We start from the raw sequence: 57,671 nt of genomic DNA, 5'->3' as shown, positions 1-57,671 counted from the left end.
CATCGCGATCTGGCCGATTTTACGCTCCATCATGCCGATGTCCTGGCCGCTGGCGCTCCAGATTACCAGGGCGCTGTAGACCAGTAATGCCAGTAAGATCAGTAGCATTGTGGGATCAAGATGGATTTTATCCCAGAATGTTTTTTTATTCGGATTATCCGTCATGATTAATGGTCCTCCGCAGCAGTAACCGCTGGGTTTTCTGCAGGCAGATCGGTGTTGTTATCACCAAGCATAATGTGGTCGAGGATCTGGCGCATCAGCGTACCGACCGCCGGGCCTGCACCACCGTTTTCCAGAATCATCGCGACAGCGACTTGCGGATTGTTATACGGCGCAAACGCGGTCATCAGTTTGTGGTCGCGCAGACGCTCGGCAATTTTGTGCGCATTATAGGTTTCGTTCGCCTTCAGGCCGAAGACCTGCGCGGTACCGGATTTCGCCGCAATTTTGTAGGGCGCGCTGGCAAAGTATTTATGTGCCGTACCGTTAGGACGGTTAGCAACACCAAACATGCCGTCTTTCGCCAGTTCCCAGTAACCAGAATGAATATCGCCTACCGGCGGTTCATGCGGCTGTACCCACGGCACTTGTTTGCCATTTTCGGCAGTGCTCATTAGTAAATGTGGAACTTTTACAATACCGTCGTTAATCAGGATCATCAGTGCTTTGCTCATCTGGATAGGGGTCGCTGTCCAGTACCCCTGACCGATACCGACCGGAATGGTGTCACCCTGATACCACGGTTTTTTAAAGCGTTTCTGTTTCCATTCGCGGGTCGGCATATTACCGGAGCGCTCTTCTGCAAGATCGATACCGGTGTAATGGCCGTAGCCAAATTTGCCCATCCATTCAGAAAGGCGGTCGATACCCATATCGTAGGCAACCTGATAGAAGAAGGTATCTGCGGACTCTTCCAGCGATTTAGTGACATTCAGGCGACCGTGGCCCCATTTTTTCCAGTCACGATAACGCTTTTCAGACCCCGGCAACTGCCACCATCCGGGATCAAACAGGCTGGTATTACGGGTGATCACCCCCGCACTTAATGCCGAAACCGCCACATAAGGTTTAACCGTCGACGCTGGTGGATAAACCCCCTGCGTGGCGCGATTCACCAGTGGTGTGTTCGGGTCGTTCAGCAATGCGGAATAATCTTTGCTGGAGATACCGTCAACAAACAGGTTTGGGTCGTAACTTGGTGTGGAAACCAGCGCCAGCACGCCACCTGTACGCGGATCGGTGACCACAACAGCGGCACGACTGCCCGCCAGCAGTGTTTCAATATACTGCTGGAGCTTGAGATCAATTGTCAGGTAAATATCATGCCCGGCCTGCGGCGATACTTCTTTTAGCTGGCGGATGACCCGACCGCGGTTGTTAACTTCAACTTCTTCATAACCCGTCTGGCCATGCAGAACATCTTCGTAGTAACGTTCAATCCCCAGCTTGCCGATATCATGTGTTGCGGCATAGTTGGCCAGTTTGCCGTCATTATTCAGTCGCTCGACGTCTTTATCGTTGATTTTCGACACATAGCCGATAACGTGGGTCAGCGCTGAGCCATAGGGATAGTAACGACGTTTATAGCCTTTAACTTCCACACCAGGAAAACGGTACTGGTTAACGGCGAAACGCGCCACCTGAACTTCAGTCAGGTTGGTTTTCACCGGAATAGAGGTAAAACGGTGCGAACGTGCACGCTCCTTTCGAAACGCGGCGATATCGTCATCGGTCAGGTCAACCACGCTGCGCAGAGCGTCCAGTGTCTGCTGCACGTTATCGACTTTCTCCGGCATCATCTCTATCTGATAGATAGTTCGGTTGAGCGCCAGAGGGATACCGTTACGGTCGTAGATAATGCCGCGGCTAGGGGCGATAGGCACCAGCTTAATGCGGTTTTCATTAGAACGGGTCTGGTAATCGGTAAAGCGAACAATTTGTAGATTATACAAGTTGGCGATGAGCACACCGGTTAGCAGCAAAATCCCCAAAAAGGCGACCAGCGCCCGGCGCACAAACAGCGCGGACTCTGCCGAATAGTCGCGAAAAGAGTTCTGTAATTTCATCCGCTGCGTTTTCTACTTAAGGCTACCTTATCACTCACGGTGATAAGGATGGTTGGTGGTAATGCTCCACGCCCGGTACAGACTCTCTGCGACCAGTACGCGAACCAGCGGATGGGGGAGGGTCAGCGCCGAAAGTGACCAGCTTTGTTCTGCCGCCGCTTTACAGGCAGGCGATAACCCTTCCGGCCCGCCAATCAGCAAGCTGACATCGCGGCCATCCAGCTTCCAGCGTTCCAGTTCAGCGGCTAACTGCGGCGTGTCCCAGGGCTTGCCTGGGATATCAAGGGTGACAATGCGGTTTTTACCTGCGGCAGCCAGCATTTGCTCACCCTCTTTGTCGAGTATGCGCTTGATATCCGCGTTCTTGCCGCGTTTTCCCGCCGGAATTTCAATCAGTTCAAAAGGCATATCTTTCGGAAAACGACGCAGGTACTCGGTAAAACCGGTTTGTACCCAGTCCGGCATTTTCGTTCCCACGGCGACAAGTTGCAGCTTCACGCATTAACTCCAGAGTTTTTCCAGCTCATACAGGCGACGGCTCTCTTCCTGCATAACATGGACAATCACATCACCCAGATCGACCACAATCCAGTCCGCGCCGTTTTCACCTTCAACACCGAGGGGCAATAAACCCGCCGCGCGAGATTCCTGAACCACGTGGTCGGCAATGGACATAACATGGCGGCTGGATGTTCCCGTACAGATGATCATACAGTCGGTGATACTGGATTTGCCCTGAACGTCTAAGGCGATGATGTCCTGACCTTTGAGGTCATCAATTTTGTCGATAACAAAATCCTGGAGTGCTTTACCCTGCAAGTTTTCCCCCTGGGTGAAATAAAAAAGATAAAAATGGTCTGTCAGTATACCTGAAGCAGAGGCGATTTCGGGACAAATGTCACCAAATCGGCTCTTGAAAGTGGGCTATCATCCCACCCCGCGTCACAGATTGCATCGCCATTTTTGTAAAACAATTTCTACAAAGTCGTGTATGGCGGAAAAGTCAGGTTGCGGAGAATATCAGCCTGCCCGGGACTGTCAATGTCCGTTACGGCTTACCTGAAAAAAAACAGAAAAGTCATGCATCTTCGCACCAGATGGCGCGGCTATTGAGGACGCGCAGAGTGGCGAACTTATCATTGATATCAATGACGCTCCAGCAGCCCTGGTCTACACGAAAATGCCACATTGCCTCGGCAGGCATGCCGATTAAGCGGGCAATCAACAGGCTCAACACACCTTGGTGGCTAACGATTAATATGTTTTTGTGCTGCTGATACTCACTAAGCCCGGCAATAAGCCTTTCTATTCGCTGTGAAAATGCCTGAAAGCCTTCACCGTGAGTAGGAACGGCATGCTGCCAGTCATTGCACCAGGCGCTATAGTTTTCGGCATCTTCTTGCATCAGCTCGCGATGATGCCGCATTTCCCAGTCACCAAAAAACATTTCGTTGAGTTCAGGGATGATTTGCACGGGGAGTTGACGGGTATCAAGAACCAGGCGCGCGGTGTGCTGCGCCCGTTCCAGTTCACTGCATAAAACCCTATCGAAGGGAACATCACGTAACAGGGCATGCAAGCTTTGCGCTTGCGCGATACCGCGCGCCGTAAGTGGTGTAGGCGCATGACCGCTGTATAACCCGTCGACATTCGCTTGCGTTTCACCGTGACGAATTAACCACAGTCGCATCATTCCCTCCGTGACGGCAGATATCAGCGATACAAGCCTTGTTGGTTAATGTAAGTCAGTACCGATTCTGGTAACAATTCCTCACAAGATTCGCCGTTTTGCAAACGTTCGCGGATGATTGTCGCCGAGATGTTGAACCACGGCGTTTCGGCGAGATAAATTTTCCCAGCAGGCTGAAGATGCAGATCTTCCGGATTATGCGTCAAATGATCTTCCAGCCACTGCTGGTACTGCGGTTGTGCCATTTCCAGCGGATAACCTGGACGTCGACAGACTATCAAATGTGCATTGTCGAGAATCGTTTCGTATTCATACCAGGTCGGAAAGTTCAGCAGCGAATCCTGACCGATAATAAACGCCAGCGGCACATCTGGGCCTTGTTCCTGTCGCCACTCTTTTAACGTCTGCGAGGTGTAAGAGGGGGCATTACGCTTTAACTCGCGTTCATCAAGGGTAAACAGCGACTTGTCGGCAATCGCCAGTTCAAGCATGTGTTTTCGCTGCACGCTGTTCGCTTCAGGCTGGGGGCGATGCGGAGGAACGTTGTTAGGGATAATCGTTACCCGCGTCAGACCAATCAGATTCGCCAGCGTTTCCACGGGTTTTAGATGGCCATAATGCACCGGGTCGAAGGTGCCGCCAAACAGAGCTTGTAAAGATTTCATATCAACCGTCGATAAATACGTCTGCCAGTGGTTTATGGCACAAAAGAAGAGATAATCCCTCCAGTTCTGCCCACACTGACTGACCGTAATCTTGTTTGAGAGTAAGTTCCGTTCGTGTCAGGAGTTGTACAGCCTGACGTAACTGTGGCTGACTCAGGCGATTTAACGCTTCGCTAATCATGTTGCGACGGTTCTGCCATACCCGATGCTTGTCAAACAGCGTACGCAGCGGAGTATGAGCAGACTGGCGCTTCAGATTAACCAGCAGCAATAGCTCACGTTGCAAAGTACGCAACAAAATCACCGGTTCACTGCCTTCCAGGCGCAGCTGCTGCAGAATATGCAATGCGCGCTTGCTTTTGCCGCTCAACAAAGCGTCAACCCAATGAAAAGGAGTGAAATGTGCGGCATCATTCACCGCTTGCTCAACGCGCGGCAGTGTCAGTTTGCCGTCCGGCCAGAGTAGCGATAAACGCTCCAGTGCCTGTGCCAGTGCCAACAGGTTTCCTTCATAACAGTAGCAGAGCACCTGATTCGCCGCGTCATCCAGTTCTAAATTGAGCTGTTTTGCACGCGCGGCAACCCAGCGCGGAAGCTGGGCTTGTTCTGGGGTCTGGCAAGTAACCTGCACGCTACGGTTTGCAAGCGCAGTAAACCAGGCGGCATTTTCCTGCGCTTTGCTCAATTTATTACCGCGTACGATCAACAGCAGATCGTCATGCAGCAATCCGGTGAGCGTGAGGAGGTGTTCATTGATCGCCGCATTTGGTCCATTTTCAGGTAGCACTAACAACAAGGTTTGCCTACTGGCAAACAGGCTCATTGCCTGGCATAGCGAAAATATTGCGTTCCAGTCCGTGTTGGGATCAATGGAAAAAGTATGGTGTTCTTCAAACCCTTGTGCTGCGGCGACCTGACGAATGGCGTCCTGGCTTTCCTGCAACAACAGGGGATCGTTACCAAGTAAAAGATAGGCCGCGCGCAGCCCTTCAGTGAGCTGCGCGCGGAGCTGTTCGGGGTACAACCGAATCATCAGTTACCCAGCGTAGTGGAGACGCGTGCAGGCGTTGCTGTGGTATCCGTTGTTGTCGACGTTTCTTCGTCGGAACGGACGTCCGCAGCGCGAATGCTTGGCAGCTTACGAATCAGCTGTTCGGCGGCACGGTCGTACATCTCTTTAATGATCATGTCCTGCTCGTTATCTTTCGCTAACGCCATTTGCGGGTTATCGAAGAACGAACGGAAGACTTTGGCGCTAATCGGGTAGATATCTCGTCCAGGAATCAATACCGACGCGCTGACAGTCATCACCATCTGATATTCGGCAGTTTGACCATTACGGAAAACCGACGCGGTATCCTGTGAGATTGATACAGCGCCCAGGCGCAGGGATGGAACATCCTTACGTGTGGTTTCCTTATCGAGCAACTCGACGCCGTTCAAACGCAACTGGTTACGCACCGCACGGCTTAACGGCCCGTTCGGGTCACCGGAGTCCAGGATCATAACCTTCATTGTGGAAGGAACCTGCGTGGTGTCACGCAGATGCCAGCCACACCCGGCGGTGATTAACACCGCCAGAGATAACAACAATGTTGCCAGATATCGCACGCTTCCTCCCGCGCTTAGCCAACGACCAGATTGAGGAGTTTACCTGGTACGTAAATCACTTTACGCACGGTAACGCCATCAAGATATTTTGCTACCAGATGTTCCTGGCCAGCACGTTCGCGAACCTGTTCTTCCGTTGCATCCACCGGAACGGTGATTTTGGCACGGACTTTACCGTTAACCTGAACAACGACCAGTGTGGAGTCTTCCACCATCGCTTTTTCGTCAGCCACCGGCCACGGCGCGTTGTCGATATCGCCTTCGCCTTTCAGCTCCTGCCACAGCGTGAAACAGATGTGTGGAGTGAACGGGTTAAGCATACGTACTACCGCCAGCAGCGCTTCTTGCATCAGTGCGCGATCTTGCTCGCCATCGGTCGGTGCTTTCGCCAGTTTGTTCATCAGCTCCATAATTGCCGCAATCGCGGTGTTGAAGGTCTGACGACGGCCGATATCATCGGTCACTTTAGCGATTGTTTTATGCACATCGCGGCGCAGCGCTTTCTGATCTTCAGTCAGTGCATCAACGTTCAGTGCAGCAACATCACCTTTCGCAGTATGTTCGTAAACCAGTTTCCAGACACGTTTCAGGAAGCGGTTAGCACCTTCAACGCCGGACTCCTGCCATTCGAGAGTCATATCAGCCGGGGAAGCGAACATCATAAACAGACGAACAGTGTCCGCGCCATAGCGCTCAACCATCACCTGCGGGTCGATACCGTTATTCTTCGACTTGGACATTTTGCTCATGCCGGTATACACCAGTTCATGGCCTGCCGCGTCTTTCGCTTTCACGATACGCCCTTTCTCGTCACGCTCGACGATGGCATCAACAGGAGATACCCAGTTACGTTCACCGTTTTCGCCAACGTAGTAGAAGGCATCTGCCAGCACCATGCCCTGACACAGCAGCTGTTTCGCTGGTTCGTCAGAGTTCACCATGCCTGCATCACGCATCAGTTTGTGGAAGAAGCGGAAGTAGAGCAGGTGCATGATGGCGTGTTCGATACCGCCAATGTAGATATCCACCGGCAGCCAGTAGTTAGCCGCTTCGGAATCCAGCATACCTTCTTTGTACTCTGGGCAAGTGTAGCGCGCATAGTACCAGGAGGACTCCATAAAGGTGTCGAAAGTATCGGTTTCACGCAGCGCTGGCATACCGTTAACGGTGGTTTTCGCCCACTCAGGATCTGCTTTAATCGGGCTGGTAATGCCGTCCATCACCACATCTTCCGGCAGGATCACCGGCAGTTGGTCGTCCGGGGTAGGCATTACAGTGCCGTCTTCCAGCGTTACCATCGGAATTGGCGCGCCCCAGTAACGCTGACGGGAAACACCCCAGTCGCGCAGGCGATAGTTCACTTTACGCTCGCCAACACTCATTTCAGTCAGTTTGTCGGCGATGGCGTTGAAGGCCGCTTCATGGTCAAGACCGTTGAACTCGCCAGAGTTGAACAGCACGCCTTTTTCAGTCAGTGCCTGCTGAGAAAGGTCTGGTTCAGAACCGTCAGCCGCCAGGATAACTGGTTTGATGTTCAGGCCGTATTTAGAGGCAAACTCGTAGTCGCGCTGGTCGTGACCCGGAACCGCCATAACTGCGCCAGTGCCATACTCCATCAATACGAAGTTTGCTGCCCAAACCGGAATTTCTTCGCCCGTTAATGGATGAACTGCTTTAAAGCCAGTATCGACGCCTTTTTTCTCCATCGTCGCCATTTCAGCTTCGGCAACTTTGGTGTTACGGCATTCGTCAATAAAGGCCGCCAGTTCTGGATTATTTTCCGCCGCTTTCTGCGCCAGCGGATGACCTGCCGCTACCGCCAGATAGGTACAACCCATAAAGGTGTCCGGGCGAGTAGTATAAACAGTCAGCGTGTTGTCATAGTCGTTAACGTTGAAGGTGATTTCCACGCCTTCAGAACGGCCAATCCAGTTACGCTGCATGGTTTTAACGGTGTCTGGCCAGTGATCCAGTTTATCCAGATCGTTGAGCAGCTCGTCAGCGTAAGCGGTGATTTTAATAAACCACTGCGGGATCTCTTTACGTTCAACTTTGGTATCGCAGCGCCAGCAGCAGCCGTCGATAACCTGTTCGTTCGCCAGCACGGTCTGGTCGTTCGGGCACCAGTTGACCGCAGAAGTCTTCTTATACACCAGGCCTTTTTTATACAGCTCGGTGAAGAATTTCTGTTCCCAACGGTAGTATTCCGGCGTACAGGTTGCCAGCTCGCGGCTCCAGTCATAACCAAAGCCCAGCATTTTGAGCTGGTTTTTCATGTACGCGATGTTGTCGTACGTCCACGGTGCTGGCGCGGTGTTGTTTTTTACCGCCGCGCCTTCCGCAGGTAGGCCAAACGCGTCCCAGCCGATCGGCTGCAGAACGTTTTTGCCCAGCATGCGCTGGTAACGGGCGATCACGTCACCGATGGTGTAGTTACGTACGTGGCCCATGTGTAGTCGACCAGAAGGATAGGGAAGCATAGACAGGCAGTAATACTTCTCTTTGCTCTCGTCTTCGGTTACTTCAAATGTGCGCTTCTCATCCCAATGAAGCTGTACTTTGGATTCTATCTCTTCCGGGCGGTATTGCTCTTGCATGGCAGCCAGTGGTCCTGTTTTCATTACGGCTACAAAAGTAGCGTTAGAGGTGGTTTTTCAGATCCGCATAGCATAGCCCAAACGTCCGCGTCAAAACAGCCTTTCGCGCACTCGACGTTGAAATCGCACAGCGGTAATCCTTGCACGAATTTACACACTCTGTGGGCAGTCTTGCAAAGTTGAGCATAAATAACGTCTATTATTATAGCCAGTTAACGACACGGGAGATGAAATGATGAACAAGGTTGCTCAATATTACCGTGAACTGGTGGCGTCATTAAGCGAGCGGCTGCGTAATGGCGAACGCGATATCGACGCACTGGTAGAACAGGCGCGTGAGCGTGTAATAAAAACAGGGGAGTTAACGCGGACCGAGGTCGATGAACTGACCCGGGCCGTCAGACGTGACCTGGAAGAGTTCGCCATGAGTTATGAAGAAAGCCTGAAGGAAGAATCCGACAGCGTTTTTATGCGGGTGATTAAAGAAAGCCTCTGGCAGGAACTGGCGGACATCACCGATAAAACGCAACTTGAGTGGCGCGAAGTTTTCCAGGATCTCAATCATCACGGGGTTTATCACAGCGGAGAAGTGGTAGGTCTGGGTAATCTGGTCTGCGAGAAATGTCACTTCCATCTCCCGATCTACACACCGGAAGTATTGACGCTATGCCCGAAATGCGGTCATGACCAGTTCCAGAGACGCCCGTTCGAGCCCTAATAGTCTGATTTCGCACGCCAATAACGAAAATTTGGGCCGAATGAAATTCACCGGCCCTTGTTTTTATCTCTACAGTAAATCTTCAATCTCACGGATTTCTTGACTGACATCTCTTGTACCGGATAACTGAACTTTACGATACAAGTCGAGAGCCTGACGGAGATCGACGGGTCTTCCTTCTCCCTGGTGGTACATAATTGCCAGGTTATACCAGGCAGTGGCGTTATCGCATTCAGCGGCTTTCGTAAACCATTCAAAGGCGGCTTGATAATCCTTCTCAACGCCTTGACCGTGTTTATACATATAGCCGATGTTGACGTAAGCGCCGACGCTCCCCTGAGCGGCAGCCTTCAGATACCAGTACATCGCTTGCTTATAGTCCTGGTCCACCCCTTCGCCAGCGTTATAATCCCATGCAATTTGAAATTGAGCATGCCGATTACCCTGCTGTGCGCTTTTCAAATACCAGAATGCGGCGAGTGTCTCGTTTTGAGCAACGCCTTTTCCGTCTTCATAAAGATCGGCCAGATTGTTTTGCGCGTCACTATGGCCTTGCAATGCAGCTTGTTTGTACCAGAAAAATGCCAATGCATAATCTTGTGCGACTCCGTTGCCATTTCTGTACATCCACCCAAGATTATTTTGCGCATAAGACATTCCGCTCTCCGCGGCTATCTGATACCAGGCAACCGCTTCTTTATAGTTGGGGTCTTCTCCACGATTCAGTATCCAACCCAACGAGTTGGATGCGAAAGTATGTCCTTGCAGTGCGGCTTTCTTCAGCCAAAAGATGGCTTGCTCATTATCTTGGTGGCGACTTTTATCCTCGGAGTATTTCTGTCCTAAGGAATATTGTGCTTCGCAATGACCTTGCTCTGCGGCCAGCTTCAGCCAGTAAAAGGCTTTTTCGTCGTCCGGAGAGTCAATAGCACTATCGCGATTATAATAAAATCCAACAATATATTGTGCCTCGCTATCGCCTTTTTCAGCACATTCGATAATCTCATCTATTGATAAATAATCGCAGCAACTTGACGTAAAAATCATTCTCATTTCCTTATGGTTGCGGATAAAACATATTATATTTTTATGTGTTCCATTTTTGCGTAAGCCTTATTTTATGCGTATTATATCGCGTCAGAAAAGCATAAATAAATGAACCTCGTAATGCGGTTGATATTCATTGAGTGAATGTTTAAGGATAAATTATATGGACATGGAGTCGCAAAAAATATTGTTTGCACTTTCCACTCCGATGGAAATACGCAATGAATGCTGTTTACCTTCACATTCATCACCCAAAATGTATTTAGGCACACGCTTTTTTGACCTTTCTTCCTCATGGGGAATTGATGACCGTGATGACCTGTTGCGGACAATTCATCGAATGATCGATAACGGTCATGCCGCGCGTTTGGCTGGGTTTTATCATCGCTGGTTTCGTTATTCGCCATGTGAATGGCGTGATTATCTTGCTGAATTAAATGAGCAAGGTCAGGCTTATGCGCAATTTGTCGCCAGCAACGCCGAATGCTGTGGTGAAGGGGGGATCAAAGCCTGGGATTATGTCCGGATGGGCTTTTTAAGCCGGATGGGCGTACTTAATAACTGGTTGAGTGAAGAAGAAAGTCTATGGATCCAGTCGCGCATTCATCTACGGGCTCTACGTTATTATAGTAACTGGCGGCAATACTTTGCCGGTTATACCTTTGGTCGGCAATATTGGCAGTCTCCCGAGGATGATAATCTGCCATTATTACGCGAATTCTTAGCGCGTAAAGAATACGACGATTCCGGCAATGATATGTTTTATCATTTATTTGCCAGTGACGATGCGTATTACCCAACCTTATCCTGGCAACCATTGGCTTACTATCCAGGGTGTCCGGAAACGCTTAAGGATATGAGCGACCTATGAAAAATTGCTGGAAGATCCTCGATATAGAGGAAACGACTGACGTCGATATTATCCGCCGCGCTTATCTGGCGCTGTTACCGTCCTTTCATCCAGAAACCGATCCACAGGGCTTTAAACATCTTCGTCAGGCGTATGAGGAGGCGCTACGGATTGCGCAGTCGCCTGCTAAATCTGTTTGGCAACCAGAAGAACATGAAGTTGCAGAACATGAAATTCTGTTGGCCTTTCGTACGTTACTCGCCTCTGATAGCGAACGTTTTCTGCCCTCCGCCTGGCAGCGATTCATTCAGCAATTAAATTATTGCTCGATGGAAGAGATTGATGAATTACGCTGGTTGCTGTGCACAATAGCCATGAACACTGCCCATTTATCCTTCGAGTGCGTAGCTTTATTAGCAGAAAGATTGCGGTGGCTACAGGAGGAAAATACCGGGGTAATAGACGAAGAAGAACTGGAATCCTTTTTATATGCCATTGCGAAAGGCAATGTTTTTAACTTCCAGACTATCCTGCACCTACCCGTTGTGGTGCAAAATGAAACCATTGATTTTTATCAGATGTTCGCGCGGATTTGGTCATCGCATCCAGAATGGCTGACACTGTATTTAGCGCAACATCGCGCAGTGATTATCCCCGATGATGCAAAACTGCACAGAAATTTACTGTGCTGGTATACCTCAAGCCGACTGGGAATACCCGAACTCCTGGATTACGCCCGGTCATGGCGGGAAACTGAACCTGATAATGAAGATGCGCGTTATTATGAATACGCGCAACGCGTCTATTGTGGAGAAGGCGAAAGCCTTCTGGCAGAACTTTGTGACTACTGGCGCGAATATCCTTCTACCCAGGCGGATGCTTTAATGTTGCAATGGTGCCGTCAGCATCGGGTCGATTATTACCCGTTAGTGGTGATGATGATTGAAGCTCGTGAACTGGTTAACGATCAGGGGAAACCATTACTTTATGTTCCCGGCGACAGTGCGCGTACGCGCTTTCAATTATACGAAATACTCAGCGATGAAAAACTCTCTGCGTTGGGGCGTTCTCTGGTTGAGATGGTTTTGCACAAAGGGCGTAAGCCGCGAGTCTCACTCACGCGTGATACACAGCATCCTTTATGGCCATTATATTTAGTCGCAAAGCAATTAGTGCAGGCCAGCCAACCTACAGAAGAATTATTAATGCCGATCGTCGCCAGCCTTGATGCAGAAGAGCGTTGTCCTCTGGAAGCATTAATTATTCGACGGTTATTAATTCAGTCGGCGAATTTTGCCGAGAAGCAAACTGTCGAACCGGAGCCGCAACCGCAACCAATGCCCGTTGATGATGGTGGGCCGGGTTGTCTGGGCGTCATCAAAATTATTTTCTACATTTTTATCTTTGCCGGTTTGATAGGGAAAATACTCCATCTGTTCGGGTGAAAGTCGACCTTAATGTGCGGGAAGCTCAGCAAGCAATCTTTCCGCATTTTTATAATGTTGCTCCGCCGCCAGTTTTAACCATTTGCGAGCTTCATAATTGTTGACGTTAATGCCCGTGCCATTTCTGTAAATCAATCCTAGCGTATATTGGGCATGGACATGCCCTTGTCCCGCAGCTTCCTTGTACCAAAGGATCGCCTTGCGACTATCAGGTTTTACACCAAGACCTTTCAGGTAGATCCATCCCAGTTTACTTTGTGCGCGTGGATTTTCCTGTTCCGCTGATTGCTCATACCAGTATCTCGCCTTTGTATAATCCAGAGGCTTACCATCGCTACCATGAAGATAAAATTCGCCAAGTCTATATTGCGACGTTGAATGACCATGAATGGCGGAAAGCTCCGTTGCTGCCGTGCTAAACGGAAGACTGCCCGGTGAGCTTAAATAATCAAAGACATAATTCGCCATAGCTTTATCGCGCAAGGTCGTTTTCTCAGGTTGGCTAATACAAGTGATAGCCGCAACTATAAATATTGCGAATATAAAATATATTTTTTTGTTCATTTATCAATGCTTCGATTTTCTTTTTATTTTGAAAGCGTCAAGTTTATACTCATCATTAATAAAAAAGTAGTCAGTTAATGTACTTAAAGGATTGTTAATAAATGGATAAGGAAGAACAACACCTTCTATTCGCGCTTTCTACGCCAATGGAAATTCTTAATCAGGGATGCAAGCCTGCACATGACTCGCCAAAAATGTATACCGGAATAAAAGAATTTGATCTGTCATCATCCTGGGGAATAAATAATCGTGATGATTTAATTCAGACTATTTACCAAATGACCGATGATGGTCACGCAAATGATTTAGCTGGTTTATATCTGGCATGGCATCGGTCTTCACCTGAAGAGTGGAAAGCATTAATTGCTGGTGGCTCTGATAGAGGGCTGATTTATACCCAATTTGTTGCGCAAACCGCTATGTGCTGCGGGGAAGGGGGAATCAAAGCCTGGGATTATGTTCGAATGGGGTTTCTGTCACGGGTCGGTGTGCTCAACAATTGGCTGACGGAAGAAGAGAGTTTATGGCTGCAATCGCGCGTCTATGTACGAGCACACCATTACTATCACAGTTGGATGCACTATTTTTCCGCCTATTCGTTAGGACGTCTCTACTGGCAATCGTCTCAGTGTGAAGACAACGCTTCACTACGCGAGGCGCTGACCCTGTACAAATACGATAGCGCCGGGAGTCGGATGTTCGAAGAGTTGGCTGCGGGAACCGATCGTTTCTATGCCAGGCTTCCCTGGCGGCCATTAACTGCCCAGCCTGAATGTCCGGCAACGCTTAAGGATGTGAGCGACCTATGAAAACATGTTGGCAAATCCTCGAAATCGAAAGCACAACACAAGTTGATATTATCCGGCAGGCTTATCTTTCTCTTTTACCGTTGTGCTATCCAGAAACCGATCCGCAGGGGTTTAAAGCGTTACGTCAGGCCTATGAAGAGGCGCTGCGGCTGGCAGTCAATCCAGACGGAAAAAATGTTGATGACGAAAAAGATCTTGCAGAAGAGCACAATGCACTGAAAGCGTTCAGAACCTTACTGGCTTCGGAAAGTGAGCGTTTTCAACCTTCCTCCTGGCAGAAATTTATTCAGCAGTTGAACACCTGGAACATGGAGGATGTCGAACACTTACGCTGGCCGCTGTGCGCAATCGCTATGAAGGCGCGATATCTTTCATTGAATTGTGCATCTTTGTTGGCAGAGCGTTTGAACTGGTATTCGTTTAGTGACAGCAAAGGAATAGATGAAGAAGAGTGGGAGGCTTTTCTTGAGGCCATTCAGGCTGGGGATTGTTTCGATTTTCTCAGCCTTCTGGAATATCCCGTCGCGTTGCAGAACCAGACAGTTGAGTATTACTTCGCGCTGGAACGCTGCTGTCGTTACCATCCCGACTATGTCACGGCGTTTTTGGCGATGGAGGGGCCGTGGTTAATTCCTGATGATGCAAAGTTGCATCGCAAACTGTTGCGCTGGTACAGCTCGGTGCAAACAGGTATGGCGGAACTCATTCCTGTAGCCAAACAGTGGCAAACGGAAGAACCAGAAAGTGAAGATGCCCGATATTACTCGTGTGCACAACGGTTGTTCTGCGGCGAAGGGGAAAGTCTGCTTGCCGATCTCTGCGCATACTGGGAAAGTTACCCATCTACACAAGCGGATAATTTGTTGTTGCAGTGGAGTAAGCGTCATTGTCCGGATTACTTCGCGTTGTTAGTGATGGTTATCGAAGCGCGGAGCATGATTGATGCGCAAGGTAAGCCGCTGAAATATGTTCCAGGTGAGAGCGCCCGGACGCGGCTGCTATGGGCGGAAATTTTACATAGCGGAAAATTATCACCGTTAGGTCAATCATTTATCGAGTCGTTATTCTTCAAACGCAAAGCATGGGCATGGTGGAAATCGAGAGTTGGTAGCGAGAAAGAAGGCGATTCACCATTACTGGATCTATATCGGGTAGCGGAACAGGTAGTACTGGAAGCGTTTCCGAAACAAGAGATGCTTGCCCGCCTGAATGCGCGACTGGAACGTGGAGAAGCACATCCGTTAGAAGCCATTATTACTCACATGCTGTTGACGAAAGTGAAGCTCGAGCCGGTGGATGAAGATATCGAAGAACCAGCACCTGAAAAACACGAAGAGAAGGATAATGAGAGTGAAAAACCACAGAGCATTGTCAGTATTATCAAAATCAGCTTAACGGTTCTGGTGATAGGTTACGCGCTCGGTAAAATCGCGATGTTGTTTAGCTGACGATGTGTTTTTTGCGTCGATGCCGGATGCAGCGTTTACGCCGCATCCGGCAGCTGTGTTTATGGGATTTCAATGGCCAAATAATCGCTCGCCCGTCGACGAACTTCATCGACGCGGGCCATATCGTTTGATTGCAGTGCCGCATCAAAATCGGTGATCACCCGGCCAATTTCTTCTCGCTCGTCACCCAGTGCCCGTGCCCATAACTCTTCCAGTTTGGCTTTAAAGGTTCGGTTAATGAGCATATCCCGCGGATAAATTTTCAATGCAGATAAGCGCGTCCGACTCTCTTCAATTTGCTGGGTACTTAACGTTACCGGGCTGTGGTTAATGACTCTGGACTTAACGCTGCCGTCTTCCAGAAGCACGTCAACTTCAAGCAACCCGTTGATATCATAACTAAAGCGAATGTCAATAGACTGATAAGTCCCGGTTTTCTTCAACGGCACATCGAAGGATTCCACCAGAATGTTATTTTTAACTTTGTGGTTTTCTCCCTGATAAACATTAACCGTAATTGAATCCTGCTCCGGGTGCATGGTCGAGTAAGTTTCTACACGCGACACCGGTACAGTGGTGTTTCGTTCAATTATCGGCGAGAAAATGCCGGAAACGCCCTGGCGGTTAACTTCAACGCCCAACGAGTAAGGGCAAATATCAGTGAGGATCACTTCTTCAATATCTTCACTGCGTAAGCGGCAGGCGGCCTGGATTGCTGCGCCCAGCGCGACAATAGTACTCGGGTCGTAACTTTGATACGGTAATTTGCCAAACAGACGCACCGCAATTCGCTGCACCAGGGGCATTTGCGACGCGCCGCCGACCAGTACCAGACTGTCGATCTGACTCGGCTTCAGACGCGCATCGCGCAATGCCTGTTCAATCGGCACTCGCAAGCGGTTAAGCAGAGGCAACCACAAATCTTCCAGTTCGTTCTCGTAAAATTCGCACTCCCGCGTTTCTTCCTGGTACTGCCAGCGAATGTGCATTGGCAATTGATTGCTACATTTTGCCGCTTCCACACAGGCGTACAGGGCAGCCAGTTCGCTCTCGTTAAGGGCTGTTTTGGCGACTTCCGCGCGTTTTAAAACTTCATCGACCAGCATATGAGTAAAATCTTCGCCACCGAGGAAGTTATCGCCCGCTGAGGCGTGAACTTCAATCACCGGCGTGGCGTACTCAAGCACCGTAACGTCAAACGTGCCGCCACCGAGATCAAATACCAGCGAGCGGGTGTTTTGTTGGGTATGCAGGCCATACGCCATCGCAGCTGCCGTTGGTTCATTAATCAGGCGAACTGCATTTAACCCGGCTAACTCTGCTGCTAAACGGGTATGCTTGCGTTGTTCATCACTGAAATAAGCAGGAACGGAGATCACCACATCTTTAATCGAACGTTGCAGAAATTCTTCAGCGTCTTCTTTTAATGAACGTAAGACCAAAGAGGACAATTCCGGTGCATTAAATGTGTCACTGCCTAAACGCCAGTTAGTATTACTGCCCATCGCGCGTTTAAATAACGCTGCGGTTTTATCAGGATGCGATGTGCGCCGTGATATAGCCGGTTTTCCGACTAAAATATGATTATTTTCATCCATGCTAATTATGGATGGCGTTAAATATTCACCGAATTTATTTGGAATTAATTGCGCGGCACCGTCTTTCCAGACAGCAATTAAACTATTGGTAGTACCGAGATCGATACCTATGGCGAGTTCTGCATTATCCATTGCATTTATATCTTGAAGGAAAAAGAGATATACAGATTAAGACCACCTTAATAACGCGTGGTGATCTTAATCAATGACGTGTATTAAGAGTAAAATTTCAGACGTTCAGCCAGTAAATCAACAAAGCCCTGACGATCAACATCGACCATTACAGTGGCATTCGGTTTATTGCCAGTCAGATAATAATAATCAACAACGGTCATCCCCTGGGTATATTTCCCCTGCGTTTCAACGCCGACCCAGCGCTCAACAGTGGTAAACAACTCCGGTTTCAACAGCCAGGCAATGGTGCACGGATCGTGCAGTGGCGCGCCGACAAAGCCCCATTTTTCGTCTTTATGATACTCGAGGAAGAAATCCAGCAGTTCGGCAACAATGGTGGAAATTGGGTTACCAATAGCGCGGAAACGCTCGGTGTCGTCAACGTGGATTTGCGCTTTGTGAGTAACATCCAGACCGGCCATCACCACCGGGATCCCTGACTGGAAGACAATCTCTGCTGCTTCCGGGTCCACGTAAATATTAAACTCGGCGGCTGGCGTCCAGTTACCAAGCCCCATCGCACCGCCCATAATCACGATTCGGGCAATTTTGCTATGCAGTTCCGGATGGCTATTGAGCAGCAAGGCGACATTAGTTTGCGGTCCGGTGGACACAATGGTGACAGGTTCATCACTTTCTCGCAGTGTTTTGGCCATCAATTCCATCGCCGTGCAGTTTTGTGGCGCAAACGCAGGTTCCGGCAATGCAGGGCCATCCAGACCGCTTTCGCCGTGCACGTTGTCCGCAATAATCAAATCACGCATTAACGGTTTCACAGCGCCGCCTGCCACCGGAATATCGGTGCGATTAAGCAAGGTCAACATACGCAGAACATTGCGTAAAGTTTTATCGGGCGTCTGGTTTCCGGCTGAAGATGTGATGGCTTTGACATCAAGCTCTGGTGAGGCGAGGGCGAGAACAATTGCGATAGCGTCGTCATGACCTGGGTCGCAATCTAACAGAATTGGCAGTGCCATTGTTGCTCCTTGTTGTGTGTTTCTTTGCGACAAGGGTAACGCCGGAATGTAACAGATACGAGGGCCGAAACGATAAAGCGTGAGATGGCGCGCACCTGGGTATGCGCGCCAGAAGGATTAGTGCAGGATTTTCGCGAGGAAGTCTTTTGCGCGGTCCGATTTCGGATCATCGAAGAAAGCGTCTTTCGGCGAGTCTTCGACAATTTTACCCTCGTCCATAAAGATCACCCGATTCGCCACTTTACGGGCAAAGCCCATTTCGTGGGTCACCACCATCATGGTCATTCCTTCGTTCGCCAGTTCGACCATCACGTCCAGCACTTCGTTGATCATCTCCGGGTCCAGCGCCGACGTTGGTTCGTCGAAAAGCATGGCAATAGGATCCATACACAGCGCGCGAGCGATTGCCACACGCTGCTGCTGACCGCCGGAAAGCTGCGCCGGAAACTTATTGGCATGTGCGGAAAGCCCCACGCGCTCCAGTAGTTTCAGGGCCTTTTCACGCGCAGGCGCTTTATCGCGTTTAAGCACTTTCACCTGCGCCAGGGTCAGGTTTTCGATAATCGACAGATGGGGGAACAGTTCAAAATGCTGGAACACCATGCCGACGCGGGAACGTAGCTTTGCCAGATCGGTTTTCTTATCGTTAACCACGATGCCATCAACGGTGATTTCACCTTGCTGCACCGGTTCAAGGCCGTTGACGGTTTTAATCAGCGTTGATTTGCCGGAACCAGACGGGCCGCAAACCACTACCACTTCGCCTTTTTTCACTTCGGTTGAGCAGTCGGTCAGCACCTGAAAGTGACCATACCATTTTGAAACATTTTTCAGGGTAATCATTATGCTGTCCTTCTTTTCAAGTAGCTGACCAACAACGACGCGCTAAGGCTAATAACGAAATAAACAAATCCGGCAAACAGGATCATCTCAACCTGCGTACCATCACGCTCACCAATGGTTGAGGCGGTACGGAAGAAATCGGCCAGAGATAACACATACACCAGTGAGGTATCCTGAAACAGTACGATGCCCTGAGTGAGCAGCAGCGGCACCATCGCGCGGAACGCCTGCGGCAGAATAATCAGTTTCATCGACTGCCAGTGAGTCATTCCCAACGCCAGAGCGGCGCTCGACTGACCACGAGAAATACTTTGAATACCGGCGCGGATAATCTCTGAATAGTAGGCCGCTTCAAACATCGAAAACGCCACCATCGCAGAAATTAAACGGATATCGGTTTTCGGCGATAATCCCAGCACGTTTTGCAGAAAACCCGGCACAATCAGGTAAAACCACAACAGTACCATCACCAGTGGGATCGAACGGAACACGTTAACGTAGGCTTTGGCAAACCAGGCAACAGGCGCAAAACTGGACAAGCGCATCACCGCCAGCATGGTGCCCCACAAAATACCAATCACGACTGCCGTGACGGTGATTTTTAGGGTGATTACCAGCCCGTCGAGCAGATATGGCAGGGAAGGGACAATGGAACTCCAGTCAAACTCGTACATTATTTGCCCCCCATATTGCCGGGCAGGCGAACTTTACGTTCAACCAGCGTCATCACCAGCATGATAAAAGCGTTAATCAACACATACGCCAGCGTGATGGCGGTAAACGACTCCCAGGCGTGAGCCGAGTAGTCGAGCAATTTACCCGCCTGCGCCGCCATATCAACAAGACCGATGGTCGAGGCGATGGCGGAGTTTTTCACCAGGTTCATCATCTCGGAAGTCATCGGCGGGACGATAACGCGATAAGCATTAGGCAGCAGTACGTAGCGGTAAGCCTGCGGTAGCGTCAGACCCATCGCCAGCGCGGCATTTTTTTGCCCACGCGGCAGCGACTGAATAGCGGCGCGTACCTGTTCGCAAACACGGGCGGCGGTAAACAGCCCCAGGCAGAGCATGGATGAAAGGAAAAACTGAATATTGGGATCCAGCTCGGCCTTAAACCACATGCCGATTTTCTCTGGCAGCAGCTCCGGGATCACCAGATACCAGGTAAAGAATTGCACAATCAACGGCACGTTGCGGAACAGTTCGACATACAACGTACCCAGACCGGAGAGAAAACGGTTTGGAACGGTACGTAAAATGCCGAAAAATGAACCGACGAGGAAAGCGATAATCCAGGCGCAGATCGACAAAGCGATCGTCACCTGAAAACCACTCCAGATCCAACCAAGATAGGTGGTGTTGCCGAACGGGGCTTGTTGTAAAAAAATACCCCAGTTCCAGTCTATAGACATAAATCTACTCCAGAAAAAAGAGGGTAGCAGCGTTAACTGCTACCCTCGAAGATTGTTACCCAGCGTATTGCGGTTTTCAGGCCCGATGGGGAACGACCATCAGGCGTATAGTCTGTCCGTGCTACGTAACAATCGAGAGGGCTGGAATTTCCGCCCCTGGTTCTTGTAATTAGTTCAGTGCCTTGTCATTCGGTTCTTTGAACAGTGCTTTCATTTCGTCCGACAGTTCGAAATTCATGTTCAGGTTTTTCGGCGGAATTGGATTTTTGAACCACTTATCAAACCATTTTTCCGCTTCACCGGAGGTCTGCACCTGAGCGATGGTGTCATCCATCAGCTTTTTGAACTGCGGGTCGTCTTTACGCAGCATGCAACCGTAGGCTTCCTGAGACTGCGGCTTGCCGACGATTTCCCAGTTGTCTGGTTTCTTCGCTTTCGCACGTTCACCGGCCAGCAGAGCGTCATCCATCATAAAGGCAACAGCGCGGCCGCTTTCCAGGGTGCGGAAAGAGTCACCGTGGTCTTTGGCGCTGATGATGCGCATGTTCATTTTTTGCTCTTCATTCAGTTTGTTGAGCAGAACTTCAGAGGTGGTGCCGGAAGTGACTACGACGGCTTTGTCTTTCAGGTCGGCAAAATCTTTAATATCGCCGCCTTTTTTGGTCAGAAGACGCGTCCCGACCACGAAAATAGTGTCGGAGAAAGCCGCCTGTTTCTGGCGTTCGAGGTTGTTGGTGGTAGAACCACATTCAAAATCGAAAGTGCCGTTTTGCAGCAGCGGAATACGGTTTTGTGAGGTGATCGGAATCAGTTTCACCTGCAAGTCCGGTTTGTTAAGTTTCTTTTTCACTGCTTCAACAATGGCGTTGGAGTAATTCTGTGAATAACCCACCACTTTTTGCTGATTGTCGTAATAAGAGAAAGGCACCGAAGATTCACGGTGACCGACGACAATCACGCCGTTTTTAGCGATTTTGTCCAGAGTACTACCTGCTGCCGGGGCGGCGTCATCTGCCTGTGCCAGGCCTGCGGAAAGCGCCAGGGCCAGGATTGCTGTGGCAGGTTTACGTAATTGCATATCCAACTCCTTTATCTTCTGCGTTAAAAACGCATGGATACCCGTTGTGAGTGTTTGTGTTGTTATCATCTGCAACTTTATTGTGCAGTGTTGTGCTTGTTAGGTAACATTTAGTTTGGCTAAATGTAAAGATAATGCTGTTTTATTGTTTGTTTTTGCGAGATGCGCCGCACCATTCCGAAGCAAAATTCTTAAAATGCACTCTTTTGGTGCTACCGATGGATTGCTGTGGTGCAACCAGGTTGCGCTAATGCCGGTTCAGGGTTTGCCTTGTATAACAAAGCAATAGATGTGCCAGAAATGGACAGAAGAACGGTGAAGGCGGAAAAGGTGTGCATGCCGCATCCGGCAAGCGTGCCGAAATACGGGATGTATTCCGGCACGATAAGAAGGGATTATTTACGTCGCTGACGCAGACTCATCAACACAGCAGCAAAACCAAACAGTGCCGTCAGCACCCACAGCGGCCAGTTGCCGGTACGTGCGTATGGTGTGAGTCCGGTGGTCGGCGTCACGTTAGTGGTTAACACCTCGCGGGTGAACTGCGGGATCATCGCCTGAATCTCACCCTGCGGGCCAATCACCGCCGTAATGCCGTTGTTGGTGCTGCGCAACAGTGGGCGCGCCAGCTCCAGCGCACGCATTCGCGCCATCTGGAAGTGCTGCCATGGACCAATAGACTTACCAAACCACGCATCGTTGGAGATAGTCAGCAGATAGTCGGTATCCGGGCGGAAGTTATCGCGCACTTGCTCGCCGAGAATGATCTCGTAGCAAATAGCCGCAGTAAGCTCAATACCATTTGCCGACAGCGGCGGCTGGATATATGGCCCACGGCTGAACGATGACATCGGCAGATCAAAGAACGGTGCTAACGGACGCAGAATCGACTCCAGCGGAACAAACTCGCCAAACGGCACCAGATGGTTTTTGTTATAGCGATCGGCTGATTCGTAGCTGTACGGCGCACCTTTACCCAGCGTGATGATGGTGTTGTAGGTATCGTAGCGGTTCTGCTTATTGAGGCGCGCGTCGACAATCCCGGTGATCAGCGAACTCCCGTTCTCGCGCAGCATGCCGTCCAGTTCTTTGAGTAACGGTTGCTGATTAATTTCCAGATCGGTTATCGCTGACTCCGGCCAGATAATCAGCGACGATTTGCCCATCAGCGGTGCCGTCGCGTTGTAGTAAATCTTCAACGTATTAAGAAGCTGGCTTTCATCCCACTTCAGCGATTGCGGAATATCGCCCTGAACCATCGAAACCTGAATGGTTTTCTCCGGTTGTGGGGTAAACCACTGGATGTAACGCAGCGGGAAGGGAAGGGCAAACAGCACGACGGCTACCACCAGCGGACGCCAGTTGCGTTTAACCAGCGCCAGCGCCAGCAGGCCACTTACCATCATCAACAGGAAGTTAATGGCTTCCACACCCATTATCGGTGCCAGTCCTTTTAACGGCCCGTCAATCTGGCTATAGCCGAACTGCAACCATGGGAAACCAGTTAGCACCCAACCGCGCAGAAACTCGGTCACTTGCCAGAGGGCAGGGGCGGCAATCGCCACGCGCAGCCAGGTGGTTTTCGGCCACAGTCGCGACAGCACGCCAGCAAACAGTCCGGTATACAGCGACAGATACGCCGCCAGCAGTACCACCAGGAAGATGTTAACCGGGCCAGGCATTCCGCCAAAGGTCGCGATACTGACATAGACCCAGTTAATACCGGTGCCAAACAGGCCAAATCCCCAGCAAAAGCCAATAGCGGCAGACTGAAGTGGACGGCGGTTAAAGGTCAGCGTCTGAAGCCCCATCAGCGAAATAATCGCCGCAGGCCAGACGTCGTAAGGAGAGAAGGCCAGCGTTCCGCAGGCACCGAATAATAACGCCAGCAGCAGGCGAATGCGCTGGCGTTCAATTAATGAGGCAAAAGCCATGTAGTTATCTATCCAGTTTCGGTTTTATTCATCCAGCTTCGGCTGGGGTGAGTCATCCGGGATTTTGACATGAACCTGAATAATACGCCGACTATCGGCCATCGCCACTTTGAACTGGTAACCGTCGATGTCGATAGTTTCGCCACGCGCCGGAAGATGCCCAAATGCCTGCATCACCAGACCACCGATAGTGTCAACCTCTTCATCGCTAAAGTGGGTGCCGAACGCTTCGTTGAAATCTTCAATGGAAGCCAGTGCGCGCACGGTCCAGGTATGACGACTCAGCTGACGGAAGTCGATATCATCTTCTTCGTCATACTCGTCTTCAATCTCACCAACAATCAGTTCCAGGATGTCTTCAATGGTCACCAGACCGGAAACCCCACCGAATTCGTCAATGACGATCGCCATGTGGTAACGCTGAGAGCGAAACTCTTTCAGCATCCGGTCTACGCGCTTACTTTCAGGAACGACAACCGCCTGACGTAACACTTTGTCCATGCTGAAGGCTTCAGCATCGCTGCGCATAAACGGCAGCAAGTCTTTCGCCATCAGAATCCCTTCAATGTGATCTTTGTCTTCGCTAATCACCGGGAAACGTGAGTGGGCGGACTCGATGATGACATCAAGGCATTCGTCCAGCGTCTGGTTGCGTTTCAGGGTAATCATCTGGGAGCGGGGGATCATGATGTCGCGAACGCGTTGGTCTGCGATGTCCATCACCCCTTCGAGCATATCGCGCGTATCTTCGTCGATAAGGTCGTTCTGCCCGGAATCACGGATCAGCGCCAGCAGTTCGTCACGGTTTTTCGGTTCACCGTGGAAAAGTTGGCTGAGTAACAGGGAGAAAAATCCCTTCTTGTTGCTTATCGTGTCACTACTGTGTGAATTGTCGTCGCTCATGGCGTCGTATGGGTTCTCATGTTAGTTAATCAAAACGCCGTCGTTAATCACCAACGGCGGGGACGTTTACCAGTCAAATGGCTGGCAAATTATTCTTTCTCGGCAATGTACGGATCCTCATAGCCCAGAGCAAGCATAATCTCTGTTTCGAGGGCTTCCATCTCCTCTGCTTCGTCATCTTCGATGTGATCGTAACCTAACAAATGCAGACTGCCGTGTACCACCATATGCGCCCAGTGCGCTTCAAGCGGTTTGCCTTGCTCCTTGGCTTCTTGTTCAACGACCTGACGGCAGATAACCAGATCGCCCAGCAGCGGCATTTCCATGCCCGGCGGTGCTTCAAACGGGAAGGAGAGCACGTTGGTTGGCTTATCTTTACCGCGATAAGTCAGATTAAGATCGTGGCTTTCGGCGGTATCGACCAGGCGAATGGTCACTTCTGACTCTTCCTGAAACTGCGGGATCACCGCATTCAGCCATGTCTGAAACTGGCTTTCTTCCGGTAGCCCGGAGTTATCTTCACATGCCAGTTGTAAATCGAGGATCACCTGACTCATTTTTGTTCCTGTTCTTCGCGCTTGCGTTCTGCCGCCAGCGCTGCTTTACGTTTTTGTTCGGCTTCTTCCCAGGCTTCATAGGCGTTAACGATACGCGCCACCACCGGGTGACGAACCACGTCTTCGCTGTGGAAGAAGTTAAAGCTGATCTCTTCGACATCGGCCAGCACTTCGATGGCATGACGTAAGCCTGATTTAGTATTACGCGGCAGGTCGATCTGTGTGACGTCGCCGGTGATAACCGCTTTTGAGTTAAAACCGATACGGGTCAGGAACATCTTCATCTGTTCGATGGTGGTGTTCTGGCTCTCATCGAGAATAATAAACGCGTCGTTCAGCGTACGACCACGCATATAGGCCAGCGGCGCGACTTCAATAACGTTGCGCTCAATCAGTTTCTCGACTTTCTCAAAGCCAAGCATTTCAAACAGCGCGTCGTACAGTGGGCGCAGATACGGGTCTACTTTCTGGCTTAAATCGCCAGGCAGGAAGCCCAGTTTCTCACCGGCTTCGACCGCCGGACGAGTCAGCAGAATACGGCGAATTTCCTGACGCTCCAGGGCATCAACTGCTGCAGCCACTGCCAGGTAGGTTTTACCCGTACCCGCCGGGCCAACGCCGAAGGTAATGTCATGGTCGAGAATATTGGCAATGTACTGCGCCTGGTTTGGCGTGCGCGGCTTAATTACGCCGCGTTTGGTCTTGATATTGACCGCTTTGCCGTACTCCGGCACGCTTTCTGCGCTTTGTTCCAGCACTCGCGCTTCTTTAATCGCAAGGTGGATCTGTTCCGGTTCGATATCCTGAATCTGACCGCGCATTGGGGCGGTATCGACATACAAGCTGCGCAGAATGTCTGCCGCGGCGGTGACGCAAATCGGACGGCCAGTCAGTTTAAAGTGGTTATCGCGGCGATTGATCTCGATGCCGAGACGGCGTTCGAGCTGCTTGATGTTGTCATCAAACGGGCCGCACAGGCTCAACAGACGCGCGTTGTCTGCTGGCTCCAGGGTGATTTCGCGAGTGTCTATGTTCAAACCGTTCCTCTTATCTGTATGCCGCCGGAAGCTGAACATTCACCGGCCTATAAGGAAATTATTCACGCCACAGGAAAAAGGCGCAAGCATTGCGATAAAGATGGGGATAAACAGAGAAAAAACAAGGCCCACCGGAACGGCGGGCCTGTGATTATTGACGAAGTGCGTGCTGTTCATGCCGGATGCGGCGTAAACGCCTTATCCGGCCTACAAATTCATGCGAATTCAATATATTGCTGGAATCATGTAGGCCTGATAAGCGTAGCGCATCAGGTAATTTGCATTTGTCGTCAGTCTCAAAACTTACCAGATCGGCGGACCTGAAAATTACGGCTGATAATAACCCACGCCCAGGTCATTTTCTTTACGGGTACGGGCAATCACCGATTCCGGTGTTTCTGCAACGCGCAGACCCATTTCGTCTTCAGTACGCACCACTTTACCGCGCAGGGAGTTCGGGTAGACGTCAGTAATTTCTACATCGACGAATTTACCGATCATATCTGGCGTGCCCTCGAAGTTGACCACGCGGTTATTTTCGGTACGCCCGGAAAGCTCCATGATGCTCTTACGTGAAGTCCCTTCTACCAGAATACGCTGGGTGGTGCCGAGCATCCGGCGGCTCCATGCCATCGCCTGCTGGTTAATGCGCTCTTGCAGAATATACAGACGCTGCTTCTTCTCTTCTTCCGGAACATCATCAACCATATCGGCGGCTGGCGTACCCGGACGTGCGGAGAAGATAAAGCTGTAGCTCATGTCGAAATTGACGTCGGCAATCAACTTCATGGTTTTCTCGAAGTCTTCGGTGGTTTCACCAGGGAAGCCGACGATGAAGTCAGAACTGATCTGAATATCCGGACGCGCCGCACGCAGTTTACGGATGATCGCTTTGTACTCCAGCGCCGTATGGGTACGGCCCATCAGGTTCAGAATGCGATCGGAACCGCTCTGTACCGGCAGATGCAGGAAGCTCACCAGCTCCGGCGTGTCGCGGTACACTTCGATGATATCGTCGGTGAATTCGATCGGATGGCTGGTGGTAAAGCGAATACGATCGATCCCGTCGATGGCGGCAACCAGACGCAGCAGATCGGCAAACGATCCAGTGGTGCCGTCGTAGTTTTCACCACGCCAGGCGTTCACGTTTTGACCGAGCAGGTTGACTTCACGCACGCCCTGAGCTGCAAGCTGGGCAATCTCAAACAGAATATCGTCGGACGGACGGCTTACCTCTTCACCACGGGTGTAAGGCACCACGCAGTAGGTGCAATATTTATTGCAGCCTTCCATGATGGAGACAAACGCGGTCGGCCCTTCGGCGCGCGGTTCCGGCAGACGGTCAAACTTCTCGATTTCCGGGAAGCTGATATCTACAACCGGGCTGCGGTCGCCGCGCACGGAGTTGATCATCTCCGGCAGACGGTGCAGCGTTTGCGGCCCAAAAATAATATCGACATAGTGGGCGCGCTGGCGAATGTGCTCGCCTTCTTGCGATGCCACGCAGCCACCGACGCCGATAATCAGGTCTGGATTCTTCTCTTTTAACAGTTTCCAGCGACCCAACTGATGGAAGACTTTTTCCTGAGCCTTCTCGCGGATTGAGCAGGTGTTCAGCAGCAGCACATCCGCTTCTTCCGCCACGTCGGTCAGTTGATAGCCGTGGGTGGCATCCAGCAGATCGGCCATCTTCGATGAATCGTACTCGTTCATCTGACAGCCCCAGGTTTTAATATGGAGTTTTTTGGTCATCGACTTGCTCTTGCGAAATAGTAGCCAGGAATGCAGGGCGCATAGTGTAATGCTTTGCTGCCGTTGTGACCAGTATGAGCGTTATCAGCCCTTGGGGGTAAAAATCCTGTAAACTTAAAGCATATTGCTAACAGGATAATTGACCATGACAAATCAACCAACGGAAATTGCCATTGTCGGCGGAGGAATGGTCGGCGGCGCACTGGCGCTGGGGCTGGCACAGCACGGATTTTCGGTAACGGTGATCGAGCACGCAGAACCTGCGCCGTTTGTCGCTGACAGCCAGCCGGATGTGCGGATCTCAGCGATCAGCGCCGCGTCGGTGTCTCTGCTTAAAGGTTTAGGTGTCTGGGACGCGGTACAGGCCATGCGTTGCCATCCTTATCGCAGACTGGAAACCTGGGAGTGGGAAACGGCGCATGTGGTGTTTGATGCAGCCGAATTAAAGTTGCCGCTGCTTGGCTATATGGTAGAAAACACTGTCCTGCAACAGGCGTTGTGGCAGGCACTGGAAGTGCATCCGAAAGTAACGTTACGTGTGCCAACCTCGCTGATTGCGCTTCATCGCCATAATGATCTTCAGGAGCTGGAACTGAAGGGCGGTGAAGTGATTCGCGCGAAGCTTGTGATTGGTGCCGACGGGGCAAATTCGCAGGTGCGGCAAATGGCGGGAATTGGCGTCCATGCCTGGCAGTATGCGCAGTCGTGTATGTTGATTAGCGTACAGTGTGAGAACGATCCTGGCGATAGCACCTGGCAACAGTTTACCCCGGACGGGCCGCGCGCGTTTTTGCCGCTGTTTGATAACTGGGCATCGCTGGTGTGGTATGACTCTCCGGCACGTATTCGCCAGTTGCAGAATATGAATATGGCGCAGCTACAGGCGGAAATCGCGAAGCATTTCCCGTCGCGTCTGGGTTACGTGACGCCGCTTGCCGCAGGTGCGTTTCCGCTGACGCGCCGCCATGCGTTGCAGTATGTGCAGCCGGGGCTTGCGCTGGTGGGTGATGCCGCGCACACCATCCATCCGCTGGCGGGGCAGGGGGTGAATCTTGGTTATCGTGATGTCGATGCCCTGATTGATGTTCTGGTGAACGCCCGCAGCTATGGCGAAGCGTGGGCCAGTTATCCGATCCTCAAACGTTACCAGATGCGGCGTATGGCGGATAACTTCATTATGCAAAGCGGTATGGATCTGTTTTATGCCGGATTCAGTAATAATCTGCCGCCGCTGCGTTTTGTGCGTAATCTCGGGTTAATGGCGGCGGAGCGTGCTGGCGTGTTGAAGCGTCAGGCGCTGAAATATGCGTTAGGGTTGTAGCCTTACAACATTGCCGGATGCGTGCCAACCGTAGGTCGGATAAGACGCGGCAGCGTCGCATCCGACATTGAAGGATAAGACGTGTCAACGCTATTCAGGACGGGTCACAGAAAAGCAAAAAGCTCGCCGAAGCGAGCTTTTTTAATGTGGCTGGGGTACGAGGATTCGAACCTCGGAATGCCGGAATCAGAATCCGGTGCCTTACCGCTTGGCGATACCCCAACAGGGCGCACTTACAAAGTAAGCGTCTTGAATAGATTGGCTGGGGTACGAGGATTCGAACCTCGGAATGCCGGAATCAGAATCCGGTGCCTTACCGCTTGGCGATACCCCAACAAATTTGTTTTTGAATTTGCCGAATCTATTCGACAGATTCAGAATTTGGTGGCTACGACGGGATTCGAACCTGTGACCCCATCATTATGAGTGATGTGCTCTAACCAACTGAGCTACGTAGCCAGATTATTTCTTCGATGGCTGGGGTACCTGGATTCGAACCAGGGAATGCCGGTATCAAAAACCGGTGCCTTACCGCTTGGCGATACCCCATTAACCGGGCGGTGAACCGCTTACTCGAAGAAGATGGCTGGGGTACCTGGATTCGAACCAGGGAATGCCGGTATCAAAAACCGGTGCCTTACCGCTTGGCGATACCCCATCCGTACAACGCTTTCTGGTGAATGGTGCGGGAGGCGAGACTTGAACTCGCACACCTTGCGGCGCCAGAACCTAAATCTGGTGCGTCTACCAATTTCGCCACTCCCGCAAAAAAGATGGTGGCTACGACGGGATTCGAACCTGTGACCCCATCATTATGAGTGATGTGCTCTAACCAACTGAGCTACGTAGCCATCTTTTTTCGCGATACCTTATCGGCGTTGCGGGGCGCATTATGCGTATAGAGCCTTGCAGCGTCAACCTCTTTTTCAAGGAAAATTGCTCGAAAGTGACTGTTTGGTTAGGTTGCGAACAGCGTGGCGCTATATTCGTCAATTATTGTTTACTTTGTGTTTTTTCTACAACCTGCAGCAGTTCGTTTGTCATAGAGAATGAAATTCGGAATTCAACAATAGTGCCGGGAAATTAATCTATGAAATACTGGACTACAGTGATGAGTTGTCAAACAGCGATGTGGCAAATCCGGAACATTTCCTTACCGCGTATCAGAATCAACAGACTCCTCAATAACAAAAAACGCCCCGGATTTAACCGGGGCTGTTTCGCATTTCTTACTTATACGCCGACTGGTGAACGCCAACCGCGCGACCAGACGGATCGTCCATTTTTTTGAACGCTTCATCCCATTCGATCGCTTTAGCGGAAGAACAAGCGACGGAAGGACCGCCCGGCACGCACTCAGCGGCGCTCGGAAGCGGGAACAGTTCTTCAAAGATTTCCCTGTACAGATACGCTTCTTTTGAGGTAGGCGTGTTGTACGGGAAGCGGAAGCGGGCAGTTTCGAGCTGTTGATCGGTAACCTGCTGCGCTGCCACTTCTTTCAGGGTGTCGATCCAACTGTAACCGACGCCATCGGAGAACTGCTCTTTCTGCCGCCAGGCCACGCTTGCAGGTAGGTATGACTCAAAACATTCACGCAGGATGTGTTTTTCCATTTTGCCGTTACCGCACATTTTATCCTGTGGGTTAATGCGCATCGCCACATCAAGGAATTTTTTGTCGAGGAACGGAACGCGCGCTTCCACGCCCCAGGCTGACATCGCTTTGTTGGCACGGGCGCAGTCATACATATGCAGGGCCAGCAGTTTACGCACTGTCTCTTCATGCAGTTCTTTGGCGTTCGGCGCTTTGTGGAAGTAAAGATAACCACCAAACACTTCGTCAGAACCTTCACCGGACAGCACCATTTTAATGCCCATCGCCTTGATCTTACGCGACATTAAATACATCGGTGTTGAAGCGCGAATAGTGGTCACATCATACGTTTCGATGTGGTAAATCACGTCGCGGATGGCATCCAGACCTTCCTGTACAGTGAAGTGAATTTCGTGATGCACCGTGCCCAGATGGTTTGCCACTTCCTGGGCTGCTTTCAGGTCAGGAGAACCTGGCAGACCTACGGCAAAGGAGTGCAACTGCGGCCACCAGGCTTCAGATCGTTCCTGATCTTCCACGCGACGAGCAGCGTATTTCTTGGTGATAGCGGAAATGATTGAGGAATCCAGACCACCAGAAAGCAGCACACCGTAAGGCACGTCAGACATCAGATGGCTTTTCACGGAATCTTCCAGCGCCTGACGCAGTTCGTTTTTGTCGGTCACGTTATCTTTCACCGCATCGTAGTCGAACCAGTCGCGATGATAATAAGAACGGATTTCGCCGTCCTGACTCCACATATAGCTCCCCGCCGGGAACTCTTTAATCGTGCGGCATACCGGCACCAGGGCTTTCATTTCTGAGGCCACATACAGCTGACCATGTTCGTCATAGCCCATATACAGTGGGATGATCCCCAGATGGTCGCGACCAATCAGATATGCATCTTTTTCGCTGTCATACAGGGCAAAGGCGAACATACCCTGCAAATCGTCGAGAAACTCCGGCCCTTTTTCCTGATACAGCGCGAGGATCACTTCGCAGTCAGACCCTGTCTGGAACTGGTAACGATCGCCATACTCGGCGCGCAGTGCCTGGTGGTTGTAGATTTCACCGTTTACCGCCAGCACATGAGTTTTTTGTTGGTTGTAGAGAGGTTGTGCACCCGCGTTAACGTCAACAATTGACAGACGTTCGTGGGCGAGAATGGCGTTATCGCTGGCATAAATACCGGACCAGTCCGGGCCGCGATGACGCATCAGGCGTGACAGCTCGAGTGCTTTTTTACGCAGTTCAACTGCGTCTGTTTTGATATCGAATACGCCAAAAATTGAACACATAACCTTCTCCGTTAACCTGGTGTTTGCTGCTTGTTGTGTTTGCTTGTTTAAAAAAATGCCGCAAAGCAGCACTGTGCGCAAGCGATTTGGCAGTGGAAAAATAAAAAACGTAATGGCGATTGCTGATTGATGAAAAAACGTGGGTTATGGCGGCGTGTTTATTGATGATTCGATAATTTTTAGCGGGTTTTATTGAATGGTTATATTTTACGGGGGCCGAATTGCTGACAAAGTGCGATTTGTTCATGCCGGATGCGGCGTGAACGCCTTATCCGGCCTGCAAAAGCATGAAAATTCAATATATTGCAGGGGCAGCGTAGGCCTGATAAGCGTAGCGCATCAGGCAATTTGGCGTTTGTCATCAGAACCAACCACGTCCGCAGACGTGGTTGATATTCAGATAACGTCGATTTCAGCGACCGATGGGTAAATCCAACTGGGGCGGAATGGCATGCTGTCGATATCGTCAAGCGATGAAACACCAGAGAGTACCAGAATCGTCTCCAGACCCGCCTGGAAGCCTGCCAGAATATCGGTGCGCAGGTTATCGCCGACAATCACCGTTTCTTCCGAGTGCGCCTGCATTTTGTTTAATGCCGCGCGGATGATCCACGGGCTGGGTTTACCAACATAGAACGGTTTGCGCCCGGAGATTTTCTCAATGCCTGCGCACAGTGCGCCACAGGCTGGATAAAAACCGCGTCCGTGAGTATCCGGGTTGGTGGCGATAAAGCGTGCGCCGTTTGCGACGAAATACGCCGCTTTATGCATCATGTCCCAGTTGTAGGAACGCGTTTCGCCAACAATCACAAAATCAGGGTTCACATCGGTAATAGTGAAACCGGCTTTGTACAGCTCATGAATCAGCGCGCCTTCGCCTACCACATACGCCTTTTTGCCTTCCTGACGACGCAGGAAATCGGCGGTCGCCATCGCGGAGGTATAAAACACGCTGTCCGGCACATCGACACCCGCAGTGGCAAAGCGGTTTGCCAGATCTTGCCCGGTCTGCGAAGGATAGTTGGTCAGCAACACCAGCGGCAGGCCTTTATCCATAATCCCGTGCAAAAACTCCGCTGCACCCGGTACGGCGACGTTATCGTGCATCAGCACGCCGTCGATATCGCAAATTACATTTTTAATGGTCATGGACTACCCAGAATATTGACAACAATAAGCGCCACTATAAAAGCACATTAATTTTCCAGCAAATGCTGGAGCAAAATACCGTTGAGCATGGCGCGTTTTACCAGCGCAAAAGCGCCGATTGCCGAGCGGTGATCCAGCTCAGAACGTACCACTGGCAGATTAGTGCGAAACGCCTTCAGCGCCTGGGTATTAATGCAGCTTTCAATAGCAGGGAGCAGCACTTTATCGGCTTCGGTTATCTCACCGGCAATGACAATTTTTTGCGGATTAAATAAGTTGATAGCGATGGCGATGGTTTTGCCCAGATGACGACCGACATACTCAATCACTTCCGACGCCAGGCTGTCGCCTTTGTTTGCGGCTTTGCAGATTGTTTTGATAGTACAGTCATCCAGCGGTACACGGCTCTGATAGCCCTGCTTTAACAGATTCAGCACTCGCTGTTCAATGGCCGCGTTGGCTGCGATAGTTTCCAGGCAGCCGAAGTTGCCGCAGTGGCAGCGTTCACCCAGCGGTTCGACCTGAATATGACCAATTTCACCGACGTTGCCGTTGCGACCAATAAAAATGCGCCCGTTAGAGATAATCCCGGCCCCGGTTCCGCGATGCACACGCACCAGAATGGAGTCTTCACAATCCTGACTTGCACCGAAGTAGTGCTCTGCCAGCGCCAGACTACGGATATCGTGACCGACGAAACAGGTCACTTTAAAACGTTCTTCCAGTGCTTCTACCAGCCCCCAGTTTTCTACCTGAATATGCGGCATGTAGTGAATCTTGCCGCTGTCCGGGTCGACCAGCCCTGGCAGGATCACTGAAATGGCGATCAGCTCCCGCAGCTTGCGCTGGTGGTTATCAATAAACTGAGCAATGGCATTCAGCAGGGCATGTTCCAGCGTCTGTTGGGTACGCTCTGGTAGCGGATAATGTTCTTCTGCCAGCACTTTACTGCTGAGATCGAACAGAGTGATGGTGGCATCGTGGCGACCGAGACGTACGCCGATAGCGTGGAAAGCGCGGGTTTCGGTGACGATAGAGATAGCGCGGCGGCCCCCGGTGGAGGCCTGCTGATCAACTTCTTTGATCAGCCCGCGTTCGATAAGCTGACGCGTAATTTTGGTTACGCTGGCGGGGGCAAGCTGGCTTTGCTCAGCAATCTGAATTCGCGAGATTGGCCCATGCTGGTCAATCAGGCGATAAACCGCCGCGCTGTTAAGCTGTTTTACGAGATCAACATTACCTATCTGAGCTTGTCCGCCTGGTGTCATACTTTCTCTTATTGGGTTACGACCTCGTTACCGTTAACGATGGTCCTGGTGATTTTAAAATCAGGTGTGAATGCGGTCAGGTTGGCCACTTTACCTGCGGCGAGAGTGCCGAGACGTTTTTCAACGCCAATCGCACGCGCCGGATAGAGCGTCGCCATACGCAGCACTTCATCCAGTGCGATACCGCAATGTTCGACCAGATTACGCACGCCTTCAATCATGGTTAAGGATGAACCGCTTAACGTACCGTTCTCATCCACACAAAGTCCGTTGCGGTAGTATATTGTTTTACCCGCAAAAATGAACTGATCAATGTTGGCACCTGCTGGCGCAGTCGCGTCAGTGACCAGACACAGTTTGTCGCCTTTCAGACGTTTGGCGTTGCGAATGTTAGCGTAATCAACATGCAGGCCATCAGCGATAATACCGCAATAAATATCTGCTTCGTCGAGGATCGCGCCCGCCAGACCCGGCTCACGGCCCGTAATATACGGCATCGCGTTGTACAGATGGGTGGCAAAGGTTATGCCTGCGCGGAAACCGGCTTTCGCTTCTTTTAACGTTGCGTTGGAGTGACCGGCAGACACCACAATTCCGGCATTTGCCAGTTTGCTGATGACTTCTGCTGGAACCATTTCCGGGGCAAGCGTCACTTTGGTAATGACATCGGCGTTTTCGCACAGGAAATCGACCAGTGCGGCATCCGGCTTACGTACGAAATTCGGATTATGGGTACCTTTTTTCACCAGATTCAGCCACGGGCCTTCCAGGTGCAAACCTAACGCCTGATTCGGATGTTTAGCCAGGTACTCACGCATCACGCGAACGCCCTGTTTCATCAGGTCATCGCTGGTGGTGATAAGTGTCGGCAAATAGTTAGTGCAGCCTGATTTCTCATTGGCTTTCTGCATGATTTCCAGCGTTTCCACGCTGACCGCTTCAGCGGTATCGTTGAACTGCACGCCGCCGCAGCCGTTTAACTGCACATCGATAAAACCGGGGGAGAGAATGGCCCCGTTCAGTGAACGTTGTTCGATCTCTGGCAGTAGTTCCGCTACTGGGCAGACGCTTTTAATCAGGCCATCAGCGATAACAACCGCATGGTCATCAAGAAATTCATGACCGGTAAAAATCCGGCCCTGGGTTAATGCATACATTCCGACCCCCCGATTTCAAAAATAATAATGCCCTGAGCAAGGCGTCAGGGCAGGGATAACAATCACAGACCTTTGATATTTTCTGCTTCTAATTCATTGAAATATCTTAAAGTCTTAACTTTCAGCTCCATGGTGGAAGGTTCATCGCACACCATGATGGCTTTCGGATGCAGCTGCAGACAGCTGATGGTCCACATGTGGTTAACGCAACCTTCAACGGCAGCCTGCAGTGCCAGAGCTTTCTGGCTGCCCAGTACCAGAATCATCACTTCTTCGGCATCCAGCAGTGTACCCACACCTACGGTCAGCGCATATTTTGGCACCTGATTAACATCGTTATCAAAGAAACGAGAGTTTGCGACGCGAGTGTCATGTGTCAGGGTTTTAATACGGGTGCGAGAGGCAAGAGAAGAGGCTGGTTCGTTAAATGCAATGTGGCCATCGTTACCTACACCGCCCATAAACAGGTGGATTTTACCGTAAGAGCGGATTTTTTCTTCATACTGGCGGCATTCGGCGTCGATATCTGGGGCATTGCCGTTGAGAAGGTTGATGTTTTCTGCTGGAATATCAACGTGATCGAAGAAGTTACGGTGCATAAAACTGTAGTAGCTTTCCGGATGCTCTTTCGGCAGACCGACATATTCGTCCATGTTGAAGGTGACAACGTGCTTAAAGCTGACCTGGCCTGCTTTATGCATTTCGACTAACGCTTTATAGGTGGTCATCGGCGTGCCGCCAGTCGGCAGGCCAAGCACAAACGGGCGATCGGCTGTCGGTTTGAACGCATTAATACGATTGACGATATGGCGAGCAGCCCATTTGCCGACCTGTTCAGCGGTAGTCAGGGGGATCAGTCTCATTATTCACCTCAAGTAAGTAAAAAGTAAGCCGTTGGCGGATTAGGCATCTTTAAGCGTAACCTGGATTTGCGCAGACAGGCGTCAATCCGACCTGATTTTTTGAATGATAAAATAAGTTTTCTGGTTTAGCCAGTAAAAGGGAGTGATGATAACGATATTTGGTGACAAAACTCACAAAAGACACGCTTTTAATTTGCGGAACGAATTAAATTTTCACACACTCTGTAGCAGATGATCTAACAATATGATTACAGAACATCGGCAGTACAGTTTGCAGCAAAATAAAAATACGGCGCTAAATGAGCCAAATAGGGTTCTCGTAGGGGGAATAAGATGAATATTTTAGGTTTTTTCCAGCGACTCGGTAGGGCGTTACAGCTCCCTATCGCGGTGCTGCCGGTGGCGGCACTGTTGCTGCGATTCGGCCAGCCAGATTTACTAAATGTTGCGTTTATTGCCCAGGCAGGCGGCGCGATTTTCGACAACCTGGCGCTGATCTTTGCGATCGGCGTGGCCTCCAGTTGGTCCAAAGACAGTGCAGGTGCAGCGGCGCTGGCAGGTGCGGTTGGTTACTTTGTGTTAACTAAAGCGATGGTGACCATCAACCCAGAAATTAACATGGGTGTTCTGGCTGGTATCATTACCGGTCTGGTCGGTGGTGCCGCCTATAACCGTTGGTCGGATATTAAACTGCCGGACTTCCTCAGCTTCTTCGGCGGAAAACGTTTTGTACCGATTGCCACTGGTTTCTTCTGTCTGGTGCTGGCGGCCATTTTTGGTTACGTCTGGCCACCGGTGCAGCACGCTATTCATGCAGGTGGCGAATGGATCGTTTCTGCGGGCGCGCTGGGTTCCGGTATCTTCGGCTTCATCAACCGTCTGCTGATCCCAACCGGTCTGCATCAGGTACTGAACACCATCGCCTGGTTCCAGATTGGTGAATTCACCAACGCGGCGGGTACGGTTTTCCACGGTGACATCAACCGCTTCTATGCGGGTGACGGCACTGCGGGGATGTTCATGTCCGGCTTCTTCCCGATCATGATGTTTGGTCTGCCGGGTGCGGCGCTGGCGATGTACTTCGCAGCACCGAAAGAGCGCCGTCCGATGGTTGGCGGTATGCTGCTTTCTGTTGCTATCACCGCATTCCTGACCGGTGTGACCGAGCCGCTGGAATTCCTGTTCATGTTCCTTGCGCCGCTGCTGTATCTCCTGCACGCACTGCTGACCGGTATCAGCCTGTTTGTGGCAACGCTGCTGGGGATCCACGCGGGCTTCTCCTTCTCTGCGGGGGCTATCGACTACGCGTTGATGTATAACCTGCCGGCCGCCAGCCAGAACGTCTGGATGCTGCTGGTGATGGGCGTTGTCTTCTTCGCTATCTACTTTGTGGTGTTCAGTGTGGTTATCCGCATGTTCAACCTGAAAACGCCGGGTCGTGAAGATAAAGATGACGAGATCGTTACTGAAGAAGCTAACAGCAATACCGAAGAAGGTTTAACTCAACTGGCAACCAACTACATTGCGGCAGTTGGTGGTAGTGACAATCTAAAAGCGATTGACGCCTGTATTACTCGTCTGCGCTTGACTGTGGCTGACTCAGCTCGCGTCAACGATGCAATGTGTAAACGTCTGGGTGCCTCTGGTGTGGTGAAACTGAACAAACAGACTATTCAGGTGATTGTTGGTGCAAAAGCAGAATCCATCGGCGATGCGATGAAGAAAGTCGTTGCCCGTGGTCCGGTAGCAGCTGCGTCAGCTGAAGCTGTTTCAGAAACTGCAGCTCCGGCAGCGAAACCGCAGGCCGTACCGAACGCAGTATCTATCGCGGAGCTGGTATCGCCGATTACCGGTGATGTGGTCGCACTGGATCAGGTTCCTGACGAAGCATTCGCCAGCAAAGCGGTGGGTGACGGTGTGGCTGTCAAACCGACAGATAAAATCGTCGTATCACCAGCCGCAGGAACAATCGTGAAAATCTTCAACACCAACCACGCGTTCTGCCTGGAAACCGAAAAAGGCGCGGAGATTGTCGTTCACATGGGTATCGACACCGTAGCGCTGGAAGGTAAAGGCTTTAAACGTCTGGTGGAAGAGGGCGCGCAGGTGAGCGCTGGGCAACCGATTCTGGAAATGGATCTGGATTACCTGAACGCTAACGCCCGCTCGATGATTAGCCCGGTGGTTTGCAGCAATATCGACGATTTCAGCGGCTTGATCATTAAAGCTCAGGGCCATGTTGTGGCGGGGCAAACACCGCTGTATGAAATCAAAAAGTAATCTGCTTTATGCCTGATGCGACGCTTAAGCGTCGCATCCAACAATGACAAGCGGTGGAGATCTTCTCTGCCGCTTTTTTTTTCATCAATCATCCCCATAATCTTTGTTAGATTTTTCGATTTTCTCTAACTAACAGTTGTCAGTCTGTCTCGCTTATAAGATCATACGCCGTTATACGTTGTTTACGCTTTGAGGAATCCACGATGAGTGAGGCAGAAGCCCGCCCGACTAACTTTATCCGTCAGATCATCGATGAAGATCTGGCCAGTGGTAAGCACACCACAGTACACACCCGTTTCCCGCCGGAGCCGAATGGCTATCTGCATATTGGCCATGCGAAATCTATCTGCCTGAACTTCGGGATCGCCCAGGACTATAAAGGCCAGTGCAACCTGCGTTTCGACGACACTAACCCGGTAAAAGAAGATATCGAGTATGTCGATTCGATCAAAAACGACGTTGAGTGGTTAGGTTTTCACTGGTCTGGTAACGTCCGTTACTCCTCCGATTATTTTGATCAGCTCCACGCCTATGCGATCGAACTGATCAATAAAGGCCTGGCGTACGTTGATGAACTGACGCCGGAACAGATCCGCGAATACCGCGGCACCCTGACGCAGCCTGGTAAAAACAGCCCGTACCGCGATCGTAGCGTTGAAGAGAACCTGGCGCTGTTCGAGAAAATGCGTACCGGCGGTTTTGAAGAAGGTAAAGCCTGCCTGCGTGCGAAAATCGACATGGCTTCACCGTTTATCGTGATGCGCGATCCGGTGCTGTACCGCATTAAATTTGCTGAACACCACCAGACCGGCAACAAGTGGTGCATCTACCCGATGTACGACTTCACCCACTGCATCAGCGATGCGCTGGAAGGCATTACGCACTCTCTGTGCACGCTGGAGTTCCAGGACAACCGTCGTCTGTACGACTGGGTACTGGACAACATCACCATTCCTGTTCATCCGCGCCAGTACGAATTCTCGCGCCTGAATCTGGAATACACCGTGATGTCCAAGCGTAAGCTGAACCTGCTGGTGACCGACAAGCACGTTGAAGGCTGGGATGACCCGCGTATGCCGACCATTTCCGGTCTGCGTCGTCGTGGTTACACTGCGGCTTCTATTCGTGAGTTCTGCAAACGCATCGGCGTGACCAAGCAGGACAACACCATTGAGATGGCATCGCTGGAATCCTGCATTCGTGAAGATCTCAACGAAAACGCACCGCGCGCAATGGCAGTTATCGATCCGGTGAAACTGGTTATCGAAAACTATCAGGGCGAAGGCGAAATGGTCACCATGCCGAACCATCCGAACAAACCGGAAATGGGCAGCCGTCAGGTGCCGTTTAGCGGTGAGATTTGGATCGATCGCGCCGATTTCCGCGAAGAAGCTAACAAGCAGTACAAGCGTCTGGTGCTGGGAAAAGAAGTGCGTCTGCGTAATGCTTACGTGATTAAAGCGGAACGGGTGGAGAAAGATGCCGAAGGCAATATCACCACCATCTTCTGTACTTATGACGCCGACACTTTAAGCAAAGATCCGGCCGATGGTCGTAAAGTAAAAGGCGTTATTCACTGGGTAAGTGCGGCACATGCGCTGCCGGTTGAAATCCGCCTGTACGATCGTCTGTTCAGCGTGCCGAACCCAGGTGCTGCGGATGATTTCCTGTCGGTGATTAACCCGGATTCTCTGGTCATCAAACAGGGCTTTGCTGAACCGTCTCTGAAAGACGCGGTAGCAGGCAAAGCATTCCAGTTTGAGCGTGAAGGCTACTTCTGCCTCGACAGCCGCCATTCCACAGCGGAAAAACCGGTATTTAACCGCACCGTTGGTCTGCGTGATACCTGGGCGAAAGTTGGCGAGTAAGTTTAAGTTGCCGGATAGAGCGTTTACGCCGCATCCGGCAAGAAACCTACAAACACTAAATTGCCTGATGCGCTACGCTTATCAGGCCTACGTGCCCTCTGCAATATATTGAATTTGTGTGCTTTTGTAGGCCGGATAAGGCGTTTACGCCGCATCCGGCATAAACAAAGCGCACTTTGTCAGCAATCCCAAGCGCCGCGTTCAGCGGCGTTTTTTCTGCTTATCATCGCGAATTAATTCCGTCTCGTAATTTATCCATAAAACAAATTTAAAAACACAAATAATAATTAATTAAAATGTAACCGCTTTCATCTTACTGGAAAGCCACATATTTTTTCATCTACACGCTCGCCTGGTGCGCACGTAAACCTTGTAACAAAAATCATCAAAATATGTGCGGTTGCTCATGTTATTACATTCTGGTTACAGAAAGAGATTGATAATTCGCGTCGCGAAAAATAGTCTATTCCTGTAGTCAGCGAGACTTTTCTCAACGCTACTTTTTTAATTTTTATTTTTTTCGCTGTTCACCCTTGGTGCAGCAATTTATACGTCAAAGAGGATTAACCCATGCGTACGTTTAGTGGCAAACGTAGTACGCTGGCGCTGGCTATCGCCGGTGTTACAGCAATGTCGGGCCTGGTGGCAATGCCGGAGGCTCGCGCCGAAGGATTCATCGACGATTCAACCTTAACCGGCGGTATCTATTACTGGCAGCGTGAACGTGACCGTAAAGATGTTACCGACGGCGACAAATACAAAACCAACCTTTCTCACTCCACCTGGAACGCCAACCTCGATTTTCAGTCCGGTTATGCTGCTGATATGTTCGGCCTTGATATTGCCGCGTTTACGGCGATTGAAATGGCGGAAAACGGCGACAGCTCTCACCCGAACGAAATCGCGTTTTCAAAAAGTAATAAAGCCTATGACGAAGACTGGTCCGGCGATAAAAGTGGTATAAGCCTGTATAAAGCCGCGGCCAAATTTAAATACGGTCCGGTGTGGGCGAGGGCAGGTTACATTCAGCCAACTGGTCAAACGCTGTTAGCGCCGCACTGGAGCTTTATGCCGGGTACTTATCAGGGTGCGGAAGCCGGGGCGAATTTTGATTACGGCGATGCAGGTGCGTTGAGTTTCTCCTACATGTGGACCAACGAATACAAAGCGCCGTGGCATCTGGAAATGGATGAGTTTTATCAGAACGATAAAACTACCAAAGTTGATTATCTGCACTCCATCGGTGCGAAATACGACTTCAAAAATAACTTCGTACTGGAAGCGGCGTTTGGTCAGGCGGAAGGTTATATCGATCAATATTTTGCCAAAGCCAGTTACAAATTTGATATCGCCGGTAGCCCGCTAACCACCAGCTATCAGTTCTACGGTACGCGCGATAAAGTTGACGATCGCAGCGTCAACGATCTTTACGACGGCACCGCCTGGCTGCAGGCGTTGACCTTTGGTTACCGGGCGGCTGACGTGGTGGACTTGCGCCTGGAAGGCACCTGGGTAAAAGCCGATGGGCAGCAGGGGTACTTCCTGCAACGTATGACCCCAACCTACGCTTCCTCGAACGGTCGCCTGGATATCTGGTGGGATAACCGCTCTGACTTTAACGCCAACGGCGAAAAAGCGGTCTTCTTTGGTGCGATGTATGACCTGAAAAACTGGAATCTTCCAGGATTCGCCATCGGCGCTTCTTATGTTTATGCGTGGGATGCGAAACCGGCTACCTGGCAGAGCAGCCCGGATGCGTACTACGACAAGAACCGGACTATTGAAGAGTCTGCATACAGCCTGGATGCGGTCTACACCATTCAGGACGGTCGTGCCAAGGGCACGATGTTCAAACTGCACTTCACCGAATACGACAACCACTCCGACATCCCAAGCTGGGGCGGCGGTTACGGCAACATCTTCCAGGATGAGCGTGACGTGAAATTTATGGTTATCGCTCCGTTCACCATTTTCTGATGCCCGACGCGGCAGGTTTTTTGCCTGCCGCATGTTTGAGGAATTCGCTATGAAAAAACTGATTCTCATCGCCATGATGGCATCGGGTTTGGTGGCTTGTGCGCAATCAACCGCGCCACAGGAAGACAGCCGCCTGAAAGAGGCATACAGCGCCTGTATCAACACCGCGCAAGGCTCGCCAGAAAAAATTGAAGCCTGTCAGAGCGTGTTAAACGTGCTGAAGAAAGAGAAACAACATCAGCAATTTGCCGAGCAGGAAAGTGTCCGTGTGCTGGATTATCAGCAGTGCATTCAGGCAACGCAAACCGGCAATGACCAGGCGGTGAAAGCCGATTGTGATAAGGTTTGGCAGGAAATTCGCAGTAATAACGCAACGCAGTAAAGATAAAAAAGCGAGGGCTGTAACTCTCGCTTTTCTTATTTCCCTTGTGTAAAAAAGCCAACCCGCAGGTTGGCTTGAGACTTATGGCAAACGCCAATTTGCCTGATGCGCTGCGCTTATCAGGCCTACCTTTTTATGCAATATATTGAATTTGAGTGATTTGTAGGCCGGATAAGGCGTTCACGCCGCATCCGGCACGAGCAAATTGCACTATGCCAATAATATAAAGCCAACCCGCAGGTTGGCTTGAGACTTATGGCAAACGCCAATTTGCCTGATGCGCTGCGCTTATCAGGCCTACCTTTTTAAGCAATATATTGAATTTGAGATGATTTGTAGGCTGGATAAGGCGTTCACGCCGCATCCGGCACGAACAAATCGCACTATGCCAATAATATAAAGCCAACCCGCAGGTTGGCTTTTTCTCATTCAGGCTGACTTATTTGCCTTCGTGTGCGCGCTCATCTTCGCGGCAGTCGCCTTCGGCGCAGTGACCATAAAGATAGAGACTATGGTTAGTCAGGCGAATGCCATGCTTCGCGGCGATTTCACGCTGACGCGCTTCGATAGATTCATCACTAAATTCGATAACCTTTCCGCAGTCGAGGCAGATCAGGTGATCGTGGTGATGTTGTTGGGTCAGTTCAAATACGGATTTACCGCCTTCAAAATTGTGGCGGGTGACGATACCGGCGTCGTCAAACTGGTTCAGTACGCGATATACCGTAGCCAGACCAATTTCTTCACCCATATCGATCAGACGTTTGTATAAATCTTCCGCACTGACGTGATGGTTGTCCGGCTCCTGAAGAACTTCCAGGATTTTTAAACGTGGAAGCGTTACTTTCAGGCCAGCTTTCTTTAGGGCGGTATTGTTATCAGTCATGCGGAATCTGTCCTGTTACTAAGCGGTTCACTTCATTAAAAGAAGTGACAGAATTTGCTCTTGAGATAATGCGTATCATTATAGATTTGCCACGCCTAAATGAAAACCACAAGTCCCTGGCAAATATTGTTAATAAAAACGTGGCATAGCTTACATTTACGTTGGCAAGGCCACTTGAATACCGGGACATTGTACAGGCACACCGGCAAAAGTTACAAATTTGTAGCAATTATTTTGATTGGCATTATCTATTAATACGGCGTAGACATGAGTCTACGCCGCAGTACATCAGGCATTGATAATTTCGTCGAGATGCAGTTCTTCAGAAATTTGTTTTACCCATTTTTCTACACGTTCGGCGGTCAGTTCTGGCTGACGGTCTTCGTCGATAGCCAGGCCGACAAAGTGGTCATCATCCGCCAGACCTTTTGATGCTTCGAAATGGTAGCCCGCAGTTGGCCAGTGACCGACGATGGTCGCGCCGCGCGGTTCAATGATGTCACGAATGGTGCCTAAGGCGTCGCAGAAGTATTCTGCGTAATCTTCCTGGTCGCCACAGCCAAACAGCGCAACCAGTTTACCATTGAAATCAATCTCTTCGAGAGTTGGGAAGAAGTCGTCCCAGTCACACTGTGCTTCGCCATAGTACCAGGTTGGGATGCCCAGCAGAAGAATGTCATAAGCTTCCAGATCTTCTTTGCTGCTTTTTGCAATGTCATGGACATCGGCAACGTCTTTACCAAGCTGTTTTTGAATCATTTTTGCGATATTTTCGGTATTACCGGTGTCGCTGCCGAAAAAGATGCCAGTGATAGCCATGAGTGAAATAACCTCTTGAAACTTATTGAAATGGGGGTGGCAAATTGCCCACGGATAAAGGCAATCATAGCAGAACAGGCAGTCTTGCGGAATCAGCAAACGAGCAGGACTGCACACTGTGCTACACGAAAGTGGATATTTAAACGATGCCCTGATTACGCAGCGCCGCCAGTTGCTGCATCAATATCTCTTCGATCAGTTCGCTACGGCTCATATTGCGCGACTCCGCCAGCTCATTCAGCGCCTCGACAGCTTCCGCGTTCAGCTTCAGTTCGACACGCTTAAGGCCACGTACTTTGTCGCGTTTTAGCTGGTTGCGTTTATTAATACGCAGCTGTTCATCGCGCGAAAGCGGATTGGTTTTCGGTCGTCCCGGTCGACGCTCGTGCGCGAACAGATCTAATGTCGTACGGTCCGTTTGTTCTTTGGCCATGATCTTGGTGACTTCGGGGGAAACAATCAGCCAGGCGCCTGCCCGGATGGATAGCCCGCCATAATACAACAGCGTGAGGAATCTCGCCAACGCCCACGCGCGGAATGCCGCGCGGACGCTGGGTTTTTAATCAGTTGCGTTAATCATTAAGATAGCGACGGATAGCCCGCAGCACAGCATCCGGTTTTTCTGCGTGTATCCAATGCCCCGCGCCTGCAATCACATGCGCCCGTGCTTGTGGGAATTGCGCCAGCAAATCATCACGATACTGTTCAGTAACATACGGGGAATTGCCACCAGGAATAAACAGAGCAGGGCGGTTCCATGCCGGAATTTTCTCCCAGCCAACAATATGTGGATACTGATCCCATAATACTGGCACGTTAAAACGCCACTCACCGTCAACAAAAGATTTCAGCAGGAATTGAATCACGCCCTCTTCATTAATATATTGGCGCATCACCGCTGCGGCCTGTTGGCGCGTTTGCGCGTCGGCGTCACTGACCGCGTTGATAGCTGCGAAAATTTCATCATGACGGCGTACGTGATAATCCACCGGCGCGATATCGATAGCTACCAGTTTCTCGATGCGATCGGGCGCCAACGCGGTCAGTGCCATCACAGCTTTACCACCCATGGAGTGACCAATAAATGTCGCCTTATCGATCTGCTGCGCGTCCAGAGTATCAACAAGATCCTGGGCCATCGCCGGGTAATTCATGTGTGGATCTCGTGGCGAAAGTCCGTGGTTACGCATATCAACCTGGATGATATTGTGATCGTTTACCAGGTCGCGCGCCAGCACGCCGAGGTTGTCAAGGCTACCAAACAACCCGTGGACGAGGACGATGGGAGAATTATTATGCTGATTTTGTGCAGATTGCGCGCGGATGTTCAATTTCATGGCAAAGTTCTTTTTTTCGTGTAGTTGGGTTAGGGTATTATGTTGACCATTGTGCCACAGGGCTGCAACAAATAAGGTTTAATCCGATTTTTTCTGCAAGCCAGGCTTGACGCTATCCGCTGCCGGGATTTATTCATATACTCCTGGCGACTTGTATTCAGCTAAGACACCGCACTGGATTAAGATGAAAACGATTGAAGTTGATGATGAACTCTACAGCTATATTGCCAGCCACACTAAGCATATCGGCGAGAGCGCATCCGACATTTTACGGCGTATGTTGAAATTTTCCGCCGCATCACAGCCTGCTGCTCCGGTGACGAAAGAGGTTCGCATTGCGTCGCCTGCTATCGTCGAAGCGAAGCCGATCAAAACGGTGAAAGACAAAGTACGCGCGATGCGTGAACTTCTGCTTTCCGATGAATACGCAGAGCAAAAGCGAGCGGTCAATCGCTTTATGCTGCTGTTGTCTACACTATATTCTCTTGACGCCCAGGCGTTTGCCGAGGCAACGGAATCGTTGCACGGCCGCACGCGCGTTTACTTTGCAGCAGATGAACAGACGCTGCTGAAAAATGGTAATCAGACCAAGCCGAAGCATGTGCCAGGCACGCCGTATTGGGTGATCACCAACACTAACACTGGCCGTAAATGCAGCATGATTGAACACATCATGCAGTCGATGCAATTCCCGGCGGAATTGATTGAAAAGGTTTGCGGGACAATTTAAAACAACGTTGCAGATAAAGGACAAAGCAATGGCAATCCACAATCGTGCAGGCCAACCTGCACAGCAGAGTGATTTGATAAACGTCGCCCAACTGACGGCGCAATATTATGTACTGAAACCAGAAGCAGGGAATGCGGAGCATGCGGTGAAATTCGGTACTTCCGGTCACCGTGGCAGTGCAGCGCGCCATAGCTTTAACGAGCCGCACATTCTGGCTATTGCTCAGGCGATTGCCGAAGAACGGGCGAAAAACGGCATCACTGGCCCTTGCTATGTGGGTAAAGATACTCACGCCCTGTCCGAACCTGCGTTTATTTCTGTACTGGAAGTGCTGGCAGCGAACGGGGTAGACGTTATTGTGCAGGAAAACAATGGCTTCACTCCGACGCCTGCCGTCTCTAATGCCATTCTGGTTCACAATAAAAAAGGTGGACCGCTGGCAGATGGTATCGTGATTACGCCGTCCCATAACCCGCCTGAAGATGGTGGTATCAAATACAATCCGCCAAATGGTGGCCCGGCTGATACTAACGTCACCAAAGTGGTGGAAGACAGGGCCAACGCACTGCTGGCCGATGGCCTGAAAGGCGTGAAGCGTATTTCCCTCGACGAAGCGATGGCATCCGGTCATGTGAAAGAGCAAGATCTGGTGCAGCCGTTTGTGGAAGGTCTGGCCGATATCGTTGATATGGCGGCGATTCAGAAAGCTGGCCTGACGCTGGGCGTTGATCCGTTGGGCGGTTCCGGTATCGAATACTGGAAGCGCATTGGCGAGTATTACAACCTCAACCTGACCATTGTTAACGATCAGGTCGATCAAACCTTCCGCTTTATGCACCTCGATAAAGACGGCGCGATCCGTATGGACTGTTCCTCCGAGTGTGCGATGGCGGGCCTGCTGGCGCTGCGTGATAAGTTCGATCTGGCGTTTGCCAATGACCCGGATTATGACCGTCACGGTATCGTCACTCCGGCTGGTTTGATGAACCCGAACCACTACCTGGCGGTGGCGATCAACTACCTGTTCCAGCACCGTCCGCAGTGGGGCAAAGATGTTGCAGTCGGTAAAACACTGGTTTCTTCCGCGATGATCGACCGCGTGGTTAACGATTTGGGCCGTAAGCTGGTAGAAGTGCCGGTAGGCTTCAAATGGTTTGTTGATGGTCTGTTCGACGGCAGCTTCGGCTTTGGCGGCGAAGAGAGCGCGGGCGCGTCCTTCCTGCGTTTCGACGGTACACCGTGGTCCACCGATAAAGACGGCATCATTATGTGTCTGCTGGCGGCAGAAATCACCGCTGTCACCGGTAAGAACCCGCAGGAACACTACAACGAACTGGCAAAACGCTTTGGTGCGCCGAGCTACAACCGTTTGCAGGCAGCTGCGACTTCCGCACAAAAAGCGGCGCTGTCTAAGCTGTCTCCGGAAATGGTGAGCGCCAGCACCCTGGCTGGTGACCCGATCACCGCGCGCCTGACTGCTGCTCCGGGCAACGGTGCTTCTATTGGCGGTCTGAAAGTGATGACCGACAACGGCTGGTTTGCCGCGCGTCCGTCAGGTACCGAAGACGCATACAAGATCTATTGCGAAAGCTTCCTCGGTGAAGAACATCGCAAGCAGATCGAGAAAGAAGCAGTTGAGATTGTTAGCGAAGTTCTGAAAAACGCGTAAACACATTAAATAAGAAAAGGGCGGTCGGAAGATCGCCCTTTTTTACTTATGACTGCCTGATGCGCTACGCTTATCAGGCCTACGAGGATGGTGCAATATATTAAATTTGCGCTATTTTGTAGGTCGGATAAGGCGTTCACGCCGCATCCGGCAATTCAGCCCCTAAAGCATAAACCGATAACCAATCCCAGTTTCAGTAATAAAATGGCGAGGCCGGGCCGGGTCTTGCTCCAGTTTTTGTCGCAGATGCCCCATATAAATCCGCAAATAGTGGCTGTGTTCAACCGCGTTTGGTCCCCATACCTGGTTAAGAAGCTGGCGCTGGGTGAGCACTTTTCCGGCGTTGTTGAGCAGCACCGCCAGCAGGCGGAATTCAATCGGCGTGAGATGCACCTCTTCCTCACCCCGGTGAATCATGCGGGCGGCTAAATCGACGGTAACATCGGAAAATTTCACCACTGGATCGGGCGCGGCGGTGGCAGAGTGGCGGCGTAAAGCGACACGCAGGCGGGCCTGCAATTCGCCAATGCCAAACGGCTTACTCAGGTAATCATCAGCTCCGGCATCCAGCGCGGCGATTTTATCGCTCTCCTCGCTACGTGCGGAAAGCACAATCACCGGCACCGCGCTCCACTGGCGCAGGTCGCGGATAAACTCAATCCCATCACCATCTGGCAGGCCGAGATCGAGAATAATCAAATCTGGCTTACGGGTTGCCGCTTCCAGCAAGCCGCGTTGCAGCGTTTCGGCCTCAAAGACGCGCATCCCATCGCCCTCCAGCGCCGTGCGCAGAAAGCGACGAATAGCCTGTTCATCTTCAACAATCAGAACGTTTGTCACATATCCTCATGAAATTCTTCAAGTTCAGGGGCAGTTTGCTGGGGAAGTGTAACACGAAAACAGGCACCACCTTCCGGTCGGTTGAACGCGGTAATAGTGCCGCCGTGTACATCCACTATCGCCCGACAAATTGCCAGTCCAAGCCCTACCCCCGGTACTGCCGACTCTTTATTCCCGCGAGCAAACTTATCAAATATCGTCTGCTCCTGGCCTGGCGGAAGACCGGGGCCGTTATCCCAGACATCCAGTTGTAGATTTTCGCCCTCAACGTGGGCATCGATACCAATTTCGGCCTGCGCACCCGCATATTTCACCGCGTTCTCCAGCAGATTAATCAGCACCCGTTCAAAGAGTGGCCCGTCAACGTGGATTAAGGTCAGCGGTTCTGGCAGAGAAAGATTGATGGGCGACGATAAACCCGGTTCCAGCATTTGCAGCGCGCTGCCGACTACTTCTTCCAGCGTTAACCACTCTTTCTTCAAATTAAAGCCGCCGGACTGAATTCGCGCCATATCCAGTAGATTATTCACCAGTCGGGTAGTGTTCAGCACATGCTGACGAATCTCGCTGGCCTGGCGGGCGTGGGGCGATCCTTCGCTTGCCAGATCGAGCGTTAAGATTTCTGCCTGACCGAACAACACCGTGAGCGGAGTGCGTAAATCATGCGAAAGCGCCGCCAGCAGGGCGTTGCGGATCTGTTCACGTTCGCTTGCCATCCGCGCCTGTTCTTCGCTGGCGGTCAGCGTCAGCCGCTCAAGCGCATTGGCGACTAACAGCGTAAACGTCTCCAGCAGGCGCTGCTGTTCCGGGATCATCAACTGGCGCAGATTCCCCGGTTCCACCACCACCAGCCCGTAAGTTTTCTCACCGCTTTTTAGCGGCAAAATCTGGTACGGCACACCGGGTAACGTGTCAGTGCCTGCGCCCGCAGGCAGGCCTTTATCAAAACTCCACTGCGCGATGGCATCGTCCCACGGTGTCATTCCTTGCGGATGTGTTAACGGCTGCAATTTACCGTTGTCATCGGGCAACAACACCTGACTGCGGGCATGAAACGTGGAGGCAATAAATTGTTCGCTGGTGGCGGCGATGTCCTGCGAGCTGCGGCCCACCGCCAGGGCTTTGGACATTTCATATAAGTGTCGCGTGCGTTGCTCGCGGTAACGGGCTACCCGTGCCTGATAACGCACGCCCGCAGTAAGGTTCCCGATCACCAGCCCGACGGTTAACATCACCGCGAAGGTCAGCAGATATTGCACATCAGAGACGGCGAGCGTGCCGCGTGGGGCGATAAAAAAGAGATCGAAACTCACCACATTAATGACGGTGGCGACCACCGAAGGCCAGCGTCCATAAAATAGCGCCACCACCACCACGCCAAGCAGATACAGCATCACCAGGTTGGCGGCATCAAACGCCATCAGCCACTGCATGGCAATTAAGGTGATAACGGCGCATAACGCGGCGGCAACCACGCATCCCTGAATTTGTACCCGCCACTTGTCTTTAAAAGAGCGGCTATCCGGCGCGTTGTTAATCGTGCGGGCGGGTGGTTCATCAAGCGCGACCAGCACCTGATCGAGATCGGGGGCGATGCGAGCCAGTCGGTCAGCAAAAGTTTCCCGACGCCACCAGCGGCGTGAGGCCGGGCGACCGAGAATAATCTTGCAGAGATTATGTTCACGGGCATAACGCACTACCGCTTTCTCTTCCGCTGGATCAGAAAGTGTTGCCGTCTCCGCGCCCAGCTCCTGCGCCAGACGTAAGGCGCTGAGAATTGCCCGACGTTTTTTCTCCGGTAAGCGATGCAGGGCAGGGGTTTCAACATACACCGCGTGCCAGACGCTCCCCAGCCGTGACGCCAGCCGCGCCGCCGCGCGGACCAGTTTCTCACTGCCGGTGTTATGCCCGATGCATAAAAGGATCGCGTCGCGCGTGTGCCAGACTTTCTCGTCGCCAGGATGCCCCCGCCAGGCGCGCATTTGCTCATCTACGCGATCGGCAGTACGGCGCAGTGCCAGTTCGCGCAGGGCGATCAGATTACCTTTGCGGAAAAAATGTTCAATGGCGCGCTCCGCCTGCCCGGCAATATAGACTTTGCCTTCTTTCAGCCGTTGACGCAGATCGTCCGGGGGCAAGTCCACCAGAACCACGTCGTCGGCAGCATCGAAAAAAGGATCGGGCACGGTTTCCCGCACCTGAATTCCGGTGACGCCGCTGACCACATCGTTCAGGCTTTCCAGATGTTGAACGTTGACGGTAGTAAAAACATCAATGCCTGCTTCCAGCAGCTCTTCAATATCCTGCCAGCGTTTGGGATGACGAGAACCTGGCGCATTACTGTGCGCCAGTTCGTCCATTAAGATCAGTGCCGGACGGCGGGCGAGGGCGGCATCGAGATCAAACTCGCTGATGTGCCGCCCACGATACGCCTGGCGTTTCAGTGGTAGAACAGCCAGACCTTCCAGCATTGCTGCGGTATCTTTCCGCCCGTGGGTTTCTACCACGCCAACCACAATATCCAGCCCTTGCGCCCGCAGTCGCTGGGCTTCCGCCAGCATCGCCCAGGTCTTCCCGACGCCTGCACAGGCACCGAAAAAAACTTTCAGCTTCCCCCGATGCGGCGCGGCAGTTTGTTCCAGCAGACGATCGGGGTCGGGACGTAAGGGTTCGTTATTCATCAAGTTTATCCAGCGCCAGATTGAGTTCGACAATGTTGACGACCGGCTGGCCGATATATTTCACCAGCGGTTGTTGGCTGTATTTTGCGACCAGCTGCGTGAGCTGTTCAACGCTGAGATTACGCGCTTTCGCCACGCGAGGGATCTGCCAGGCCGCCGCTTGCGGGGTGATGTTATTGTCCAGCCCGCTTGCCGACGCCGTCACCAGTTCAACCGGAACGCTCGTGCTGGCATCCGGGTTCGCGGCCCGTAATGCGGCAATGCGTGCGGCTATCTGTTTATCCAGCTCAGGGTTACTGACCGCCAGATTGCTCCCGCCAGAAGCCTGTGGATTATAAGGCATTTCTGCCGTTGCCGACGGGCGACCATGAAAATAGCCGTTGCCAGTAAAATTCTGCCCGATTAATGCCGAACCGCGCACCGTATCACCTTCACGGATCAACGAACCGTTGGCCTGCCAGGGAAACCACCATTGCCCCAGCGCGGTGGTCAGCAGCGGGTAAACACCGCCAGTAATCAATAACAGAAAGATAAATGTCGATAATGCCGGACGTAATCCACGCATGGTAAACCTCACACCAGACCGCAAACGGTCAGCAGTAAATCAATGACTTTGATACCAATAAACGGCACCAGCAGCCCACCCAGACCGTAAATCCATAAGTTACGGCGCAACATGGCAGAAGCGGTAAGCGGTTTATAACTCACGCCTTTTAACGCCAGGGGAATCAAAAAGACGATAATCAAGGCGTTGAAAATGACCGCACTGAGAATGGCGGAGTCGGGCGAATGCAGGCGCATGATGTTCAGCGCATTTAACTGTGGATACGTTGCCGCGAATGCCGCCGGAATAATGGCGAAGTATTTCGCCACATCGTTGGCAATGCTGAAGGTGGTCAGCGAGCCACGGGTCATCAGCATCTGTTTGCCAATATGCACCACCTCGATCAACTTGGTCGGGTTAGAGTCGAGATCGACCATATTGCCCGCTTCTTTCGCCGCCTGAGTACCGGAGTTCATCGCCACCGCGACATCTGCCTGCGCCAGCGCCGGAGCATCATTGGTGCCGTCGCCGGTCATCGCGACCAAACGGCCTTCCGCCTGATACTGACGGATCAATGCCAGCTTGGCCTCCGGTGTCGCTTCGGCGAGAAAATCATCGACACCCGCTTCCGCAGCTATCGCGGCGGCAGTCAGACGGTTATCGCCGGTAATCATCACCGTTTTAATGCCCATTTTGCGCAGTTGGGCGAAACGTTCTTTAATGCCGCCTTTGACGATATCTTTCAACGCAATAACGCCCAGCACACGGGAACCTTCCACCACCACCAGCGGCGTGGCTCCCTGACGCGCAACCTGATCGACTTTTTGATCGACATCGGCAGGGAAGTAACCACCGTTAGCCTCAACATGGCGGCGAATGGCATCGACAGAACCTTTACGGATCATGCGGTTGTCGATGTTGATCCCGCTCATCCGGCTTTGCGCAGTAAACGGTACAAAGGTGGCATGGAGCGACTGCACATCGCGCTCGCGCAGGTTAAAACGCTGCTTGGCGAGGATCACAATACTGCGGCCTTCCGGCGTTTCATCAGCCAGCGAAGCCAGTTGTGCGGCGTCAGCCAGCGTTTTTTCATCCACGCCCTGCGCGGGGATAAACTCCGACGCCTGACGGTTACCGAGCGTGATGGTGCCGGTTTTATCCAGCAGCAGAACGTCAACGTCACCTGCCGCTTCAACTGCACGTCCGCTGGTGGCGATCACATTCGCGCCCAGCATCCGACTCATCCCGGCGACGCCGATCGCTGACAACAGGCCGCCAATAGTGGTTGGGATCAGACAGACCAGCAGCGCCACCAGTACCGTTACACTGACTGCATTACCGCCCCACGCGGAAAACGGCCACAGCGTGGCGGTTGCCAGTAAAAAGACGATAGTCAGGGCAATCAGCAGGATAGTCAGGGCAATCTCGTTCGGCGTTTTACGTCGCTGCGCGCCTTCCACCATCGCGATCATCCGATCCAGAAATGTCTCGCCGGGGTTAACGCTACACTCAATCACCAGCCAGTCAGAAAGAATACGCGTGCCGCCGGTGACGGAGGCAAAATCGCCGCCGGATTCACGGATCACCGGTGCCGATTCCCCGGTGATGGCGCTTTCATCGACCGATGCGCCCCCTTCAATGACTTCACCATCGCAGGGGATAATATTGCCAGCTTCTACCAGTACGATATCGCCTTTACGCAGTTGATCGGCGGGAACTTTGTCCGCCGCAGCGCCATATTTCGGTTCGCGCAGCTTGCGGGAAAAGGCAGTTTTTTTCACCCCTTTCAGACTGTTGGCCTGCGCTTTACTGCGGCCTTCTGCCAGCGCCTCGGCGAAATTAGCGAACAGTACGGTGATCCACAGCCAGCCGCTAATGGCCGCGCTAAACAGCGCATTGCCAGGCATCGCACCGCTTGCCATCGCGATGCTAATACAGGTGGTCAGCAGACTGCCGATCCAGACGATAAACATCACCGGATTGCGCCATTGCGCCTGCGGGTTTAATTTTTTCACCGCTTCTTTCAGCGCCTGAACGACAAGTGTTGGTTCGAATAGCGCCAGTTGTTTACGACTCATATTCAGTGCTCACTCAATATCATCACGAGAGATATTCCGCCACCGGACCAAGCGCCAGGGCAGGGATAAAGGTCAGTGCGCCAACCAGCAACACGGTGCCGATTAACAGGCCAACAAACAGCGGGCCGTGCGTTGGCAGCGTGCCGGAGCTGGCGGGTTGGCTCTTTTTACTCACCAGCGAACCGGCAATCGCCATCACCGGGATAATCACCCCGAAGCGACCGACAAACATGCAGAACGCCAGTAAACAGTTCCAGAATGGGGAGTTGGCGCTTAATCCGGCAAAGGCGCTGCCGTTGTTGTTAGCGGCGGACGACACGGCGTACAGCACTTCGCTAAAACCATGCGGGCCAGGGTTGAGCATGGCGCTACGTCCGGCGTCGGTCATCATCGCCAACGCCGCGCCCATCAGCACCAGCGTCGGGGTAACCAGAATCGCCAGTGCAGTCAGTTTCATCTCGCGTACGTCGATTTTTTTACCCAGATATTCCGGTGTACGACCAATCATCAGCCCGGCAATAAACACAGCCAGCAGGACAAACAGCATCATGCCGTAAAGACCAGAACCGACACCGCCGAATACCACTTCACCAATTTGCATCAGCCACATCGGCACCATGCCACCGAGAGCAGTAAACGAATCATGCATCGCAATCACCGCGCCACAGGAAGCCGCCGTAGTCACGACCGCAAACAGGCTACTGACCAGCACGCCGAAACGGCTCTCTTTACCTTCTATATTGATGCTGCTGTCCGCGCCCAGTGCCAGCAGATGCGGATTACCCTGAACTTCTGCCCACATCACCACGCCTACGCAGATGACAAAAATCACCGACATCGCCCACAGCAACATGCGCCCCTGACGGCGATCGCCCGCCACTTCGCCAAAGGCAAAGCACAGCGCTGTTGGGATCAAGAAGATCGCCAGCATTTGCACGAAGTTGGTCAGTGCGGTTGGGTTTTCAAACGGATGCGACGAGTTGGCATTAAAGAAGCCACCGCCGTTAGTACCGAGCATCTTGATCGCTTCCTGAGAAGCTACAGGCCCCATGGGTAACAGCTGTTGCGCTCCTTCAACGGTATTCACCGCCTGATAGGGCAGAAAGTTTTGCAGCGCACCTTGTTGAATAAAAAACAGTGCGATCAACAACGCCACAGGGACTAGCACCCATAACGTGATGCGTAGCAGATCGACCCAGGCATTCCCGAGTGTGCTCATGCTCTGGCGGGTAAATGCACGAATGAGGGCAAAAATCACCGCAATCCCGCTGGCGGCAGAAAGAAAGTTTTGCACCGTTAAGCCCGCCATCTGGCTGAAATAGCTCAACGTGGTTTCACCGCTATAAGATTGCCAGTTGGTATTCGTGACAAAGCTGACGGCGGTATTCAGCGCCAGATCCCATGACAGTCCCGGCAGCTGCTGCGGATTAAGCGGCAGATAGTGCTGACCGAGCAACATAAAAAACAGCACCGCCAGCCCCAGCATATTCAGGCCAAGAATGGCTGAGAGATACTGCTTCCAGTTCATCTCACGGTCAGAGACGCCAAGCGCGCTAAAGAGTACGCGTTCAACGCCCGTCGTACCTGGAAGAGGAATATCATTAATCAGCCGCGCCAGCCCGCTACCTAAGGGACGCGCCAGCACCATCAGCACCAGTAAAAACGTGGCGATCAATAAGAACCCTTGCGCAGCCATCAGAACGCCTCCGCATTGATCAGGGCATAAACCAGATAACCCAGTAATAAAAACACCAGCAACACGCCGGCTATCACGCCTGCACTCACAGTGCACCTCCAGTGGCCTAAAAGTGATACCGGAAGGGTAGAATTCTGGCTGCAAAGATTTCGCAAAAATCTGCGGGCGGGGTGTAAAAAAAGTATAAAAATGGCAAAAGCCATGATTTAACTAATGTTTAGTATTAATTTAACTTTTATGTAACTTAATTACACAATTAATGTAAATAAACCATCAATAAGCAAAAATAAGTGGTCGGACGAGTAGTAAAATTACACAAAAGGCGGTACTATTTTCATCAGATAAACATATTCATTTTGCCGGTGCCATTCACCGGGTAGATACAAAAGGGGGAGAAAAGTATGGAACTCTACAGAGAATATCCTGCATGGCTTATCTTTTTACGCCGTACTTATGCGGTTGCAGCGGGCGTTCTGGCGCTGCCTTTCATGCTTTTCTGGAAAGACCGCGCCCGCTTTTACAGCTACCTGCACCGCGTCTGGTCGAAAACCAGCGACAAACCGGTGTGGATGGATCAGGCCGAAAAGGCAACCGGTGATTTTTACTGATTGCCTGCGCGCTTAAGCCAGCCTCGTATCAGGGGGCTGGTTTAGGTGTTTTACATCAACGTCTTCCATGATAATTAACATGGAAGACGTTTACATCGTGTTATTCATTTCATCACTGTTTTAGCATCAAGTTTCGATAGTATCCTTTTAAAGGGCGGCTCAGGATGCGGTCGCCTCCATTGTTACTCTAAGCAACTATATCGTCAGAAATCTTCAGTTAGGTTGCATACTCCATTACACACTTTCCTGAAACCTCAGGGTAAGGTGAGAAAGCCCCTGTCACTTTTGCTCATTCCAGCATCTAAATAAATTCCGAATTTTGCTATTAACATCGCTAGCGCAATAAAAGCAGATAGTAAAGAGAGTAATATATACTTTATTGATATATTAAGAATAATTAATTGTTAACATATCTAATGCAATAAGATGTGTTGTTGTTAATAAAAAGCTTATAGATTTATAGTTGATAATTAAAACGCATCCGATATTTCAGCTTTTTCTATGCAAGATACAATTTTATAAGATGTCCATTTTTATATGGAGGCGGTAGCGTGTCTGTTACTAGTGGTTTTATTTGCATGGTGAATATATTGGGATTGTTAAATACATAACGATGTATCCGTTCTGGTCGTTGTAAACATTGCTAATCGATTAATGTTATTAGTGATTATTGCTGGAAAGATAAAATGTGTGATAAACGGTGATGGATATCACCTTCATGACTAAAAAATAAATAAAAACCCATCAATAAATAATTCATTTATTAAAAAGGACTCATACCAGTATGACGGAGTATTATCTCAATGAAACTGTTGTAACTTTCCCCGGGAATATTATTCAGGAC

At 51.2% G+C, this 57,671-nt stretch carries 51 protein-coding genes, 7 tRNA genes and 2 pseudogenes (1 of these 60 running past the window's edge); 14 read left to right on the top strand and 46 right to left on the bottom strand.

Features of this window, described 5'->3' with window-relative positions; translation table 11 throughout:
* The 9 genes from mrdB to leuS all read right to left on the bottom strand — a co-directional run.
* On the bottom strand, positions 1-165 hold the 5' portion of the coding sequence (gene mrdB, locus D9742_RS16980) for a peptidoglycan glycosyltransferase MrdB (protein ID WP_130237657.1). Its footprint begins 948 nt before the window's first position; the window shows 165 of its 1,113 coding nt (coding positions 1-165); its start codon is at positions 163-165; the stop codon falls past the left edge of the window.
* A 2-nt stretch (positions 166-167) separates the two neighbouring features.
* Positions 168-2,069, bottom strand: a complete 1,902-nt coding sequence (mrdA, locus tag D9742_RS16975; RefSeq protein ID WP_130237656.1) for a peptidoglycan DD-transpeptidase MrdA — start codon at positions 2,067-2,069, stop codon at positions 168-170.
* A gap of 30 nt (positions 2,070-2,099) precedes the next feature.
* Positions 2,100-2,567: a 23S rRNA (pseudouridine(1915)-N(3))-methyltransferase RlmH gene (gene rlmH, locus D9742_RS16970; protein WP_000776104.1), complete on the bottom strand. Its 468-nt coding sequence runs from the start codon at positions 2,565-2,567 to the stop codon at positions 2,100-2,102.
* 3 nt (positions 2,568-2,570) lie between these two features.
* On the bottom strand, positions 2,571-2,888 hold the full coding sequence (gene rsfS / locus D9742_RS16965; protein ID WP_001161662.1) for a ribosome silencing factor: 318 nt from the start codon (positions 2,886-2,888) through the stop codon (positions 2,571-2,573).
* 259 nt (positions 2,889-3,147) lie between these two features.
* A complete protein-coding gene (locus tag D9742_RS16955; RefSeq protein ID WP_130237780.1) occupies positions 3,148-3,759 on the bottom strand; it encodes an adenosylcobalamin/alpha-ribazole phosphatase in 612 nt (203 codons plus the stop codon).
* A gap of 23 nt (positions 3,760-3,782) precedes the next feature.
* A complete protein-coding gene (gene nadD, locus D9742_RS16950) occupies positions 3,783-4,424 on the bottom strand; it encodes a nicotinate-nucleotide adenylyltransferase (RefSeq protein ID WP_064528967.1) in 642 nt (213 codons plus the stop codon).
* A 1-nt stretch (position 4,425) separates the two neighbouring features.
* Positions 4,426-5,457 carry a DNA polymerase III subunit delta gene (gene holA / locus D9742_RS16945; RefSeq protein ID WP_130237655.1) on the bottom strand — a complete coding sequence of 344 codons (1,032 nt, stop codon included), beginning with the start codon at positions 5,455-5,457 and terminating at the stop codon, positions 4,426-4,428.
* Positions 5,457-6,035: an LPS assembly lipoprotein LptE gene (lptE, locus tag D9742_RS16940; protein ID WP_064528965.1), complete on the bottom strand. Its 579-nt coding sequence runs from the start codon at positions 6,033-6,035 to the stop codon at positions 5,457-5,459. The genes holA and lptE overlap by 1 nt, the downstream gene beginning before the upstream one ends.
* Before the next feature lie 14 nt (positions 6,036-6,049).
* A complete protein-coding gene (gene leuS, locus D9742_RS16935; protein WP_130237654.1) occupies positions 6,050-8,632 on the bottom strand; it encodes a leucine--tRNA ligase in 2,583 nt (860 codons plus the stop codon).
* A 235-nt stretch (positions 8,633-8,867) separates the two neighbouring features.
* On the opposite strand from leuS, the gene D9742_RS16930 reads away from it, so the two are divergent.
* Positions 8,868-9,350, top strand: a complete 483-nt coding sequence (locus tag D9742_RS16930; RefSeq protein WP_001044880.1) for a zinc ribbon-containing protein — start codon at positions 8,868-8,870, stop codon at positions 9,348-9,350.
* A 69-nt stretch (positions 9,351-9,419) separates the two neighbouring features.
* Here the strand turns inward: D9742_RS16930 and ybeQ are convergent, their stop codons facing one another.
* On the bottom strand, positions 9,420-10,397 hold the full coding sequence (ybeQ, locus tag D9742_RS16925) for a Sel1 family TPR-like repeat protein YbeQ (RefSeq protein WP_130237653.1): 978 nt from the start codon (positions 10,395-10,397) through the stop codon (positions 9,420-9,422).
* Positions 10,398-10,560: 163 nt separating this feature from the next.
* Here ybeQ and D9742_RS16920 point away from each other — a divergent pair, with 163 nt between their 5' ends.
* The gene (locus D9742_RS16920) at positions 10,561-11,268 is read left to right on the top strand and encodes a DUF1266 domain-containing protein (protein WP_130237652.1); all 708 of its coding nucleotides are present in this window, start codon (positions 10,561-10,563) and stop codon (positions 11,266-11,268) included.
* Positions 11,265-12,692: a J domain-containing protein gene (locus tag D9742_RS16915; protein ID WP_130237651.1), complete on the top strand. Its 1,428-nt coding sequence runs from the start codon at positions 11,265-11,267 to the stop codon at positions 12,690-12,692. Before D9742_RS16920 ends, D9742_RS16915 begins: the two co-directional genes overlap by 4 nt.
* Positions 12,693-12,701: 9 nt before the next feature.
* On the opposite strand, the gene D9742_RS16910 is transcribed toward D9742_RS16915, so the two are convergent.
* Positions 12,702-13,256, bottom strand: coding sequence for a tetratricopeptide repeat protein (locus tag D9742_RS16910; RefSeq protein WP_130237650.1), 555 nt, complete (start codon positions 13,254-13,256; stop codon positions 12,702-12,704).
* A gap of 101 nt (positions 13,257-13,357) precedes the next feature.
* On the opposite strand from D9742_RS16910, the gene D9742_RS16905 reads away from it, so the two are divergent.
* Entirely contained in the window at positions 13,358-14,065 is a 708-nt protein-coding gene (locus D9742_RS16905) for a DUF1266 domain-containing protein (protein WP_130237649.1), read from the top strand.
* Positions 14,062-15,513, top strand: coding sequence for a J domain-containing protein (locus D9742_RS16900; protein WP_130237648.1), 1,452 nt, complete (start codon positions 14,062-14,064; stop codon positions 15,511-15,513). The genes D9742_RS16905 and D9742_RS16900 overlap by 4 nt, the downstream gene beginning before the upstream one ends.
* Before the next feature lie 59 nt (positions 15,514-15,572).
* Here D9742_RS16900 and hscC read toward each other — a convergent pair whose 3' ends face one another.
* The 11 genes from hscC to miaB all read right to left on the bottom strand — a co-directional run bounded on the left by hscC (position 15,573) and on the right by miaB (position 27,780).
* Complete coding sequence (hscC, locus tag D9742_RS16895) at positions 15,573-17,243, bottom strand: molecular chaperone HscC (RefSeq protein WP_130237647.1); 1,671 nt, start codon at positions 17,241-17,243, stop codon at positions 15,573-15,575.
* 83 nt (positions 17,244-17,326) lie between these two features.
* Complete coding sequence (gene rihA / locus D9742_RS16890) at positions 17,327-18,262, bottom strand: pyrimidine-specific ribonucleoside hydrolase RihA (protein ID WP_130237646.1); 936 nt, start codon at positions 18,260-18,262, stop codon at positions 17,327-17,329.
* Positions 18,263-18,379: 117 nt separating this feature from the next.
* Positions 18,380-19,105, bottom strand: coding sequence for a glutamate/aspartate ABC transporter ATP-binding protein GltL (gltL, locus tag D9742_RS16885; RefSeq protein ID WP_000631384.1), 726 nt, complete (start codon positions 19,103-19,105; stop codon positions 18,380-18,382).
* Positions 19,105-19,779 carry a glutamate/aspartate ABC transporter permease GltK gene (gene gltK, locus D9742_RS16880; RefSeq protein ID WP_000272828.1) on the bottom strand — a complete coding sequence of 225 codons (675 nt, stop codon included), beginning with the start codon at positions 19,777-19,779 and terminating at the stop codon, positions 19,105-19,107. Before gltK ends, gltL begins: the two co-directional genes overlap by 1 nt.
* Complete coding sequence (gltJ, locus tag D9742_RS16875) at positions 19,779-20,519, bottom strand: glutamate/aspartate ABC transporter permease GltJ (protein WP_000020941.1); 741 nt, start codon at positions 20,517-20,519, stop codon at positions 19,779-19,781. The genes gltK and gltJ overlap by 1 nt, the downstream gene beginning before the upstream one ends.
* Positions 20,520-20,688: 169 nt before the next feature.
* A complete protein-coding gene (gene gltI, locus D9742_RS16870; protein WP_130237645.1) occupies positions 20,689-21,597 on the bottom strand; it encodes a glutamate/aspartate ABC transporter substrate-binding protein GltI in 909 nt (302 codons plus the stop codon).
* 395 nt (positions 21,598-21,992) lie between these two features.
* On the bottom strand, positions 21,993-23,531 hold the full coding sequence (gene lnt, locus D9742_RS16865) for an apolipoprotein N-acyltransferase (RefSeq protein WP_130237644.1): 1,539 nt from the start codon (positions 23,529-23,531) through the stop codon (positions 21,993-21,995).
* Between the two features lie 24 nt (positions 23,532-23,555).
* Entirely contained in the window at positions 23,556-24,434 is an 879-nt protein-coding gene (gene corC, locus D9742_RS16860; protein ID WP_001278605.1) for a CNNM family magnesium/cobalt transport protein CorC, read from the bottom strand.
* A gap of 89 nt (positions 24,435-24,523) precedes the next feature.
* On the bottom strand, positions 24,524-24,991 hold the full coding sequence (gene ybeY / locus D9742_RS16855; protein ID WP_130237643.1) for an rRNA maturation RNase YbeY: 468 nt from the start codon (positions 24,989-24,991) through the stop codon (positions 24,524-24,526).
* Positions 24,988-26,028: a PhoH family protein gene (locus D9742_RS16850; RefSeq protein WP_001018040.1), complete on the bottom strand. Its 1,041-nt coding sequence runs from the start codon at positions 26,026-26,028 to the stop codon at positions 24,988-24,990. The genes ybeY and D9742_RS16850 overlap by 4 nt, the downstream gene beginning before the upstream one ends.
* Before the next feature lie 327 nt (positions 26,029-26,355).
* The gene (gene miaB / locus D9742_RS16845) at positions 26,356-27,780 is read right to left on the bottom strand and encodes a tRNA (N6-isopentenyl adenosine(37)-C2)-methylthiotransferase MiaB (RefSeq protein WP_000162740.1); all 1,425 of its coding nucleotides are present in this window, start codon (positions 27,778-27,780) and stop codon (positions 26,356-26,358) included.
* 145 nt (positions 27,781-27,925) lie between these two features.
* Here miaB and ubiF point away from each other — a divergent pair, with 145 nt between their 5' ends.
* A complete protein-coding gene (gene ubiF, locus D9742_RS16840; protein ID WP_130237642.1) occupies positions 27,926-29,101 on the top strand; it encodes a 3-demethoxyubiquinol 3-hydroxylase in 1,176 nt (391 codons plus the stop codon).
* A 147-nt stretch (positions 29,102-29,248) separates the two neighbouring features.
* Here the strand turns inward: ubiF and D9742_RS16835 are convergent.
* The 8 genes from D9742_RS16835 to asnB form a co-directional block, all read right to left on the bottom strand.
* Positions 29,249-29,323: transfer RNA gene (locus D9742_RS16835), tRNA-Gln, on the bottom strand.
* A 37-nt stretch (positions 29,324-29,360) separates the two neighbouring features.
* Positions 29,361-29,435: transfer RNA gene (locus D9742_RS16830), tRNA-Gln, on the bottom strand.
* Between the two features lie 48 nt (positions 29,436-29,483).
* Positions 29,484-29,560: transfer RNA gene (locus tag D9742_RS16825), tRNA-Met, on the bottom strand.
* A 15-nt stretch (positions 29,561-29,575) separates the two neighbouring features.
* Positions 29,576-29,650, bottom strand: a tRNA-Gln gene (locus D9742_RS16820).
* A gap of 34 nt (positions 29,651-29,684) precedes the next feature.
* A tRNA-Gln gene (locus D9742_RS16815) sits at positions 29,685-29,759 on the bottom strand.
* Positions 29,760-29,782: 23 nt separating this feature from the next.
* A tRNA-Leu gene (locus tag D9742_RS16810) sits at positions 29,783-29,867 on the bottom strand.
* A gap of 8 nt (positions 29,868-29,875) precedes the next feature.
* Positions 29,876-29,952, bottom strand: a tRNA-Met gene (locus D9742_RS16805).
* Positions 29,953-30,330: 378 nt separating this feature from the next.
* Positions 30,331-31,995, bottom strand: a complete 1,665-nt coding sequence (gene asnB / locus D9742_RS16800) for an asparagine synthase B (protein ID WP_130237641.1) — start codon at positions 31,993-31,995, stop codon at positions 30,331-30,333.
* 247 nt (positions 31,996-32,242) lie between these two features.
* Between asnB and D9742_RS23715 the strand changes: the two are divergent.
* Positions 32,243-32,341 (top strand): annotated as a pseudogene (locus D9742_RS23715) (hypothetical protein); the annotation flags it as partial.
* Between the two features lie 50 nt (positions 32,342-32,391).
* On the opposite strand, the gene nagD reads toward D9742_RS23715, so the two are convergent.
* From nagD to nagB, 4 genes are all read right to left on the bottom strand, one after another.
* Positions 32,392-33,144, bottom strand: coding sequence for a ribonucleotide monophosphatase NagD (gene nagD, locus D9742_RS16795; protein WP_000153129.1), 753 nt, complete (start codon positions 33,142-33,144; stop codon positions 32,392-32,394).
* 47 nt (positions 33,145-33,191) lie between these two features.
* A complete protein-coding gene (nagC, locus tag D9742_RS16790) occupies positions 33,192-34,412 on the bottom strand; it encodes a DNA-binding transcriptional regulator NagC (RefSeq protein ID WP_130237640.1) in 1,221 nt (406 codons plus the stop codon).
* An 8-nt stretch (positions 34,413-34,420) separates the two neighbouring features.
* Positions 34,421-35,569 carry an N-acetylglucosamine-6-phosphate deacetylase gene (gene nagA, locus D9742_RS16785; protein ID WP_130237639.1) on the bottom strand — a complete coding sequence of 383 codons (1,149 nt, stop codon included), beginning with the start codon at positions 35,567-35,569 and terminating at the stop codon, positions 34,421-34,423.
* A gap of 62 nt (positions 35,570-35,631) precedes the next feature.
* Complete coding sequence (nagB, locus tag D9742_RS16780; RefSeq protein WP_001237072.1) at positions 35,632-36,432, bottom strand: glucosamine-6-phosphate deaminase; 801 nt, start codon at positions 36,430-36,432, stop codon at positions 35,632-35,634.
* Positions 36,433-36,765: 333 nt separating this feature from the next.
* Between nagB and nagE the strand changes: the two genes are divergently transcribed.
* Entirely contained in the window at positions 36,766-38,712 is a 1,947-nt protein-coding gene (nagE, locus tag D9742_RS16775) for a PTS N-acetyl glucosamine transporter subunit IIABC (RefSeq protein ID WP_130237638.1), read from the top strand.
* Between the two features lie 203 nt (positions 38,713-38,915).
* Complete coding sequence (glnS, locus tag D9742_RS16770) at positions 38,916-40,580, top strand: glutamine--tRNA ligase (RefSeq protein WP_130237637.1); 1,665 nt, start codon at positions 38,916-38,918, stop codon at positions 40,578-40,580.
* 58 nt (positions 40,581-40,638) lie between these two features.
* Here the strand turns inward: glnS and D9742_RS23710 are convergent.
* Positions 40,639-40,740 (bottom strand): annotated as a pseudogene (locus D9742_RS23710) (hypothetical protein); the annotation flags it as partial.
* Positions 40,741-41,150: 410 nt separating this feature from the next.
* Between D9742_RS23710 and chiP the strand changes: the two are divergent.
* Both chiP and chiQ read left to right on the top strand, forming a co-directional pair.
* Positions 41,151-42,557: a chitoporin gene (gene chiP, locus D9742_RS16765; protein WP_130237636.1), complete on the top strand. Its 1,407-nt coding sequence runs from the start codon at positions 41,151-41,153 to the stop codon at positions 42,555-42,557.
* A gap of 49 nt (positions 42,558-42,606) precedes the next feature.
* Positions 42,607-42,939, top strand: a complete 333-nt coding sequence (gene chiQ, locus D9742_RS16760; RefSeq protein WP_001515975.1) for a ChiQ/YbfN family lipoprotein — start codon at positions 42,607-42,609, stop codon at positions 42,937-42,939.
* A 439-nt stretch (positions 42,940-43,378) separates the two neighbouring features.
* Here chiQ and fur read toward each other — a convergent pair whose 3' ends face one another.
* The 5 genes from fur to ybfF form a co-directional block, all read right to left on the bottom strand.
* A complete protein-coding gene (gene fur, locus D9742_RS16755; RefSeq protein ID WP_130237635.1) occupies positions 43,379-43,825 on the bottom strand; it encodes a ferric iron uptake transcriptional regulator in 447 nt (148 codons plus the stop codon).
* Complete coding sequence (uof, locus tag D9742_RS16750) at positions 43,818-43,904, bottom strand: fur leader peptide (RefSeq protein WP_010380762.1); 87 nt, start codon at positions 43,902-43,904, stop codon at positions 43,818-43,820. The genes fur and uof overlap by 8 nt, the downstream gene beginning before the upstream one ends.
* 209 nt (positions 43,905-44,113) lie before the next feature.
* On the bottom strand, positions 44,114-44,644 hold the full coding sequence (gene fldA, locus D9742_RS16745; protein WP_010346538.1) for a flavodoxin FldA: 531 nt from the start codon (positions 44,642-44,644) through the stop codon (positions 44,114-44,116).
* A 139-nt stretch (positions 44,645-44,783) separates the two neighbouring features.
* Entirely contained in the window at positions 44,784-45,077 is a 294-nt protein-coding gene (gene ybfE / locus D9742_RS16740) for a LexA regulated protein (RefSeq protein ID WP_064528940.1), read from the bottom strand.
* A 139-nt stretch (positions 45,078-45,216) separates the two neighbouring features.
* Positions 45,217-45,981: an esterase gene (gene ybfF / locus D9742_RS16735; protein WP_130237634.1), complete on the bottom strand. Its 765-nt coding sequence runs from the start codon at positions 45,979-45,981 to the stop codon at positions 45,217-45,219.
* Between the two features lie 184 nt (positions 45,982-46,165).
* On the opposite strand from ybfF, the gene seqA reads away from it, so the two are divergent.
* Both seqA and pgm read left to right on the top strand, forming a co-directional pair.
* Entirely contained in the window at positions 46,166-46,711 is a 546-nt protein-coding gene (gene seqA / locus D9742_RS16730; protein WP_024180018.1) for a replication initiation negative regulator SeqA, read from the top strand.
* Between the two features lie 28 nt (positions 46,712-46,739).
* Complete coding sequence (gene pgm, locus D9742_RS16725) at positions 46,740-48,380, top strand: phosphoglucomutase (alpha-D-glucose-1,6-bisphosphate-dependent) (protein WP_001297249.1); 1,641 nt, start codon at positions 46,740-46,742, stop codon at positions 48,378-48,380.
* Positions 48,381-48,542: 162 nt separating this feature from the next.
* Here pgm and kdpE read toward each other — a convergent pair whose 3' ends face one another.
* From kdpE to kdpF, 6 genes are read right to left on the bottom strand one after another with little or no spacing between them, the layout of a single operon-like run.
* The gene (gene kdpE, locus D9742_RS16720) at positions 48,543-49,220 is read right to left on the bottom strand and encodes a two-component system response regulator KdpE (RefSeq protein ID WP_130237633.1); all 678 of its coding nucleotides are present in this window, start codon (positions 49,218-49,220) and stop codon (positions 48,543-48,545) included.
* Positions 49,217-51,901 (bottom strand): two-component system sensor histidine kinase KdpD, encoded by a 2,685-nt coding sequence (gene kdpD / locus D9742_RS16715; RefSeq protein WP_130237632.1) that lies wholly within the window; start codon positions 51,899-51,901, stop codon positions 49,217-49,219. The genes kdpE and kdpD overlap by 4 nt, the downstream gene beginning before the upstream one ends.
* Entirely contained in the window at positions 51,894-52,466 is a 573-nt protein-coding gene (gene kdpC, locus D9742_RS16710; RefSeq protein WP_130237631.1) for a K(+)-transporting ATPase subunit C, read from the bottom strand. The genes kdpD and kdpC overlap by 8 nt, the downstream gene beginning before the upstream one ends.
* An 8-nt stretch (positions 52,467-52,474) precedes the next feature.
* Positions 52,475-54,523 (bottom strand): potassium-transporting ATPase subunit KdpB, encoded by a 2,049-nt coding sequence (gene kdpB, locus D9742_RS16705; RefSeq protein WP_130237630.1) that lies wholly within the window; start codon positions 54,521-54,523, stop codon positions 52,475-52,477.
* 22 nt (positions 54,524-54,545) lie between these two features.
* Entirely contained in the window at positions 54,546-56,219 is a 1,674-nt protein-coding gene (kdpA, locus tag D9742_RS16700; RefSeq protein WP_130237629.1) for a potassium-transporting ATPase subunit KdpA, read from the bottom strand.
* Positions 56,219-56,308, bottom strand: coding sequence for a K(+)-transporting ATPase subunit F (kdpF, locus tag D9742_RS16695; RefSeq protein ID WP_001365534.1), 90 nt, complete (start codon positions 56,306-56,308; stop codon positions 56,219-56,221). Before kdpF ends, kdpA begins: the two co-directional genes overlap by 1 nt.
* A gap of 312 nt (positions 56,309-56,620) precedes the next feature.
* Here kdpF and D9742_RS16690 point away from each other — a divergent pair, with 312 nt between their 5' ends.
* Positions 56,621-56,827: a YbfA family protein gene (locus tag D9742_RS16690; RefSeq protein ID WP_000424924.1), complete on the top strand. Its 207-nt coding sequence runs from the start codon at positions 56,621-56,623 to the stop codon at positions 56,825-56,827.
* The last annotated feature ends 844 nt before the right edge of the window (positions 56,828-57,671 follow it).

This window comes from Escherichia sp. E1V33 (assembly GCF_004211955.1).
In the GTDB taxonomy this organism is placed as follows: Bacteria; Pseudomonadota; Gammaproteobacteria; order Enterobacterales; family Enterobacteriaceae; genus Escherichia.
This window is presented reverse-complemented; position numbering and strand designations above follow the sequence as displayed.

Excerpts from the sequence above, each read along its gene's own strand:
- mrdA (WP_130237656.1), bottom strand. The coding sequence starts at position 2,069 with ATGAAATTACAGAACTCTTTTCGCGACTATTCGGCAGAGTCCGCGCTG.
- D9742_RS16955 (WP_130237780.1), bottom strand. The coding sequence starts at position 3,759 with ATGCGACTGTGGTTAATTCGTCACGGTGAAACGCAAGCGAATGTCGAC.
- nadD (WP_064528967.1), bottom strand. The coding sequence starts at position 4,424 with ATGAAATCTTTACAAGCTCTGTTTGGCGGCACCTTCGACCCGGTGCAT.
- holA (WP_130237655.1), bottom strand. The coding sequence starts at position 5,457 with ATGATTCGGTTGTACCCCGAACAGCTCCGCGCGCAGCTCACTGAAGGG.
- leuS (WP_130237654.1), bottom strand. The coding sequence starts at position 8,632 with ATGCAAGAGCAATACCGCCCGGAAGAGATAGAATCCAAAGTACAGCTT.
- D9742_RS16930 (WP_001044880.1), top strand. The coding sequence starts at position 8,868 with ATGAACAAGGTTGCTCAATATTACCGTGAACTGGTGGCGTCATTAAGC.
- ybeQ (WP_130237653.1), bottom strand. The coding sequence starts at position 10,397 with ATGATTTTTACGTCAAGTTGCTGCGATTATTTATCAATAGATGAGATT.
- D9742_RS16920 (WP_130237652.1), top strand. The coding sequence starts at position 10,561 with ATGGACATGGAGTCGCAAAAAATATTGTTTGCACTTTCCACTCCGATG.
- D9742_RS16915 (WP_130237651.1), top strand. The coding sequence starts at position 11,265 with ATGAAAAATTGCTGGAAGATCCTCGATATAGAGGAAACGACTGACGTC.
- D9742_RS16910 (WP_130237650.1), bottom strand. The coding sequence starts at position 13,256 with ATGAACAAAAAAATATATTTTATATTCGCAATATTTATAGTTGCGGCT.
- D9742_RS16905 (WP_130237649.1), top strand. The coding sequence starts at position 13,358 with ATGGATAAGGAAGAACAACACCTTCTATTCGCGCTTTCTACGCCAATG.
- D9742_RS16900 (WP_130237648.1), top strand. The coding sequence starts at position 14,062 with ATGAAAACATGTTGGCAAATCCTCGAAATCGAAAGCACAACACAAGTT.
- hscC (WP_130237647.1), bottom strand. The coding sequence starts at position 17,243 with ATGGATAATGCAGAACTCGCCATAGGTATCGATCTCGGTACTACCAAT.
- rihA (WP_130237646.1), bottom strand. The coding sequence starts at position 18,262 with ATGGCACTGCCAATTCTGTTAGATTGCGACCCAGGTCATGACGACGCT.
- gltL (WP_000631384.1), bottom strand. The coding sequence starts at position 19,105 with ATGATTACCCTGAAAAATGTTTCAAAATGGTATGGTCACTTTCAGGTG.
- gltK (WP_000272828.1), bottom strand. The coding sequence starts at position 19,779 with ATGTACGAGTTTGACTGGAGTTCCATTGTCCCTTCCCTGCCATATCTG.
- gltJ (WP_000020941.1), bottom strand. The coding sequence starts at position 20,519 with ATGTCTATAGACTGGAACTGGGGTATTTTTTTACAACAAGCCCCGTTC.
- gltI (WP_130237645.1), bottom strand. The coding sequence starts at position 21,597 with ATGCAATTACGTAAACCTGCCACAGCAATCCTGGCCCTGGCGCTTTCC.
- lnt (WP_130237644.1), bottom strand. The coding sequence starts at position 23,531 with ATGGCTTTTGCCTCATTAATTGAACGCCAGCGCATTCGCCTGCTGCTG.
- corC (WP_001278605.1), bottom strand. The coding sequence starts at position 24,434 with ATGAGCGACGACAATTCACACAGTAGTGACACGATAAGCAACAAGAAG.
- ybeY (WP_130237643.1), bottom strand. The coding sequence starts at position 24,991 with ATGAGTCAGGTGATCCTCGATTTACAACTGGCATGTGAAGATAACTCC.
- miaB (WP_000162740.1), bottom strand. The coding sequence starts at position 27,780 with ATGACCAAAAAACTCCATATTAAAACCTGGGGCTGTCAGATGAACGAG.
- ubiF (WP_130237642.1), top strand. The coding sequence starts at position 27,926 with ATGACAAATCAACCAACGGAAATTGCCATTGTCGGCGGAGGAATGGTC.
- asnB (WP_130237641.1), bottom strand. The coding sequence starts at position 31,995 with ATGTGTTCAATTTTTGGCGTATTCGATATCAAAACAGACGCAGTTGAA.
- nagD (WP_000153129.1), bottom strand. The coding sequence starts at position 33,144 with ATGACCATTAAAAATGTAATTTGCGATATCGACGGCGTGCTGATGCAC.
- nagC (WP_130237640.1), bottom strand. The coding sequence starts at position 34,412 with ATGACACCAGGCGGACAAGCTCAGATAGGTAATGTTGATCTCGTAAAA.
- nagA (WP_130237639.1), bottom strand. The coding sequence starts at position 35,569 with ATGTATGCATTAACCCAGGGCCGGATTTTTACCGGTCATGAATTTCTT.
- nagB (WP_001237072.1), bottom strand. The coding sequence starts at position 36,432 with ATGAGACTGATCCCCCTGACTACCGCTGAACAGGTCGGCAAATGGGCT.
- nagE (WP_130237638.1), top strand. The coding sequence starts at position 36,766 with ATGAATATTTTAGGTTTTTTCCAGCGACTCGGTAGGGCGTTACAGCTC.
- glnS (WP_130237637.1), top strand. The coding sequence starts at position 38,916 with ATGAGTGAGGCAGAAGCCCGCCCGACTAACTTTATCCGTCAGATCATC.
- chiP (WP_130237636.1), top strand. The coding sequence starts at position 41,151 with ATGCGTACGTTTAGTGGCAAACGTAGTACGCTGGCGCTGGCTATCGCC.
- chiQ (WP_001515975.1), top strand. The coding sequence starts at position 42,607 with ATGAAAAAACTGATTCTCATCGCCATGATGGCATCGGGTTTGGTGGCT.
- fur (WP_130237635.1), bottom strand. The coding sequence starts at position 43,825 with ATGACTGATAACAATACCGCCCTAAAGAAAGCTGGCCTGAAAGTAACG.
- uof (WP_010380762.1), bottom strand. The coding sequence starts at position 43,904 with ATGATACGCATTATCTCAAGAGCAAATTCTGTCACTTCTTTTAATGAA.
- fldA (WP_010346538.1), bottom strand. The coding sequence starts at position 44,644 with ATGGCTATCACTGGCATCTTTTTCGGCAGCGACACCGGTAATACCGAA.
- ybfE (WP_064528940.1), bottom strand. The coding sequence starts at position 45,077 with ATGGCCAAAGAACAAACGGACCGTACGACATTAGATCTGTTCGCGCAC.
- ybfF (WP_130237634.1), bottom strand. The coding sequence starts at position 45,981 with ATGAAATTGAACATCCGCGCGCAATCTGCACAAAATCAGCATAATAAT.
- seqA (WP_024180018.1), top strand. The coding sequence starts at position 46,166 with ATGAAAACGATTGAAGTTGATGATGAACTCTACAGCTATATTGCCAGC.
- pgm (WP_001297249.1), top strand. The coding sequence starts at position 46,740 with ATGGCAATCCACAATCGTGCAGGCCAACCTGCACAGCAGAGTGATTTG.
- kdpD (WP_130237632.1), bottom strand. The coding sequence starts at position 51,901 with ATGAATAACGAACCCTTACGTCCCGACCCCGATCGTCTGCTGGAACAA.
- kdpC (WP_130237631.1), bottom strand. The coding sequence starts at position 52,466 with ATGCGTGGATTACGTCCGGCATTATCGACATTTATCTTTCTGTTATTG.
- kdpB (WP_130237630.1), bottom strand. The coding sequence starts at position 54,523 with ATGAGTCGTAAACAACTGGCGCTATTCGAACCAACACTTGTCGTTCAG.
- kdpA (WP_130237629.1), bottom strand. The coding sequence starts at position 56,219 with ATGGCTGCGCAAGGGTTCTTATTGATCGCCACGTTTTTACTGGTGCTG.
- D9742_RS16690 (WP_000424924.1), top strand. The coding sequence starts at position 56,621 with ATGGAACTCTACAGAGAATATCCTGCATGGCTTATCTTTTTACGCCGT.